Raw genomic sequence first — 51,189 nt, forward strand, 5'->3', positions numbered from 1 at the left:
GCGATCCTGATCACCTTCTATGTGCTGTGGCGCCGGCGCCGCTCCGGCGGGCCGGAAAGCTTGCGGCTTGGCTGGCGCGGCTGGCTGCTGGCCCTCGAGGGCGCCGCGGCCAGCATCGCCTTCATCTCGGCGTTCAAATTCACCTATGTCGCCAATGTCACGGTCATCTACGCCACCGCGCCTTTCATCACCGCGCTGCTCGCCTTCGTGCTGGTGCGCGAGCCGTTCCGGGCGCAGACGCTTGCCGCCGCCGCCGTTTCGCTGTGCGGCGTAGCGATCATGGTCGGCTCCGGCTTCGGCAGCGGTCATCTGTTTGGCGATGGGCTCGCGCTGCTGATGACCGCCGGCAGTGCGCTCTACATGATCATGGTGCGCGCCTTCCGCGACACGCCGGTGGTGTGGGCGGGCGCAGTCTCGGCGCTTCTGCTGTTCGTGCTCGGCTGGTTCGTCACCGACCCCCTGGCGATTTCTGCTCGCGACGCCGTGCTGCTCGTCGCCTTCGGAGGATCGTTCGCAGCGGCGTCGATCCTGTGGACGGAAGGCTCGCGGCTGGTCCCGGCGCCTGAGTCCGGCCTTCTCGGTGCCGCCGAAGTGCCGTTTGCGATCCTGTTCGCCTTCCTGTTCCTCGGCGAGATCGCGCCGGCCGCCAGCCTGATCGGCGGCGCCATAGTACTCTGCGCGGTTTTCGCCCATGCGGGGCGCGACTGGCTGGCTGCGAGAAAAAGTGCGGCAACCCAATAATTATTTTCCAAGTCATGGAACCATCATGCGGATCAGGCAGTTTTATGTGCGACGGGTCACCCCCCAAGTCCCCCCAAACCCCTCGACCCGTCCTCCTCAAAGCCGACCGTAAAGGTCGGCTTTTTCTTTGGACATCAGCCGGCAAAGCCGGGCAAGGCGAGGTTGTCGCTGAGCAGGATGGCAAGATCGCGCGCCGGCCGCTCGGCGCCCTGGCCGAGTTTTATCGCGAATTGCGCTGTCGGCACCGGCGGCAGGGCGAATTCGCGCGGTGCTTCGGCAATGCCTGAATGGGCAAAGCGGGCGGTGCGCAAGGTCAGCGCGATGCCGGCATTGACCGCCGTACGCAAGCCGGCAAGGCTGGCGCTGCCGGCGGCGATGCGGTAGCGGCGGCCGGCAGCATCGAGGGCCGCGAGTGCTGCTTCGCGAAAGCCGCAATAGGGGTCGAGCAGCGCCAGCGGCAATTCCTCTTCCCGCACGGCAAGCCCTTTTTGCGAGCACAGCCACAGCATCGGCTCACTGAACAGCCCGACTTCGTCATTGGCCGGCGTCTTGCGCATGACAACGGCCAGATCGAGCTGCCCGGCCTGCAGCGCCTCGCCAAGCTCGGCCGAACGGCCAACGCGGAGTTCGACCCTGACGCGCGGATGGCTGGTCGCGAAGGCGCGCAGCAGCTCCGGCAGGCCGCTATCGGCGAAATCCTGTGTCGTGCCGATGGCGACGCGACCAGCGGCACGCGCGCCCTTGAGCGCCAGCCAGGCCTCGCTGTGCACGGCAAGAATGCGGCGGGCATGACCGACAAGATCCTCGCCGGCCGGCGTCAGCCCGCGCCCGCGCCCCTGCGCCACCAGCAGCGGTTCGCCGACGATCTCCTCCAGACGCTGCATCTGCGCGGTCACCGCCGAGGGCGAGCGGCCGACAACAGACGCAGCCTGAGCCAGCGAGCCGCCATCGACAAAGGCAAGGAAGGTCTTGAGCAGATCGGGATCGAGAGCTTGCATACTTCGATAATACAGAACCTTTTGTTCGAAACAATTCGATTTTTTTGATTTAAAGACGGTGGCACTGTCTCTCCAACGGCAAACAGACGCCGCTCAAACGAAGGAGAGAAAAATGCCCATCATCAACATCAGCGTCACCGGCAAACCCGACGCCAAGCTGTCCGCCACAATCGCCAAGGAAATCACCGGCCTGACCGCAACCCATCTGCGCAAGGACCCGACGATCACCGCCGTCGCCGTCACCTATGTCGACCCGCAGCATTGGTTCGCCGGCGGCAAATCGCTGGCGGAGCATGGCGCCAACACCTTCTGGCTCGACATCAAGGTGGTCGACGGCACCAACACCAAGCTGGAACTGGAGGCTTATCTGAAGGCGATCTTTGAGGCCTTTGGTAAGTTGCTGGGTGGTGTGCACGAGGAAAGCTATGCCTTCGTGCATGAAGTCCCGGCCGCTGCTTACGGTTATGGCGGCAAGTCGCAGGAGTTCCGGTTCATCAGTGGGCGGCTGAAGGCCACGGCCTGATTGCTACCCAGCGGGAGGATGAAGCCTTGTATCAAGCGCGAAATCCTCCCGGAGATGCAAGCTATAAAGGCCTGCCGCCCGGTTGGGATCGAACAGCAGGTTCCAGCTGTGCTGGGATACCGCGCTGGGGATCAGAAAGAACGGATGCTTTGCCAGCAGACCATCGCCGAACTGCTGCTGTCCCGCGCCTGGGATGCCGGGACGCAGCCAGTTCGCGTTCGGAATATCGTCGGTTTGGACCACATAAATCTCTGATGGATCGACGATGTCGAATGCCGTCAGCACGTGAGGGACAGCATCCAGCGTGCGAAACCCCTTGTGGACCGCCACCTCCAAGATGGCGGTCGATGGGTCGATGGACGCATATACGGCTCTGATCCCTTTGCTGTTCCACCTTCCCCCAAGCTTGAAGGCTCCTTCGCCACTGTCCCAGCTCGCCTTGAAGCGTCTGTGATCAAGCCTCCAGCCCAACAACTGCCCTGTTCCGAGGGAGCCCGGCAAAGGCGTCACGCGTAGACACCATAGTCGAGCCGCTCAAGAAACTCCTGCACAAGCGCAGTGCCCGCCGCCGTGGCCAGCAGATCAATCGGCCGGCGATTGTCCAAACCCATGGCAGACTCGATCATCCATTTTTCCGCGTCTTCCTGAGTCCCGAGCACGGACGTGGCCTTTGTCAGGAGCTTGGCGAAGTTCCAGGTTCTGGAACCTTGCTCCCGACTGAGGGTCTTGGAGTGATCCGATTTGTGCCGCTGAAATGTCCGCTCGCTCATGCCGAATGCGGTCTCAAACGCATCGGCGGGATCAATGACCATCAGATGCCTGACGAGGCTTTCGAGCGCCTGGCCCGGAATTCCATGCAGGATCATTTCATGTGCCTCAAGAGGACTGGCTACCGAGAATCCAAGAACCTTCCGTCCACCAAACAGGTCGACCATTCGTTCGAACTCCGGCTCCATATGTGGTGCCTCGGCAAAACCCAGCGGGGAACTGGCCATATTACCTCTCCGTCACGTGTCGCTTTTATTTACGACACGTGTCGCAACATTTCAAGGCCTGCGTTTGGGTCATTGCCTGGTGAGGTCAGGTGGAACACCGCTCCCTCGCACCCGCGCATTGACCTTGCTCCCCATTGCGCTACCCTCTGCTCTCGAAGCGGACGAAGAGCCGCATACCGGACCGTTGGGAGAGACGCGGCATGATCCTGACACTGGCGCTGCTTGCAGGCCTCGTGCTGGCCTGGCTGCTGATTGGCGCTATCGAGACGTTTCGTCTCGACCTGCGCTTTACCCAGGCGCTACTCTATGTGCCGTTCAAGCTCGCCTACCGGATCGAGGACCGGCGCATCCGCATTGCCCGCAACGCGCCGACGCCAGTGATCTATGTGGTCTCGCACCAGTCGCGCTTCGAGCCGGCGCTGATGCTGTCGCTGCTGCCCGACGACACGCTGCACATTCTCGACGAGGCCTCGGCGCGCTCGCCCTGGCTGGAGCCATGGCGCGAGCTTGGCCGCACCATCGCCTTCAACGCCGAGCATCTCTTCGTCAGCCGGCGGCTGGTCAGGGTGCTGAAGGGTAAAGGCCGGCTTGCCGTCTATCTGCCCGATGACGTCGAGCCCGATGTGAAGGCGTTTCGCCTGTTCCGCGCCGTCACCCGCATCGCCATGCAGGCTGACGCCCGCATCGTGCCGATCTTCGTCGCCGGCGCGCGCGACCTGCCGGTTTCTCTGACGCCAAAGGATCGGGCGCCCCGCCACTGGTTCCCAAAACTCTCGATCAGCGTGCTGGAGCCGATGACGGTTGCCGAACTGGTGGCGCGCAACCCCGACCAGGCTTCCAACACAAATGCGTTGTTCGACCGCATCGCCGAGGCGCGGCTTTATGGCAGCAACCTCGATCGCGGCCTGTTCCTGGCCATGCGCGATGCCGCCGATCGCACCGGCGCCTCGCATCCGATCATCGAGGATGTGATCAGCGGCTCGCTCAGCTATCGAAAGATGTTCATCGGCGCGCGCGTTCTCGGCCGCCGTTTCGAGGCTATAACGTCACCCGGCGAAGCGGTCGGGGTGTTGCTGCCCAACGCCAATGGCGTGGTGCTGTCCTTCGTCGGCCTGCTCTCGGCAGCCCGTGTGGCGGCGATGATCAACTACACGGCAGGGCCGGCCAGCGTCACCGCCGCGGTGCGCACCGCAGTCATCCGAACGGTGGTTTCCTCGCGCGCCTTCGTCGAGAAGGCGGCGCTTGCCGACATCATCGCCGCGGTCGAGGCCGGCGGCGCCAAAATGCTGTGGCTGGAGGATGTGCGCGCAAGCGTCACCACACTGGAGAAACTCGCAGCAGCCGCGCTGTGGCGCTTCCCGCTGCAGCGGCAGGATGCGGCCAAGCCGGCGGTAATCCTGTTCACCTCAGGCTCGGAAGGCACGCCCAAGGCCGTGGTGCTGTCGCATCGCAATCTCCACGCCAACGCCATGCAGGCCGAGGCGCGCATTACCATTTCGCCGTCCGACATCCTGCTCAACGTGCTGCCGGTTTTTCACTCTTTCGGCCTGACCGGCGGTACCATCCTGCCGCTGGTGACCGGGGTGAAACTGTTCCTCTACCCCTCGCCGCTGCACTACAAGATCATCCCGGAGATCGCCCGCAAGGTGAAGCCGACCATCATGTTCGGCACCGACACTTTCCTTGCCAACTATGCCCGCACCGCCAAGGATGGCGATTTCTCCAGCCTGCGCTTCGTCGTCGCCGGCGCGGAAGCGGTGAAGCCGGAGACGCGGCGCGTTTATCGCGAGCGCTTCGATGCCTCGATCATCGAGGGGTTCGGGCTGACGGAGGCCGCTCCCGTCGTCGCCGTCAACACCGCCATCCATGGTCGCGACGGCACGGTCGGACGGCTGTTGCCGGCGATGCGCATGAAGCTCGAACCGGTCGAGGGTATCGAGGGTGCCGGCCGCCTGTGGCTCGACGGGCCGAATTTGATGATGGGCTACATGACCGCTGACCGGCCCGGCGAATTGCAGCCGCTGGACGGCTGGCACGACACCGGCGACATCGTCTCGGTCGACCGCGAAGGCTTCATCACCATTCGCGGCCGGGCAAAACGCTTCGCCAAGATCGCCGGCGAGATGGTGTCGTTGGGCGCCGTCGAGATGCTGGTGCAGTCGCTGTGGCCGGAAGAGCGCCACGCCGCGGTGGCGGTGCCGGACAAGAGGCGCGGCGAGCGCATCGTGCTGGTCACCACCGCCGACGACGCCGATCCGGAAGAACTGCGCGCCTTCGGCAAGAAGGCAGGTGCGGCCGAACTGATGGTGCCCAACGACATCGTCAAGGTCGGGGAGATCCCGGTGCTGGGTTCCGGCAAGACGGATTATGTCTCGACGCGGAACCTGGCGATCGAGAAGCTGGGGCTGGGCCTGGCGGCTTAGCGTATCTCCCTCCTTGAGGGGGAGATGGCCGGCAGGCCAGAGGGGGTCGCCTCGCGTGAAGCGCCGACGTCCTCTTCGCTCAAACGAGGTCGCGTCCGGGGCGTACCGACCCCCTCTGTCGCCTTCGGCGACATCTCCCCTCAAGGGGGGAGATAACAACTACCCAATATCCGACGGCGGCACTTTTTCGCCCTCGCGCTTGGCGCGCTTCGAATACGCCCGCACGCTGAAAGGCAGGAAGATGAGATAGCCTGCGACAGAGGCGGTCAGCGTGTACCAGGGATAGGTCATCAACAGCAGGACGTAGAGAACGACCGCCAGGATGATCGGCAGCACCTTGTCGCCCGGCACTTTCAGGCTTTTGCCGGAATAGACCGGCAGCCGGCTGACCAGCAGGAAAGCGACCAGCACAGTGAAGCCGGTGGCGACGAATGCCGTCAGGCGGTCCGGCTCGAGACCGAGCCGCAGGAAGGACAGATAGAGCGGCAGCATGACCAGCACGGCGCCGGCCGGCGCCGGCACGCCGACGAAGTATTCGCTCTGCCAGATCGGCCGGTCATGGTCTCCGTCGAGCACGTTGAAGCGCGCCAGCCGCAGGCCACAGGCGATGGTGAACAGAAGGGCTGCGATCCAGCCGAATGAGCCGGCGCGGTCGAGCAGGAAGGCATAGAGCACCAGTGCCGGTGCGACGCCGAAATTGACGATGTCGGCCAGCGAATCCATCTGCGCGCCGAATTTGGATGTCGCCTTCAACATGCGCGCCAGGCGCCCGTCTATGCCGTCCAGGAAGGCGGCGAGCAGCACCATCACCACGGCCGGCTCGAAACGGCCCTCGAAGCCGAAGCGGATGCCGGACAGGCCGGCGCAGATGGCAAGTACGGTGACCAGATTGGGCAGCACCATGCGCATCGGAATTTCGCGGATGCGCGGGCCGCCGCTGCCATGGGCCTCGAACTTTTTGAACGGCGCGCCCACCGCTTACGAAATCCTGACGAGCGGGGTTGCGGCGACGCCGCCGAATTCGGCGAGCACGGTTTCACCTCCGACCGCCGTCTGGCCGACGGCGACGCGCGGCACCGCGGTCGACGGCAGGAAGACATCGACGCGCGAGCCGAAGCGGATCAGGCCAAAGCGTTCGCCGACGGCAATGGAGCCGCCGGTCTCAGCCCAGCAGACGATGCGGCGTGCCACCAGGCCGGCGATCTGCACGGCGACAACGATGCCGTTGGGACTGTCTATGACCAGCCCGTTGCGCTCGTTCTCCGAGCTTGCCTTGTCGAGTTCGGCATTGAGGAACTTGCCCGGCCGGTGCTCGATTTTGGTGATGCGGCCGCGCACCGGAGCGCGGTTCACATGGCAGGAGAAGACATTCATGAACACCGAGATGCGGGTCATCTCGGTGTTGCCGAGGCCAAGCTCGCGCGGCGGCACGGCCGGGCCGACCGCCGAGATGACGCCGTCGGCGGGACTGACCACCAGCCTGTCATCGACCGGGGTGACACGCTCGGGGTCACGGAAGAAATAGACGCACCAGGCGGTCAGGATCAGGCCGATCCAGAACAGCACCGAGGAGAAATAGCCGAGGAACAGCGTGCCCGCACCAAAGGCGGCAATGAACGGATAGCCCTCGCGATGGATCGGAACGAAGGCATTCTTGATCGAATCGACGAGGCTCATCGGATGGGGCTCATGGGATGGGGGCGGTCCCTGTTTCAGGTCCGGCCTCAATACCGGAAAGGCTCCGCGGCCGCAACGCAACATTGGGCAAGGCCGCATCGGCCGCAGCCGGCAGGAACGGTCACGTGCTTGCCTGCCGGCGGCTTTGCCGCCAGAGTTCATACCGCCGCTGGCTCAGTGCGCGGCGAAAAGGCCGACCGCCCATGATGCCAAACACAGGCAAAGCGTACCTTGTTGCCATACGATTGGCAGCCATGGGTGCCGTTTTGACCGTATTCCTGGCAGCGAGCGACCACGCAGCGGCGCAAGGCAAGCCATCCTTCGATTGCGCCAAGGCCGCCAGCGTGGCGGAAAAGGCCATATGCGCCGATCCGACCCTGGCGCAGGCCGATGCCGACGTCGCGAAGAATTATGCCGCGCTGCTGAAGAGGCTCGATGCTCATGCCGGCAAGGCGCTGCGGGACGACCAAAGCGATTTCATCGCCTATCGCGATCAGATCGCCGGCTTCAACGAAAGTTCGCCCAAGAACCAACAGACTTTCGATCTCGGCGAATTCCTGCGCGACCGCGCAACCTTCCTGTCCGGCATACGCAAGCCCCCCGATGCAGGTTTGATCGGCACATGGAGCAGCGTGCGCGGCAGCGTCGACATCAAGGCTGTTGGCGGAGGCAAGGTCGAAATCTCGGAAGATGTCGTTTCCAATCCAGTCTCGGGAAGTGGGTCATGCGAGATCGACGGCACGGTCGAGGAGCGCAACACTCTGCGGCTGGTCGACCGTGCCGTCGACAACGACAACCCAACCGGTTTTGTCTTTACCTTCCGACGCGACGGCGATGCGCTTGTCGTCGAGCAGAGCGGCGCCGGCAAGGATGGCAGATCGGAGCCCCTGTCATGCGGTGCCAACGGCCATGCCGATGGCACGTTCTTCCTGACGGAGAAAAAGTAGGCTTGCTGTCGCTAACCCGCCGCAGCGGAGCGATCAAAGTGGGCATTGAGCTCGGCCATAGCGGCCTCAGCGAGGCTTTCATCATCCTTGCCGCGCAAGAGGACACCGCCGTTCCGCAACGATTGGAAAAGGAAGACTTGGCCTGATGCCAGCACCACCCAATTCACGATTGCTCCTTCCTCCTTCTGCACCACCGAATTCGCAGAAACGATGGCATCCGTCGGGTCGAAGCCTGCCTTGCGGAGCAGGAGGTCGACGGCGGCGGGAGCATGGTATTGTTCCGCCAGCTCAATGACCGCTGTGATCTCGGGCTCTTCAGCAATGCCAAGCTTGGCGCCAACTTTCGGGGCGTTAGCCGCTAGCGGGCTCTCGCCTGGCGGTATGACAAGCAACTCTTCTGGAGCGATGTACTCGTAGACCGTGACGTGTGTCTCCGTCGCACTGCATAGTCGGGTCTTCTTCGCGCTGGTCTGAAGTTGAAAAACCAGCTGTTTCTCTCCTTCTATGTTCAGCATCCTTGCCATGCCGAACGCGATTTTGATCTCGGGCGGCGCGATCTTGGCGCAGGCAAGGCCGGCCCCGACATCGCGCCAGCTCAAGATCATCTGGCCTGCCAAGTTGCCAACGGACTTATGAAGAAGCCTGCCTTCGCGCTTCGGATTGGCCATCACCAGCCGGTGTATGACGTCGTCGTAATCGTCACTATCGACAACTTGCAGATCAGGCCATGACGCGATCCAGCGCGCCAAAAGGTTTTCCATGGGCGCGGCCTCATCCGCAACGTAGAACGCATGATCAAGTGTATCGAGAAAATCATCCCGCCCGCCCTCGAAGCCCGTCTGCTGGGCGGCTTCGTTGGGATGGTCTGCAATCCAGCTGGACATCTTTTCCAAAGTCGCAAGCTGGCCCTTTGCGCCACAAGCAGTGAGTCCAGCTCGTGCGTTGGCAATCATGGCGCCGATTTCCTGCCCGGCATTGTGGATGAATTGACTATGGCCGCCGTTCTTTACCTCCGAAGAGTACGAGTCGGCATGAAGGACCTGCATCGCCTTGGTGTCGATTTCGGGATAACGATAGAGTCCTTTGGAAACCATCGCTGTGACGAATTGCATGACAGCGAAGACGAGAAAAAACGGCTCTTCATCAGGATCCTCGACGTTCGAACGCAGTACGACGACTGGCAACGGCAGGCCGAATTCCAACTGCTTTCCAGAATCTGATGCCGACTTCTCGGACGTTTTCTTGGATTTGCGGGAAAAGAAACCGAACATCGAAAATACTCTCTTGGTCGCAAAACTTGCGCGAACGGGTTATTTCCGACGCGACAATATCAGCTGCCCTCAAGGATTAAAGGCACTCTGATCCAGAGGCATCCGCACGATGGTTTGCCGAAATTGTCGACGGTGTCGGGGCGCCACAGATTCATACGTCCTTGGCAGGAAAGCGCTTCGCGACAATGCCGAATTGCGGCGAGTCGACAAACCAGGGTCAGAGATGCCATCCTCGAAATCAGTCGCCCTGAACGCCAAGGTCATTACAGAAGGCCTCGCTTTCGGAGAGTCTCCCCGCTGGCACGACGGACGCCTGTGGCTCTGCAACTGGGGAACCGGAGAGATCGTCGCGGTGGATGAGGACGGCGGGAACCAGGTGATGCTCACCGTGCCGGCCATCCTGCCCTATTCGATCGACTGGTTGCCGGATGGCCGATTGCTGATCGTCTCGGGTGGGGATGGCTTGTTGCTGCGGCAGGAGGCGGATGGAACGCTGGCCACCCATTCCGATCTTCGGTCGCTGTCAAACAGCCCGTGGAACGAGATCGTCGTCGACGGGCGCGGCAACATCTATGTCAATGGCGGCGGGTCGGCGCCTGCACCGGGCGAGCATTTCGGGCCCGGCACCATCGTGCTGATCACGCCGGACGGCTCGGTTCGACAAGTGGCCGAGAACATCGCTTTCGCCAACGGCATGGCGGTGACGCCGGACAACAGGACACTGATCGTGGCGGAGTCGCATGCCAACCGGCTGACCGCCTTCGATATCGCGGAGGATGGCGGGCTTTCCAACCGCCGGGTCTGGGCCGATCTCGATGGCTTTCCCGACGGCGTCTGCCTCGATGCCGAAGGAACTGCCTGGTATGCGGATGTTCCCAACAAACGCTGTGTGCGGGTGCGCGAAGGTGGCGAGGTGTTGCAGACAGTCGATGCCGATCGCGGCTGCTTTGCCTGCATGCTGGGCGGGCCGGATGGCACGACACTGTTCATCGTCGCCGCCGAATGGCGTGGTTTCGAGAACATGATCAGCGATGCCCGCACCGGCCAGGTGCTGAGCGTCGAGGCGCCAGCACCTGGCACGGGCTGGCCCTCCTACATCTCAGGCAGACGCTGATAGTTGGCGATATCGGCCTTCACACCCAGCCGGGCAATGGTCTCCTGCGGGTTGAAGCCCGCCCGCTCGTGGGCCGCCTTGACGATCGGCACGACATTGTCGACGGCCGCCTGGTTTTCCCATTCGACAATGGTGACCAGGTTGAACTCGCCCGGACCCGAAAATTGCTCGAGCACGAAATCCTGGACGAAGCCTTGCTGCAGGCGCAGCAGTTCATGCGTTGCCCTGACCTTGCGAAGGATTTCTTCACGGGCCTCGGCAGGAACGACGAATTTGTCGACCCTGAACACGGCTGCCTCGGCAAGTTTATCCATTTGAATCTGACTCCGTTCTTGAACGACTTGGGTTCGGTGGCTCAGGAACGGGTTTGCGATCTCAACTTAGGTTGAGGTCAAGGGGAAATTTTCGGTGGTGATGATGGCGACGACGCTGCATATCACCCCCCTTGAGGGGGAGATGGCCGGCAGGCCAGAGGGGGTCGGTTCGACTGGATGCGCCCCCCTTGCGACCGATGAAGGTTAGCGCTCCACGCGCTGCGACCCCCTCTGTCGCCTTCGGCGACATCTCCCCCTCAAGGGGGGAGATCGGCGCTCCGCCGCCTAGCTCACCTCCGAAGTCCGCCTGCGCACAACCACACCCAGCTCATCGCTCTCGCGTGCAACTCGAAGCCTCTCTTCGGCTTCTGTCGCTTCGCGCTGGCGGTCCCACATCGACGCGTAGAGGCCATGCTTTTGCATCAGCTCGGCATGGGTGCCGCGCTCGGCGATCTCGCCGTCCTTGAGCACGATGATCTCGTCGGCGGTGATCACCGTCGACAACCTATGCGCAATGACGATGGTGGTGCGGCCCTTGCTGACCAGGTCGAGGGCGGCCTGTATTTCCTGTTCGGTGTGGCTGTCCAGCGCCGAGGTCGCCTCGTCGAGCATCAGGATCGGCGGCGCCTTCAAAATCGTGCGGGCAATCGCCACGCGCTGCTTTTCGCCGCCCGACAGCTTTAGCCCGCGCTCACCGACCATCGAGCGATAACCTTCCGGCAGCCGTTCGATAAACGGGCCGATCTGGGCAAGCTCGGCGGCTTTCTGCATATCCTCTTCGCTGGCACCGATGCGACCGTAACGGATGTTGTAGGCGATGGTGTCGTTGAACAGCACGGTGTCCTGCGGCACCATGCCGATCGCGCCGCGCAGGCTCTGTTGGGTCACATCCCTGACGTCCTGGCCGTCGATCAGCACCTGACCACCCTGGACGTCGTAGAAGCGGAATAGCAGCCGCGAAATCGTCGACTTGCCGGCGCCGGACGGTCCGACAATGGCCACCGTCTTGCCGGCCGGCACCTCGAAGGAGACACCTTTCAGGATCTTGCGGTTGGGATCGTAGGCAAAATGCACGTCGCGGAACTCGACCTTGCCGGCTGTAACGGCCAGTGGCTTGGCATCCGGCTTGTCGGTGATTTCCTGCGGCACATCGAGCAGGTCGAACATTTGCTCGATGTCGGTCAGCCCCTGGCGGATTTCGCGGTAGATGAAGCCGATGAAATTGAGCGGCACCGCAAGCTGCATCAGCATGGCGTTGATGAAGACGAAATCGCCGACCGTCTGCGTGCCGGCCTGCACCTCCAGCGCCGACATGCACATGACGATGACGGTGCCGAGACCGAAGATGATGCCCTGGCCGAAATTCAGCCAACCGAGCGAGGTCCATATTCTGGTCGCCGCCATTTCATAGCGCGCCATCGAACGGTCGAAGCGCTCAGCCTCCATACCCTCGTTGTTGAAGTATTTGACGGTCTCGTAGTTGAGCAGCGAGTCGATCGCCTTGGTGTTGGCGTCGGTGTCGCTGTCGTTCATGTCGCGGCGGATCGAAATGCGCCAGTCGCTGGCGCGAACCGTGAACCAGACGTAGAGCCACACCGTGGCCGCCACCACGACCACATATTTCCAGCCATAGGTGTAGGCGAAGATGCCGGTGGTCAGCGCGAATTCGAGGATGGTCGGCGCCGTGTTCAGCATGATGAAGCGCACGATCGTCTCGATGCCCTTGGTGCCGCGCTCTATGATGCGCGACAGGCCGCCGGTGCGGCGCTCGAGGTGAAAGCGCAGCGACAGCTGGTGCATGTGAACGAAGGTGCGGAACGCGAGCTGGCGCACCGCATATTGGCCAACGCGGGCAAACAGCGCGTCGCGCAGCTGGTTGAAGCCAAGCTGCACCAGCCGCACGACATTGTAGGCGACGACCAGCATCACCGGCGCCAGCAGGAAAGATGGCAGCGGCGGCGGCGATTTGGCGTCGCCGGCCAGGGCATCCGTCGCCCATTTGAAGAAATAGGGCCCGGCAACCAGCGTCAGCTTGGCAACGACCAGAAGCAGCGTCGCCCAGGTGACGCGTGCCCTGAGATCGGGGCGGTCGGCCGGCCACATATAGGGCCACAGATTGCGCAAGGTGCCGAAGGTCGAGCTATCGGAAACGGTTTTTTCTGCCACTTTTCTTGCCTTTTGGTGAGAGATCAGCGGCCGGAGCAGCAGGAATTGACGAGTGCGGTCAGCGATGCGGAAACGTCGGCGAGCGCGGCGCGGTCGAGTTGATAGCGCGAGCGCTGGCGGTCGGGCTCGAAGCGGACCAGCCCGGCTTCGACCAGGATCTTCAGATGCTGGGACACGGTGGACTGCGCCAGATCGAGATGATCGACCACCTCGCGGCAGCAGCAGGAATTGCTGGCCGAGAGATGTCTAAGGATCTCGATGCGCGCCGGGTGCGAGAGTGCGGCGAAGCTCGCGGCAACGGCGCGGCTTTGGGGCGGTGCGCAGTTTGCGTGGTCTGGTTCAGCGAGCGAGTCTGCCATCGTTCATCGGCGATAGACGATGAACGGGTGCGTGGCAAGCTAACCCGATGGGTAGAGCGACCTAATCTCCCCCCTCGAGAGGGAGATGTCGCCGAAGGCGACAGAGGGGGTCGGTACGTCCTGACGCAACGTCGTTTGCAGCAAAGAGAAGGTCGGCGTTCTATGCGCGGCGACCCCCTCTGGCCTGCCGGCAATCTCCCCCACTTGGGGGGAGATTAGCCAATCGCCAAACTACTGCGTCTTCGTCTGCGCCGTCGTCACTTGCTCGCCCATCGCCTTGAGGTCGGCGGCTTCGCCTTCCTTGGACTTTTCCGGAACCTTGAACACCTGCCCCGGCCAGATGCGGTCGGGATCGCTGATCTGGTCCTGGTTGGCGAGATAGATGGTCGAGAAGCGCACGCCGTGACCGTAGACGCGCCGCGAGATCCGCCACAGCGTGTCGTGCCTGCGGATGATGACCGCGCCGTCGGCATGTTCGAGCTTTGGCGCCACCGTCTCGGGCACGTCGGGCGTTGCCGCCGCGACGACGGCTGAAGCCTCAGCGGCGGGCGCTGCCGGTGCCGCAGGTGCCCCGGCAACCGCCGGGGCAGCCGGAGCCGGCGCTTCAGCCGCCGGTGCGGCTGGTGCGGATGCGGCAGCAGCTGGTGCGGGCTTCGCAGGGGCAGCCGCGATAGTGGCTGGCGCCGCAGGCTTCAGAGCGGCCGGTGCTTCGGCAGCAGCCGGTGCGGCCGGCTCAGCAGGCTTTGCTTCGGCGGGCTTGGTCTCGGTGGGCTTGGTCTCGGTGGGCTTGGCCTCCGCGGGCGCCACGGCGGCGATCGCTTCGCCGGGTTCGCGCTCGAACGGCACGGCGGCGCGGGCCACGACCTTCACGCCGTCGGCGTCGAGACCGTCGACATGGATGGTGTAGCTGCCGACCGGGATGTCTCGCGTCGCCTCGACCAGGAAATGACCGTCGGGCGAGGTCACCGCATCACCAAGCAGGATATCGTTGGCATAGGCGCGCACCTTGCGGCCGGCGTCAGCCAGACCGGCGACGAAAATCTTGTTGCCGTCGATCTCGACCGCCTCGACGACGATCTTGGGTGCAGCCACGGCTGCCGCCGGCGGCGCTGCAGGTACTGCTGGCGCTGCAGGGGCAGTTGCGGCTTCCACAGCCGGAGCAGCAGGTGCCGTTTCAGCGGGAGCGGCAGGCGCTGCCGCGACCACGGCAGGCGCAGCCGTAGCAGGCGCCTCAGCGGCTGGGGCAGCGGCCTGATCGCCGGCGGCCGGTGCCGCGGGCTTGGTCTCAGGCGCCGGGACGCTAAGCAGCTCGGCCGGCTTGCCGGGTTCCTCGACCATCGCCAGCACCTGGCCGGCGGCGTCCTTGGGAACCGAAACGACGGCGGTCTGCACGGAAGGGGTAACCACATCGCCGGCCGTCGCGCGCAACGCAATCGTATAGTCGCCGGGCTTCAGCGGATCGTCGAGAACGATGACGAAGGCGCCGTCCGGACCGGCGACAGTCGAGCCAAGCACCGAGGAGCCGTTGAGGATCTCGATCTTCGAATTGGGCGCAGCATTGCCGGCAACGACGATCGAGCCGTTGCTTTCGACGCGCACGACGTCGAAGCTCGGCGCAACCGGGCCGGCCGCGGCCGGTGCTGGGGTTGCTGGGGCAGCAACGGGCGCGGCAGGTGCCGCCGGAGCCGCAGCTTCGGTCGCGGGAGCCGTTGCGTCGGCAGGCGCGGGTGCTGCGGGAGCCTTGGCATCGGTGGGCGCGGCGGGCGCCGGCGGCAGCCTTCCCTCGGTCCCCGGATCGGCCGGCTTTTCAGCCGGCGGCGTCAGCGATGCAATCGCGGCCGGCGGCGTGGGATTCAGATACGGGTCGAGTGCGCCCGATACATAGGCGGTTCCGACGACCGCGACGGTCCCACCCGCCGCGAACAGAAACGCCTTCAATGGATTAACAGCCATATTTCCCCTACCCCTTAGCCACCTGAAGCCGGTCTAGCGTGTTTTGCCGGCACCGACAAGAAAAAGCCCGGGCTTGTCAGCCCTTGGGGCTTGACCCCGCATTCAGACCCAATCACCAATCACGAATGAACACGATTCGATCCGTCTGCGTCTATTGCGGCTCGTCTCCGGGCCGCGATGAAATCTATGCCAAGGCCGGGCACCTGCTTGGCCGCTCGCTCGCCAAAGCCGGCCTGCGGCTGGTCTATGGCGGCGGCACCAAAGGCATTATGGGCGCAGTCGCCGAAGGCGCGCTCAAGGCCGGCGGCAAGGTAACGGGCATCATTCCGCGCTTCCTCATCAACAAGGAGGCGACCGAAACCGCGCTTGACCGGCTCGACGAGTTGCTGATCACCGACAACATGCACGAGCGCAAGCACAAGATGTTCGAGAAATCCGACGCCTTTGTGGCGCTGCCCGGCGGCATCGGCACGGTCGAGGAAATCGTCGAGATCATGACCTGGGGCCAGCTCGGCCATCACCGCAAGCCGATCGTCTTCGCCAACGTTCAAGGATTCTGGGATCCGATGCTGGCGCTGCTCGACCATATGGCCAGCGAAGGCTTCATCCACACCGCGCAACGGGTCAAGCCGCTGGTGGTCGAAGACCCCGAGGCCATCGTCGCCGCCATCATGGTGGCGGGGTCGTCGGTCGATGCGCCGACGGAAGGCGTGCAGTCGGTGATTGATAAGATGTGAGGACGAAGCCGGACTTGGCGCAGGCGGCCAGGAATTGAGCCCGGTTGGTGTCGTCGGCCTGGCGCACCAACTGCGCCGCGTCGTGCTGGCGCTCAAGGCTGCCGGCTACGAAACACTGGGCAACACCTGGATCGGCGACAGCAACAAGGCCAGCCTGGCCCAGAAGCAGAAGTCCAATGCGAAGCCACTGATCGACTGCATCTGCTTGGCAAGGATCTGTAGCGTTGGGGCAGCTGACTTCGATCTGTCCAGCTTTTCTTGAGCTCCGTCTTGTGCGCAATGTAAGCACGTTGGCGACGATTTCCATTTGCAGCCCGCTTCGCAGTTGGTTATCGGAGAACATTGGGCGGGAACGGAAATTTGGAGAGCGAGACAAAGGGGAGATGAATCCGCGCGAGCGATTGACGGCCGCGAAGGGCGAGATCGCGTCGGAACCAAGGACGGCGATCCTGGTCCTCGGAATGCACCGCAGCGGCACCTCGGCGCTCGGCGCCCTCGTCGCCGCGCATGGAGCCACGCCGCCGAAACATCTGCTGCCCGGGAGCCTCCACAATCCCAAGGGACATTGGGAAAGTACCCCACTCACCATCGCCGACGACCACCTGCTCACGGCGGCCGCCTCCTCCTGGCAAGATTGGCTGCCGCTAGATCGGCAGTGGCTGCAGTCGCCGGCAGCCGAGCGATTTCGGCCCATGATGACGGCGATCATTGCCAGCGAGTTCGGCGATGCCCCCCTGTTTTTCGTCAAGGATCCGCGGATCTGCCGGTTCCTCCCCTTCATGGCCTCGATCCTGGCCGATCTCAGGATTGACCCGATCGCATTTCTGCCTGTCCGCAACCCGCTCGAAGTCGCCTGTTCGCTGCAGGAACGGGATCAAATGGCACTGCCGACAGCGTTCATGCTGTGGCTCAGGCACGTGCTCGAAGCGGAGCATCATTCGCGACACATGCCGCGCTGTATCCTGCGCCACGAAGACCTGTTGAGCGACTGGCGACATCAGATGGACCGCGCGGCCAGGGAGACCGGAATCGTCTGGCCTGTCACGTCCGATCACGCCGACGCCGCAATCGCCGAGTTCCTGGACAAGGATCTGCATCATCAGCGGGCCTCGGTCGCTGATCTGCAAAACCATCCGGATGCCACGCCATTAGTCCGCAGTGCCTATGCCATTTTGCGCAGTATGGCGTCTGAAGGCGACAGCCAGGACTTGCGCGACCAGCTCGACAGGGTGCGGGCGACGTTCGATGAGAGCTGCGATGTGGTTGGCAAGGCCGTTGCCGCAGGGAACCTGGCCGCTAAACGGCTACACGGCGAACTGGGAAAGGGCATCGTCGAGCGTGACGCCCTCGCTGACGCCCAACAGGCCCTCATCCGAGACCGAGACAGCTTCATGGCGGAGCGTGACGCGCTCGCTCACGCCCAGCAGGACCTCATCCAAGCCCGAGACAGCTTCATGGCGGAGCGTGATGCGCTTGCTCACGCCCAGCAGGACCTCATCCAAGCCCGAGACAGCTTCATGGCGGAGCGTGACGCGCTCGCCCTGGGCCAAGACGGCCTCGTAGCCGAGCGTAGCGCGCTGGCCAGGATCCGAGACGACCTGGTGGCGGAGCGCGATGCGGCGCTTGCGTCACGCAGATGGCGATTGACCGGACCGTTGCGATGGGTGAGCTCCATTCGTCGGCGATAGCAGCAAACACTCTAAACGCTGCTCGACAAACTGTGATCGCCTGTCAAGAAACCGTCACACGGAACCCGCCTCCCTCGTGTTACGAAGGACGGGTCGGCATCCGCGCGTCGGCATAGTTGAAATCTGAACCTGGTCGAAATTTCTTGGCGAGGCGAGCCGTGAACATTGCTCTCAACGCGGAAGGCCTGTCGCCTTACCTGCCCGACGAGCACGGGCTGTTCTTCATCTACCATTTCACCGCCGAGGGCCTGCGCACCAAGGACGCGGCCGAGGTTGCATGGACATGGCGCAGCTACCAGCTGTCCGACCTGCGCGCCCGTCATGAGATCGCCGCCGAGCAGGCTCTGCCCGGGCCGGTGCGCGAAGCTTTCCTCGGCGCCAGCCAGGGTTGCCACGTCGATCTCGAGGATGCCTGGCTTTATGGCGACCTGCCGGATCTGCGCCACGACTATTCGGCGGAAGCGCGCGGGCTCGGCCATTTCCGTTTTGCGCTCAACGACAAGACGCTGATCGGCGCGCGCAAGCAGCCACTGGAATCGGTCGATCTCATCCGCAAGGCGGTGGAGAGCGGCTCGCGCAAATTCCGCTCCCCCGCCGACCTGGTCGAAGCGGTCATGGGCCAGTCGCTCGACGGCATGGCGGCCGAACTCCACGGTCTTGGCGATACGCTGGACGGCATCGAGGACCGTATCGTGCGCGATGCCTGGCACGGCGAGCGGCAGTCGCTGGTCGAGGCGCGCCGTCAACTGGTGGTCATCCACCGGCAGATGGCGACGCTCACAAACCTTTTTCGCCATCTCGACCATTCGCATCGCAATGAGCTGCCCGATCGGATCAATGACATGGCGACAAGGCTCTCGCACCGGGCACACACGCTCTATCACGACGGCGAGCAGTTGCAGGCACGCGCAAGGTTGCTGCAGGACGAGTTGATGGCCAAGCTGACAATGCAGTCCAACCAGCTGCTCTATGTGCTGTCGGTGATGACGGCGGTGCTATTGCCGATGACCATCATATCAGGCCTGTTCGGCATGAATGTCGGTGGCCTGCCCATGGTCAATACGCCGATGGGCTTCTGGGTGGTCTCGGCGGTTTCGATCGTGATCGCCGCGGCGACCTACATGTTCGTAAGGCGGCTCGGGCGGACGTAACGCCCCGATCCCTTTGTTTTCACGCAATTCCCAAGGGAACGCGACGCGCTTTTCCTGGAATGCCCATCACGCCGTAGCGCGAAGATCCTCGACGATGGTGCCGGCGGCAGCGACCTCCGCCTCATGGTCCGGCTCCCGCCAGGTCTCGGCGAGACCCGCCGCATACCAGTCCTGCATGGCCGGCAGGCCAAGCAATTGCGCGGGATAGGCGGCAGCAGCCCCTTCGAAAGACAGCCCATAGGATAGCACACGGAACGCTACCGGAGCAAAGACGGCGTCGACCGCGGTAAAATGGCCGCCGGCAAGGAACGGCCCGCCGAACCGGGCAAGGCCATCGTTCCAGAGATCGCCCAAACGGAACAGATCCTGCTTCAGCGCGTCCGACATCGGCAACGGTTTTACCCGCAAGCCGCAATTCATCGGGCATGCGCCGCGCAAGGCCGTGAAACCAGAATGCATTTCGGCGGCGGCCGAGCGCGCCCAGGCTCGCGCCTTGGCCTCGGCAGGCCACACACCATGGTGGCCCTCGGCGAGATACTCGGCAATAGCGAGCGAATCCCAGACGGCCCAGCCGTCATCGACCAGGCAAGGCACGCGCCCGCTGGGCGAGAACGCCCGGTAGAGATCGAAACTGGGCCCGGTCGGAAACGGCGTCAATTGCTCCTCGAACGGAATGTCGAGGGTGCGCATCAGCACCCATGGCCGCAGCGACCATGACGAATAGTTCTTGTTGGCGATATGCAGCACGTACATCGAAAGGCTCCCTACTTCGGGGCCAACGCCACCGGGCGGATTTCACGGCCACGAAACATCGACCAGGAATACATCGCCAATGCCGCCCAGATCAGCGCGAAGGCAATTGCTTGCGTGGTGCCGAACGGCTCGTCGAAAATCAGCACGGCGATCAGGAACACCATGGTCGGTGCGATGTACTGCATGATGCCGATGGTGGAGAGGCGCAGAAGCTTGGCGCCGAAGGCGAACAGCAGCAGCGGCACCGAGGTGACTGGGCCGCAGCCGATGAGCAAAGCCATATCGGTGCCGTTGCTGGAGATGAAATGGTCCTGGCCGTTGACGACCAGGAAGACGATGTAGGCAAGCGCCGGCACCGACAGCAAAAGCACTTCGAGCAGAAAGCCCTGGCTCGGGCCGATCGGCAACGTCTTGCGGAAGAACCCATAGGCAGCGAAGGAAAAGGCCAGCGCCAGCGACACCCAAGGCAATTTGCCGGCATCGACGGTCAGAACGGCAACTGCGACCGCCGCCAGCAACACGGCCGCGATCTGCAGCCGGTCGAGCTTCTCGCCGAGCAACAACGCGCCGACGACGATGCTAACTAATGGGTTGATGTAGTATCCGAGCGCCGTCTCGACGGTGCGGTCGACCGAGATCGCCCAGACATAGATGGCCCAATTGACGGAGATCAGGGTCGCCGTCAACGCCGCCATGGCGATGCTGCGTGGTGAGCGGATTGCCGCCTTGAAATCGGCGGTCCGACCGGCCCAGACCAGCACCGCGGCGGCAATCGGCACCGACCAGACGATGCGGTGGGCGATCACCTCGATCAGCGGCAGATGCGCAACCGCCTTCATGTAGAAGGGCAACAGGCCCCATAGCAGATAAGCGCCGAGCGCGAGGAGAAAGCCGCTGCGGGCTTTGGAGTCGGCGTCGGGCTGGATCGTGTCGCTGGCCATGGCAACCGCTATGGCCCAGTGGGCCATCCAAAACCATCGCAAAATTATGATGGATCAATGGACTTCCGCTGATGGCTCAAGGGGCGGCGCCAGTTCCTCGCCCCACTTCGGGGGCGAGGAAACCCACGTTTTGCAACCCTACTCCGCCGCCACCAATCCCGCCATGTCGCGGTTCTTCATCAGCTTGTAGACGATCGAATCCATCAGCGCCTGGAAGGAGGCGTCGATTATGTTTTCCGACACGCCGACCGTCCACCAGCGTGCGCCGGTGCCGTCATGCGATTCGATCAGGACGCGAGTGATCGCCTCGGTGCCGCCATTGAGGATACGCACCTTGAAATCGGCGAGCTCCATGTCGGCGATCTCGCTCTGGAATTTGCCGAGGTCCTTGCGCAACGCGATGTCGAGCGCGTTGACCGGGCCGTGGCCTTCGGCCACCGACATCTTCTCCTCGCCCTCGACCATCACCTTGACGATGGCTTCGGAGACCGTCTTCAACTGGCCGTTGGCATCGAAGCGGCGCTCGACCATGCAGCGGAACGAAGTGACGTTGAAGAACTCCGGCAGGCCGTGCAGCATTTTGCGCGCCAACAGCTCGAAGGAGGCATCGGCGCCCTCATAGGCGTAGCCCTCGGCCTCGCGCTCCTTGACCACCGAGATCAGCGCATCGAGACGATGGTCGTCTCTGGGCACATCGATGCCGCGCCGCTTCAGCTCGGCGAGGAAATTGGCCTTGCCGCCCTGGTCCGAAACCATAACGCGGCGGCGGTTGCCTACCGCCTCGGGCGGCACATGTTCATAGGTCGCCGGCTCCTTGGCCAGTGCGGAGGCATGGATGCCGGCCTTGGTGGCGAAGGCCGAGGCGCCAACATAGGGCGCCTGCGCTTCCGGAGCACGGTTCAGCAATTCGTCGAAGGCGCGGGAAAGCCGGGATATCCCGGTCAGCGCCTCGGCCGAGATGCCGGTTTCAAACCGATCGGCGAAGGCCGGCTTCAGCGCCAGCGTCGGTACGATCGAGACCAGATTGGCGTTGCCGCAGCGCTCGCCGATGCCGTTCAGCGTGCCTTGGATCTGGCGCACGCCGGCCTCGACGGCGGCGAGCGAATTGGCCACCGCTTGGCCGGTGTCGTCATGGGCATGGATGCCGAGATGGCCGCCCGGAATACCTGAAACAATGACCTTGTCGACGATGGCGCGCACTTCCGAGGGCTGCGTGCCACCATTGGTGTCGCACAACACCACCCAGCGCGCGCCGGCATCATAGGCGGTCCTGGCGCAGGCCAGTGCGTAGTCCGGATTGGCCTTGAAGCCGTCGAAGAAATGCTCGCAATCGACCATCGCTTCCTTGCCGGCGGCAACAGCTGCTTCGACCGACGCGTTGATCGAGTCGAGGTTTTCCTCATTGGTGCAGCCGAGCGCGACGCGGACATGATAGTCCCAGCTCTTGGCGACGAAGCAGATGGCGTCGGACTTGGACTGCACGAGCGCTGCCAGGCCCGGGTCGTTGGATGCCGACACGCCTGCCCGCTTGGTCATGCCGAAGGCGACGAACTTTGCCTTCGCCGTGCGCTTCTGCTGGAAGAAGGCGGTGTCGGTCGGATTGGCGCCGGGATAGCCGCCTTCGACATAGTCCATGCCGAACTCATCGAGCAGCTTGGCAATCGCGATCTTGTCCTCGACGGAAAAGTCGATGCCCGGCGTCTGCTGGCCATCGCGGAGGGTTGTGTCGAAGAGATAGAGGCGTTGTTTGGTCATTGTTCTGTTGGCGCGCGAGCACCCCCCTCTGGCCTGCCGGCCATCTCCCCCTCAAGGGGGAAGATCGGCAGCTTTAGCGTCGGTTCGTTTCCTGCAGCGATGAAGATTTGCGAAAGCGCCGATGACAGCCAATCTCCCCCCTTGAGGGGGAGATGTCCGGCAGGACAGAGGGGGGTGCCACGCGCTGTCATTTCCCCGCAAACCCATCCGTCGCGCGTATCAGCCGATCCAGAATCCCCGGCTCCGAATAGGAATGGCCGGCGCCTTCGATGAGGTGGAAATCCGCCTTCGGCCAGGCCTTGTGCAGGGCCCAGGCATAGCGCGCCGGGCACGGCATGTCGTAGCGGCCGTGGACGATTGTGCCGGGAATATCCGCGAGCTTATGGGCATCGCGCAGAAGCTGCCCCTCCTCCAGCCAGCCGGCGTGGACGAAATAGTGGTTCTCGATGCGGGCAAAGGCGATGGCGAAGTCGTCCTCGCCGAACTTGTCGCTGGTCTCCGGCTCCGGTAGCAGCGTGATCGTCTCACCTTCCCACAGGCTCCAGGCAAGGGCGGCTTCCAGCTGCGCCTTGCCATCGGCGCCGACCAACCGCCTGCGGTAAGCGGCCATCATGTCGCCGCGCTCGGCCTCAGGAATTGGCGCCAGGAAACGCTCCCATTTGTCGGGGAACATCTCGGAGACGCCGAACTGATAGTACCATTCGAGTTCGGCGCGGGTCAGCGTGTAGATGCCGCGCACGACAAGCTCGCTGACGCGATTAGGATGCGTCTCGGCATAGGCCAGCGCCAGCGTCGAGCCCCACGAGCCGCCGAACACCAGCCATTTTTCGAAGCCGCACATCTCACGCAGCCGCTCGATGTCGGCAACCAGGTGCCAGGTGGTGTTGGCCTCGAGCGAGGCGTTGGGTGTCGATTTCCCGCAGCCGCGCTGGTCGAACAGGATGACGTCGTAAAGCTTCGGGTCGAACAATTGCCGATGTTTTGGCGAGAAGCCGCCGCCGGGACCGCCATGCAGGAAAACGGCCGGCTTGGCGCCCCTGGTTCCGGAGCGCTCCCAGTAGATATGATGGCCGTCGCCGACATCGAGCATGCCGGACTCGTACGCCTCGATCTCTGGATAAAGAGTACGAAGTTCACTGTTCATTTCATTGCTCATATCTTCAGGCCGTGCGCGGGCCAGTCCGTGGTTTCGTGGTCGGGATGCTGGAAGGAGATGATCTGCTCCTGGCGGGAGTAGAAATCCGGATCCTGATGCATGGGCTGGTCAAAGATCGTTTCCACCCAAGGCAATCGGACCGCGTAGTTGACCTGGATCTGCGGCGCCAGATCGGAGCGGTCGTCGAAGGCGCCGATGGCGATCTCCAGTGCGCCAGGTTGGCGATAGGTCAGCGGTGTACCGCAGCGGGCACAGAAGCCGCGATCGATGTTGACCGACGACTGGAAATAGGTGGGCTCTTCGCGCATCCATTCGACGCCATCCTTGGGCACTGTCACCAGCGCGCCGAAAAACGAACCGAACTGTTTCTGGCACATGCGGCAATGGCAGATGGACGCCCGGCCGAGCTTGCCCTTGATGCGGAAACGCACGGCACCGCACTGGCAGCCGCCGGTTCGAACTTCATCGGTCATGATTTTCCCTCTGGCGGCCATTGTTCGGTGTCATGGTCGGGATGCTGGTAAGAGACGAGCTCGGCGAGATAAGGCGCCGACGACATGTCGGCCATAGTGTCCTCGCCCGGCAATTGCGGGATGGTATCGACATAGGGAAGTTTTGCCTCCGTGCCCCACTGGATCAGCGGCACGATATCAGCCGGATTGTCGAAGGCGCCGATGGCGAGGCCGATGCCGTCGGGCGCGGTAAAGGTCAGCGGCGTGCCGCAATTGGCGCAAAAGCCGCGATCGACATGGCTGGACGAGGCGAAATATTTCGGTTCGCCGCGCGTCCAGTCGAGTTTGGCGCCACGCACCGAGACCAGGGGCGCGTAAAATGAGCCGAACGCCTTCTGGCACATGCGGCAATGGCAGATCGAGGCGTCACCCAGCGCACCCTCGACGCGAAAGCGCACCGCGCCGCACTGGCAGCCACCGGTGTAGATCGGCCGGTTGTCGAGGCTCATGGCGTCTCACTCCGTTTCATAGTCATTCGGGCGCATGGCAGACGGCCTCGACATTGTTGCCGTCGGGATCCAAGACGAAGGCGCCGTAATAGTCCGGGTGATAATGCGGGCGCAGCCCCGGCCCGCCATTGTCCTTGCCGCCGGCGGCGAGCGCCGCGGCATGGAAGGCGTCGACCTCGGCGCGGCTGCGCGCGGTGAAGGCGACGTGCTGATGGGTCCTCGGCTTGTCATCGCTGGCCTGCAGCCAGAACACCGGCCGGTCGCGGCCATAGCCACCGACCTTGGCGCCGCCGGTATATTCCAGTGGCACCATGTAGATCAGCGAGGCGCCAAGCGGCGCTATCGCCTGGTCATAAAAGGCTTTCGACGCGTCGAAGTCGGCGACATTGATGCCGAGATGGTCGATCATGAAACAAGCTCCTCCCTTGCTGGCGCCGGCACGTCGGCGCCGGCCAAGCCGGCCCCGATGACGATGTGCTGGCAGGCATTGTCGATATCGCGGATGACGTCGTCCTTCCAGAAGCGCAGGATGGTCCAGCCCAGCGCTTCCAGCTTGGCGGTTCGCGCGGCGTCAGATGCTGATGCTTCGGCCTGAGCGTGCTGAGAACCGTCCAACTCGACGATCAGCTTTTTGATAGGGCAGGCGAAATCGACGATGTAACCGGCGATCGGCATCTGGCGCCGGAAGGCCAGTCCCATGAGCCGGTGGGCGCGTATCTCATTCCAGATTTTTAGTTCTGCCTCTGTCATGGCTTTGCGCATCTTGCGCGCGTTGCCGCGATTGATGGGAGATACGCGATAATGGTTCATCGCGAGGCACCCCCCTCTGTCCTACCGGACATCTCCCCCTCAGGGGGGGAGATCAGCAGTTTCAATGACGGCTCCAACCCTTGAACGTCGGCGATTGGCGAAAGCCGACGCGCCGTCCAATCTCCCCCCTTGAGGGGGAGATGTCCGGCAGGACAGAGGTGGGTGCCTAGCGCCACCCTCACCGCTTCACCTCCCACGTCGTCACGCGTTCGTTGGTGACAGGATCCTTGCCGTCCTTCAGCTGCACGCCTTGCTCCAGAAGCTCGTCGCGGATGCGGTCAGCTTCGGCCCAGTTTTTGGCGGCGATGAACTCCAGGCGCTGCGCGATCGACTTGGCAACGCTGTCCTCATCCACGGCGGCCGCGCCGATATCGAAGCCGAGGAACAACAGCGATGCCTTCAGCGATGCGGCCGCTTCGTTGCCCTCCGCGGCCTCACCGGCAAGCTGCGTGAGCTGCTGGAAGGCGGCATAGGTGGCGAGGTCGTCCGACAGCGCCGCCACAATCTCCGCCGGGACTTGCCCTGCCGACGGCGCCAGGTCAGCCGCGCGTTTCCATTTGCGCAGCGTGTTCTCGGCTTCCTCCAGCTTGCGCACGGAGAAATCGATCGGCTCGCGGTAATGCGTCATCAGCATCGCCAGACGCAGCACCTCGCCCGGCCATTTGCGGCCGCCGAAAGTTTCGGTCTCCAGCAGTTCGGCGATCGCGTAGAAATTGCCGACGCTCTTCGACATTTTCTGGCCCTCGACCTGCAGGAAGCCGTTGTGCATCCAGACATTGGCCATGACGTCGGTGCCGTGGGCGCAACGCGACTGGGCGATCTCGTTCTCATGGTGCGGGAAGATCAAATCGAGGCCGCCGCCATGAATGTCGAAGACATCGCCGAGATAGGCGGCCGACATGGCCGAGCATTCGATGTGCCAGCCCGGACGGCCCCTGCCCCACGGGCTGTCCCAGCCGGGCTCTTCCGGTGACGACAATTTCCACAGCACGAAATCGCCCGGGTTCTTCTTGTGAGCGTCGACGGCAATTCGCGCACCGGCCTGCTGTTCGTCGAGATTGCGCTTCGACAGCTCGCCATAATCCGGCATCGAGGCGGTGTCGAACAGCACTTCGCCGGCGGCGACATAGGCGTGGCCGCGTTCGATCAAACGTTCGATGAGGGTGATCATGTCAACCTTGCCGTCGGCGCGGCGCGCAACGAACTCGGTGGCGCGCGGCTCGACCGTAGGCGGCAAGCAACCGAGTGCGGCGACATCCTTGTGGTACTGGTCGGCGGTCTTTTCGGTGACGCGGCGGATCGCCTCGTTGAGCGTCAGGTTTCCCGACGCGATCTCGGCGCCGAAATCGCGCAGCGCGCGGGCGTTAATCTTGTCGTCGACATCTGTGATGTTGCGCACATACGTGACACCAGCCTCGCCGTAGAGGTGACGCAGCAAACGGAACAGCACGTCGAAGACGATCGCCGGACGCGCATTGCCGATATGGGCAAAGTCGTAGACGGTCGGACCGCAGACATACATGCGCACATTCGACGGGTCGATCGGGACGAACACGTCCTTCGTCCGCGTTAGCGTGTTGTAGAGGCTGAGACCCTTCGATGCGTCAGACATGCGTGCCCTTCCGGTCCGTTAAGTTCTGGATGGAGCCTACCTGTGCCAAGGCACAAATCGGGCTCCAGCCTGCTGGCCGGGGCGTTTGTCCACTCTGGGGAAAGATGAGGCGAAAACGTCCGGACCAGCGCGAAGCTAGCCAATAATGCAAATGCCACAAATGGCGAAAAACGTTTTCATCGGCGGCTTTATCGCCTTGGCCGGTGTTGCCGTCAAGTCGCAACTTCCGGCAAAAGCGTCGCTGGATCATAGGTCAGGAGCCGCTGAAACATTTTATTAAACATGTCGGCACAGTCATGAAACATTCGCCGGCTAGTCCACCATAGGTCACGATTCGGTCAGATTCGGCCGGCAAACGCAGACACGGAAATGTTACCAGGGAAGAGATCGATGTCACGAACCAAGCAGGAATCGAGCCGCGCCAAGCAACCGGCGCTCGCCAACCACTACCGTGCGATCGGCCCGGCCGCGATCGTCGCCGCCCTTCTCCATACCGCGAAGAATAAAAAGCCGGCGCCGAAAATCACTTCGCCCCGCGCTGCCTGAACAGGCATCGTGCCGGCCGCCGACAAGGCGTGCGCCGGAACGGAAGGCTGAGGCGCCCATAGCGCGCCTGAAAACAACAGCTCTTCCTATTGAGCAGGTTCTTCCCGAAGACCGGACCTGGCTTCTTGGGAGCGCGCTCTAAAACAGCGTCATCTGACTGTCGTCCGCGCCGGGCTTCTGGCGCCTGACCTTGCCGGGCTCGACGATGCCCATGTCCTGTATCTCCGGCCCGATGTTGGCGACCTTGTTGACGAGGTCGGAGACCGGAATTGCCTCGAAGAAATCGGGCAGCGCGGGCTTGAGCAGGTCGGCCACATCGCGCGGTTCGAGCGTGCGGCAGTCCAGCCAGCCGGGCAAAATCTTCAGGCGCGATCACCACCGGCATCCGGTCATGGATATGGGCGATGCCGGCATTGGCGTTGACGGTAAGAATAGCGCCGGTGTCCATTTCCGAACCGCCCGGCTCGGCATAGGTTTCGATCAGCCCGGCAAAGGCGATCAACCCGCCATGCCTCGGCCGTATCCAGTAGGGCTGGCCCTTCTTGCCGCTGCCGGATTGCTGCCACTCATAGAAGCCGGAGGCCGGCACCAAGGCACGGCGATGGCGCATGGCGGCTTTGAACGAGGCTTTTTCAATAGCGCCTTCCGAACGCGCGTTGATGAGCAGCGGAAATTTCCTGGTGTCCTTGACCCAGGTGGGGACCAGCCCCCAGCGCACCAGCATCGCCTGGCGATCCGGGAAATTCGAGCCCGGCATGCGCGGCGGCCCCGACAGCGCCATTAGCACCGGCTGCGTCGGCGCGATGTTGTAGCGGGCCGGAAAATCCTCCAGCTCCGCCAGGCCGAACAAGGCGGCGGTCTGGTCCGGCGTGGCCGTCAGGGCAAAGCGTCCGCACATGGGAAAGCTCGATGAATTGATCCGATCGCGAACGTGGCGATGGAACCGGCGCTGCGCAACCGCTAAAGCTGCTCGCTGCCAGCCGGTCCACAAGGGTTTGGCCTCACATAGGCGAAACGAGATCGATGAACGAGCAGCGCAAGACACTTCCCGCAGTCTCGGTCGCCGTCGTGCGCGGCAGGACGGTGCTGCTGGTCAAACGGGCGCGGCCGCCGTCGCAGGGGCTTTATGCCTTTCCCGGCGGCAAGGTCGAGCCCGGCGAGACGCTGCAAGAAGCAGCGTCGCGCGAATTGCTGGAGGAAACCGGGCTGCGGGCGCAGGACTATCGTCCGCTTCGCGACATCCACATCGACGGCAGCGGCGAGAATCACCCGGTCGACTATCTGCTGACCGTGTTCGGCGCCGTTTATGCCGGCGGCGAAGCGACGGCCAGCGACGATGCCGAGACCGCCGCCTTCTATAGTCTTGATGAAATGGCGACGCTGCCGCTCGCGGGTGACGTCATGGAGGTGGCTGAAGAGCTTTTGGCCTGAAGCAGGCCCATATCTGCCCGCTCCGAGAATCGCCTTGCAGGCGACAAAATGTTTCGTCAGATAGACTTATGACCCGCACCTCGCTGTTCCTTGCCGCATGCATCGCCGCCGCCACGGCTTTTGCCGTGCAGCCGGCGCTGGCCGCCGAGTCGCCGTTCGAGCCCGGGCTGATGCGACTGGCCGAGGTGCTGGGGTCGCTGCATTTCCTGCGCAATCTGTGCGGCGAAAAGGGCGACCAGTGGCGCACCGAGATGGAAAAGCTGATCGATTCGGAAAATCCCGATCCGGAGCGGCGTGCCCGCTTCATCGCCAGCTTCAACCGCGGTTACCGTTCCTTCGGCGGCACCTATACCCAATGCACGCCGTCAGCGACCGAAGCCATCAGCCGCTACATGAAGGAAGGCGAGACGCTGTCGCGCGACATCGCCTCGCGTTACGGCAACTGACGAGCGCCAGACGGCGTTTAGCCAACGCCTTTTCGAGCACCCGCCTTGTATCCACGGCACGTTGATGCAATCTTGGTGTTGCACTTGCGCAACAGTATTAACGAAACGTTAGCGCGCGAATGCGGAATTAACTCAAACTGAAGGTTTTCATCCCGCTCACCGGTCTAATCGGCTAAGTTTGAATCGGACCGAACGCAGGCGACGAAGTTTGTAAAGACGATCAAAAAAATGTCGTATTTACAGATACTTACTTAGCCTGCGTGAGATAGGGGCAGCCCAAGCCGGATCCGACCCGTCGGACCGCCGCTTGAAAAGGTGGACATCGCAAATGGAACATGGCGTCAACGACATCGACGCGCTTGTCAGGGAAGAAAAGCGCCTGACCGCGGTGGAAAGCCATAGCGAGGCCTGGGCGGAAGGTCTGTCGGCCGGCATAGAACCTGAAATCATCGCCGAGGCAGCGCTTGAAACCGCGTTCGGCGAGATGCTGCGAGCCAATGGCGAGACCTCGGCCCTTGCCCTGCTCGACCGCATGCGTGAAAAGGTGATCGCCGGCGCCTTCGAGCCGGAGCGGTTTCGGCACTAGGCGGCGCGCGTCTCAGAGGGTGCATCGCCAGCTTACCGGTTCTTTGACGACGGCGCGCCGTTTGGGCATCATGCCTGAAGAGCCTAGGCCCGAGGAGAGGCAAGCGGTGAATTTTTCGATGTCAGGCCGGCCTCGCGGCGTGGCCCTCAGCATCTGGCTTGCCGCTTCCTGCGCCGCGGGTCCGCTGGCGTTTGTCCTGACCAGCAACCCTGCCTACGCGTTGAGCGAGATCAAGCGCGAGGAGCTTCCAGTTCCTGCCGGGCCACCAGCCAATGGTGAGACGGCGCCGTCTGAAAATTCAGTGCCAATGCCCGATCTGCCCGGCACGGCGCCACCGGCCGCCAGCCAGCCGAAATCGCCCACGGAGCCCGGACAAAGCCAACCGGAAGCCCCCGCCAACGATGGCGGCGTGGCCAACCCGCGTGCCGATCCAGAAGCGCCGGTGCCCGAAGTCGTCTATGACCTTTCCAAATTGCCCGAGCCCGTCAGGCGCATGCGCGATCTGATGGTCGAGGCCTGCGTCAGCGGCGACATCGAGAAGCTGCGGCCGCTGATCGGCAAGGGCGACACCATGACCCAATTGTCGCTGGGCGAAATCGAGGGCGACCCGATCGCCTTCCTGAAAGGGCTATCGGGCGACAAGGAAGGTCAGGAAATCCTCGCCATCCTGGAAGAGGTGCTCAATGCCGGCTATGTCCATGTAGACGTCGGCACACCGCAGGAACTCTATGTCTGGCCGTATTTCTTCGCCCTGCCGCTGGACAAGCTCAACGCCAGGCAGCGGGTCGAACTGTTCAAGATCGTCACCGCCGGCGACTATGACGACATGAAGCAGTTCGGAGCCTACATCTTCTACCGCGTCGGCATTACGCCCACCGGGCAGTGGACGTTTTTCGTCGCCGGGGATTGAACGGCCGGCGAATAGCTGTCTCTCCTGCGCGGTTGAGGCGCTTATTTACAACTGTATTCCCAAGTGAAAATTTGAGGATGCTCAGCGTCGGGATCCTCGTCTTGTTCAGGATCCCTGCTTACGGCTATACTCCCCAGGGCGCTGACGCCATTTTGGCAACTACCCTTGATCAATCTCGCCACCATTCCAAAAACTTGCAGATGCCGATCTCGGAACGACATCTCCGCCAGCGGCCCATCATACTTTTCTCTGTTATGAATGACCTCTATGCGTCTCTTGTTCGAACCCAGGTCGATTATAGAGTAGTTGAATTCCGATCCGCTCAATTCAGACACACCCTGCTTCGGGGTATCCAGGGCATTTGCCGAAACTTCAGTCATACCCAGAATGATCAAGATAGCGGACATATATCTGAGCATAATTCCCCCCAATAAACGAGAATTAGAGTCTGTCTTGCCGGATGCTTTCCAGAGTAATTCCAGGAAAAGTGTGAAACGGCTTTCCGTCCGAATTGCGTCCAAACAAAGAGAGTGACGGATTTGGCAGAACAATGCACCGCTTTGGTTAGTAAAAACGCCGCGGTATTGGCCTGTCCCGCCTGGCGGTCGAACGGGGATCCGTAGCCGAGGACACGTATGGTGGTTCGTTATCCGGCCGCCTAAGCCGGCAGCGCCTCGGAAAACTCCACCGGCCTGCCCTGTCCTGGCGTGACGATCTCGCCTTCCCACATCACGCGACGGCCGCGCACGATGGTGCCGATCGGCCAGCCGGTGACTTCCTTGCCGTCATAGGGCGTCCAGCCGGCCCTGGAGCCGGCTTGCGCATTGGTGATGGTCTCGCGCCGCTGGAGGTCGACAATGGTGAAATCGGCATCGTAGCCGGCGGCGATGCGGCCTTTCCTGGCCATGCCGAAGATGCGCTGCGGGCCGTGGCTGGAGAGGTCGACGAAGCGCTGCAGGGTCAGCAGGCCTGAATTGACATGGTCGAGCATGATCGGCACCAGCGTCTGCACCCCGGTCATGCCAGACGGCGAGGCCGGATAGGGCTTTGCCTTCTCGGCCGGCGTGTGCGGGGCGTGATCGGAGCCGAGCACGTCAATGATGCCTTGCGCAATGCCGTGCCAGACGCCGTCGCGATGGCGGGCCGCGCGAACCGGGGGATTCATCTGGATCAGCGTGCCCAGCCGCGCATAGTCGTCGGAGGCGAGTGTCAAATGGTGCGGCGTCGCCTCGCAGGTGGCGACATCCTTGTGCTGTTGGAGGAAGATGATTTCCTCGGCAGTGGAGATATGCAGCACATGGATGCGGGCGCGGGTGTTTCGCGCGATGCGCACCAGCCGCTCGGTACAGCGAAGCGCCGCGATCTCGTCGCGCCAGACGGGATGCGATGACGGGTCGCCCTCGACGCGCAGGCCCAGGCGCTCGCGCAGCCGGAACTCGTCCTCCGAGTGAAAGGCGGCACGGCGGCGGGTGTTGCGCAGGATCGATGCGACACCCTCGTCGTCCTCGACCAGCAGGTCGCCGGTGGACGAGCCCATGAACACCTTTATCCCGGCAGCACCCGGCAGCCGCTCGAGCTCACCGACATCATCGGCATTCTCGCGCGTGCCGCCAACCCAGAAGGCGAAGTCGCAATGCATCCGGCTGGTGGCGCGGCGCACCTTGTCGGCAAGCGCCGCCTCGCTGGTGGTCAGCGGATTGGTGTTGGGCATTTCGAAGACGGCGGTGACCCCGCCCAGCACAGCCGCGCGCGAGCCCGTCTCCAGATCTTCCTTGTGCTCCAGCCCCGGCTCGCGAAAATGCACCTGACTGTCGACGACGCCTGGCAGGACGTGCAGCCCGCGACAGTCGATCGCTTCGCCGGCCGAAGCTTGGCGAAGATCGCCCATTGCGACGATGCGACCACCCTTGACGCCGACATCGCGCGCGCCCTCGCCATCATGGTTGACCACCGTGCCGCCTGTCAGGATGAGGTCGTAGGTGGTGGCCATGGGCGTTCGGTCTCTTGCAGGGGGAGTATCGTCGGCTTACGTAAAGGCCGACCGTTTTGCAAGATCAGGTTCTTTGCCGCCCATGCCTTTTGCCCTGCTCAAAGACCGCGCTCTCATTTCTGTGTCAGGCCCGGATGCCGAGCATTTTTTGCAGAACATCCTCACCACCGACCTCGACACGCTGGGCGCCGGTGCGGCAAAACCCGGTGCGCTGCTTTCGCCGCAAGGCAAGATCCTGTTTGATTTCCTGATCTCGCGTAGCGGCGAGGACGGATTCCGGCTGGATTGCCGTGCCGACGTCGCAGACGACTTCCTGCGCCGGCTGATGCTTTACAAGCTGCGCGCCAAGGCCGAGATCGCGAAGCAGGATCAAGTGCTTGTGACGGTTGCGTGGGGCGATGATTCAAGCGCCTCACCTTCTGATTCAACGACACTTGCCGATGCCCGCTTCCGCGATGTGGTTGTGAGCCGTTCCTATGGCGGCGCATCCCTAGGTGGCGATCCGGCTGCATGGCAGACGCTCCGCATCGCCAACGGCATTGCCGAAAGCGGTCCCGATTATCAGCTCGGCGATGCCTTCCCTCACGACGTGCTGCTCGACGAGACCGGCGGCGTCGGCTTCAAGAAAGGCTGCTATGTCGGCCAGGAAGTGGTCTCGCGCATGCAGCATCGCGGCACCGCCAGGCGGCGCGTGCTGATCGTTTCGGCCGACCATGCCTTGCCCGCGCCGGGCTCGGAGCTGACGGTTGCGGGGCGGCCGGTCGGCACGCTCGGTTCCAGCGCGGGCACGGCCGGACTCGCCATTGCCCGCATCGACCGGGTCAAGGCGGCGCTCGACGCTGGCCAGCCGGTACTGGCCGGTGATGTCACCGTCTCGCTCGCCATCCCGTCCTGGGCGAAGTTCAGCTTTCCCAGGGAAGCCATCGGCGCGGAGGACGCCTGATGGCTGCCGATCGCGTCGGAGCGCCACCGCGCGCGTGGCAGCGCATGCTGTCGGGGCGGCGGCTCGACCTGCTCGATCCCTCGCCGCTCGACATCGAAATCTCAGACATCGCCCACGGGCTTGCCCGCGTTGCCCGCTGGAACGGGCAGACCCGCGGCGATCACGCCTTTTCGGTCGCCCAGCATTCCCTGCTGGTCGAGGCGCTGTTCAGCGAGTTGCAGCCGGACGCCTCGGCCAATGCGCGGCTGGCAGCACTGCTGCATGACGCGCCGGAATATGTCATCGGCGACATGATCTCGCCGTTCAAATCGGTAATGGGCGGCTCCTACAAGGAGTGTGAGCTGCGTCTCCAGCGCGCCATCCATCAGCGCTTTTCGCTGCCGCCCGAACTCGGCGTCGGCTTGCGCAAGGAGATCAAGCGCGCCGACCAGATCGCCGCCTATTACGAGGCGACGCTGCTTGCCGGTTTCTCGACCGCAGAAGCAACCGAGTTCTTCGGCCGGCCGCGCGGCTTCAATGCCGACCGCTTCGACTTTACGCCGCACTCGGTGACCTCCGCGCAAGCTGCCTTCCTCAAACGCTACGCCAGGCTTGAAAAGCAACGCCAGGCAACGGTTGCCGTGCATTCGGCGCAGTGAACATACGCTAAATTAACCAGCGGTAACCACAGTACCGGGTTTCGATCACGGTCAGCAGGCACGCCTCATGTCCGTTGCGCACGTCAAGGGTGGTTCGCCCGTCCGCAGACGGGGAGCCGGAGGCGTGGCCGCGCCACGGCAGATCGCCGACGAACTGCGCCACCAGAACGAGCGCTTTTCCGCGGCCGTCGAGAATATGTCGCATGGGCTGTGCATGTTCGACGCCGACGAGCGGATGATCATCTGCAACGGCAACTATATCAGCATCTTCTCCCTCGACGCGAAGATCGTGCGGCCCGGCATCGCGTTCCTGGACATTCTAAAGCACAGCGTCGACATCGGAGTCGCCTCACAGAGCGCCGAAGACCTGTATGCCATCCGCAAGCCCTATATCGAGCGCGCGCAAGCCTCGACCTACGAGGAAATACTGTCGGACGGACGTATCGTTTCCATCACGCACCGGCCGCTGGCCTCAGGCGGCTGGGTGTCGATCTATGAGGACATTACGGAGCAAAGGCGGGCCGAGCAGGAACTGAAGGAGCAGCACCGCCGCTTCGATGCGGCGCTCGCCAACATGTCGCAAGGCCTGTTGATGTACGACGCCGAAGGCACGCTGATCGTGCGCAACCAGCGCTTCCTCGACCTCTACAAGGTCACGCCTGACGACTTCCCGCTCGGCATGAGCCAGCGCGCCCTGCTCGAACAGATGGTGCGACTGCGCATCTATCCGTCGATGGACATTGACGGCGAGATCGCCAACACCAGAGCCAGCCTGCAGGCCGGTGAGGAGCGTTCGACAGACCGCAGCCTTGCCGATGGCCGAACGCTGCTGGTTGCGCGCCGGCCGCTTGCCGGTGGCGGCTGGGTGGCGACCTTCGAAGACATCACCGAGCGCCGGCGCGCCGAAGAGCGCATGAGCCACCTTGCACATTACGACACGCTGACCGACCTGCCCAACCGCTCGATGTTTCGCGAACGGCTCGACCAGGCGATGGCCGGCGATACACCGCTGGCGATCTTCTCGCTCGACCTCGATCGTTTCAAGGCCGTCAACGACACCTGGGGACACCCTGCCGGCGACTGGCTGCTGAAATGCGTGGCTGAGCGGTTGCGGCACAGCCTGCGCAGCGACACCGATATGGTCGCCCGCCTCGGTGGCGACGAGTTCGCCATCCTGCAGTTCAATCCCAAAGGCTCCACCGATGCGGAACAACTGGCAAAACGCATCGTCGCTGTCGTCAGCCAGCCGTTTCGCGACAAGGGCCGCGAGATGCATGTCGGCATCAGCCTTGGCATCGCGCTGTATCCCGGTGACGGCAAGGACGCCGACACGCTTTTGAAGAACGCCGACATGGCGCTTTACAGCGGCAAGAGCGAAGGCCGCAACGTTTACCGCTTTTTCGAGCCCGGCATGGATGCCTTGGTGCGGGCGCGCCTGGCGCTCGAAACCGATCTCGAGACGGCACTGAAGCGGCGGGAGTTCGTGCTGGAGTTCCAGCCGATCACCAACATCGCGTCGGGCAAGATCGTCGGCGCCGAAGCGTTGATGCGGTGGAATTCACCGACGCGCGGCCTGGTGGCGCCCGACGATTTCATCGCAGCCGCCGAAGACAGCGGGCTGATCGTTCCGCTGGGCGAATGGGCGCTGAAACAGGCCTGCAGCGTGGCCGCCGGCTGGCCGCCTGGAATGCGCATCGCCGTCAATGTCTCGGCAGTGCAGATCAGAAGCGCCGACTTTGCCCGCAGCGTGATTTCGGCGCTGGCCGTTTCCGGCGTGCCGGCCAGCCGGCTCGAACTGGAAATCACCGAGACCGTGCTGATGGATGAGAGCGAGACGGTGCTGAAGACGCTGAGGCAGCTGCGCGAACTCGGTATCCGCATCGCGCTCGACGATTTCGGCACCGGCTATTCGTCGCTCGGCTATCTCAGGCGTTTTCCCGTCGACAAGATCAAGATCGACCGCTCCTTCATCCACGATATCGACAACAAGGACACGGCGGCGATCGTGCGCACGATAATCGGGCTTGGTGCCGAACTTGGCATCACCGTCACCGCCGAAGGCGTCGAGACCGAAGCGCAGCTCGACATATTGCGCAAGGCTGGCTGCGTCGAGGTGCAGGGCTTTCTGATCGGCATGCCGTCAAAGGCCGCCGACATGGCTCGACTTCTCAAGACGAGGGCAGCGTCCCGGCGCGCCTGAACATCCCCGGCGTCATTCCATGCGCGGCGCGGAAGGTGCGCGAGAGATGGCTTTGGTCGGAGAAGCCGGCCGCAAAGGCGGCACCGGCGAGATCTGAACCTTGCCGGATCAGCAGATCGGCACGGCGCAGCCTGCGGTCACGGATGAAGGCAGCAGGGGTGAGACCCAGCACTTTCCTGAAATCGCGGATAACTTGAAAGCGCGTCACGCCTGCGGCTTCAGCGAGCCGCTGCAAATCGAGGTCCGAGTTCAGATGGTCTTCGATGACCTGTTCATAGACCCGGAGCCGGCTTTTCGATCCGAAGCTTTCGACCGCCTCGCGCCGCCGGCCGCCCCAATCGCCATGGCGCAGGATGAGCTTGCGCAAGGCGATCAGCATGGATGTTTCGGCGCTCGTGGCATCACCCGATGTCGAAGCCAAGTGCGCGACGCCTACTGCCTGGACGAGATCGGCATCATCGACGATCGCTTGCGAAAACAACGGCGGGCGATCCTGCCCGAGTTCGTCCGCGATCGCACCCATGAGCGAGGCCGACGGATAGAAGGTGCGGTAAGCCCAACCCTGGTCGGCACCCGCCTCGCCGTCATGCCATATCTCCGGATTGACGAGCAGAACCGTGCCCGACCGCGCGAGGACAGTCTCGTTGCCGATGCGGACCCGCTCGCACCCTTGCGTGATCAGGGCGACGACATAGGTCGGGTGCGTGTGCAGCTGGTAGCGATGCCGCGTGAAGCGCGCCTTGAGCATGCCAAGATCGCGAAAGCGCGGATGACGCCAGAACTGCGTCGTCTCCTGAGGCTGTTGAATTCCAGACACGGTCAATCCTGTTCAAGACGCTGCCGGCGCAAATCCTTTACGTGCTGGCATCGACAAGGCCGAATTTACGATAGCCGGCAAGGAGAGCGCAATGCTGCACAACGACCCCATCGCCGCCCTCACCCCGCAGGTGGTGGAATGGCGGCGTCACATCCACGCCAACCCCGAACTCGGTTTCCAAGAGTATGAGACCGCGCGCTTCGTCGCCGACAAGCTGCGCACCTTCGGGCTCGACGAGGTTCATGAAGGCAAAGGCGGCACCGGCGTGGTTGGCGTCCTCAGAGGACGACCAGGCGTGCGCGCCATCGGGCTTCGGGCTGAACTCGATGCCTTGCCCGTGCTGGAGAAGACAGGATTGCCATATGCGTCGAAGAAAGACGGCGTGATGCATGCCTGCGGCCACGACGGGCACATCGCGATGCTGCTCGGCGCCGCCAAGCTGCTCGCCGACAACAGAGCCTTCGACGGCACCGTCTGTTTCATCTTCCAGCCGGCGGAAGAAAATGAAGGCGGCGCCATGCGGATGATCGAGGACGGACTGTTCGAGCGCTTCCCCGTGGAAGCCGTCTACGCCGTCCACAACTGGCCGGGGCTGCCGCTCGGAAAGATCGCGGCCCGTGCCGGGTCGATGATGGCGGCCGTCGACACTTTCGAACTGAACTTTGAGGGGACCGGCGCGCATGCCGCCATGCCGCAGCTAGGCGACGATCCCGTGCTCGCGGCCGGCGCCTTCGTTCAAGCCGTGCAGCGCATCGTCAGCCGTTCGGTCGACCCGCAAATGGCGCTGGTCGTTTCGATCACCCAGATCCATGGCGGCAATGTCGGCAACATCGTGCCGGGCAAGGTCTGGCTGCAGGGAACCTGCCGCTTCTTCGAGCCAACTTTGTCGGACCATTGCGAAAGGCTGATCGGCGACATCGCGCAAGGCATTGCCTCGGCGCATGCACTCACCGCCAAGCTCGCCTACAAGAAAGGCTACCCGCCGCTGGTCAACACGTCGGCTGCCACTGACCGGGCCGTCCAGGCGGCAACCGCGGTTGTCGGCCGCGAGCAGGTCGAGACCGCATTCAACCCGAGCCTCGGCTGCGAGGATTTTGCCTACATGGTCCGCGAAGCCGGCGGCTGCTATGCCTGGGTCGGCGCAGGAGCGGTCAGACCGGGCGAAGGGCTGCACGGCGATCGCTATGTCTTCAACGACGCCATCGTCCCCACCGTGCTCCGCTATTTCGTCACGCTCGTTGAGCAGACGCTACGCTGACGGCCGAGCGCCTCAGCGCAAGGTCTCGACGTATTTCTCGTGGAAGCTGACATAGCCGGGTTCGACGACTTTGAGATGGCGCTCGATCAGCTGGTGGAAGGCCGGCAGCTGATGGAAGGGCACGCCGGGATAGGCGTGGTGCTCGGCGTGATACGGCATGTTCCAGGCGACTTTGCGCACCAGCCAGTTGGTCAGCGTGGTGCGGGTGTTTTCCAGCATGTTGGCGACAAGCGGGCAGCGGCCATGCTCGGCCAGCAGATAGAGCCTGAGGAAGGGCTGGCCGAGCAGCGCCGGCACGATCCAGACATAGAGCAGTACACTTGCCTCGAACCACAGGGCTAGCGCGGCGACCACGACATAGAAAGCGATCATGGCGCGGGCTTCAGTGCGCACCTTGGGCAGGCCTTTCGGCGGCACGTAGCTGTCGTGGCAGCCGCCAATCGCGTTGGTGTAGAGTGTCTGCAAATGCCCCCACCACACCGGCAGGCCCGAGACGTGGACGATGTATTGCCGCATCGTCTCCGGTTTCGGGAAGGCGAGTTCCGGATCGGTCTCTGGATCCTGGGTGAAACGGTGATGGGCGAAGTGGAAATAGCGAAACCAGTCGGCGGGCAGCGCGATCGCCAGGCTGCAGACCCTTGCGGCGGCATCGTTGAGCCACTGCGTCTCGAACGCCGTCCTGTGCACCGTCTCATGCAGCAGCGTGAACAGGAAGACGATAAGAATGCCTTGCGGCAACATCAACAGCGGCCAGTACGACACCTTGGCCGCAATCAGCCCGCCGATTAGCCACAATCGCGCCGAGATGGAAGGCGAGTTGGACCAGACCCGGCCCGTCCGACTTGCCGGTCAGGCGGCTGCGCTGCTCATTGGTCAGAGACGCGACGACGTCGCGATGGTCTCTGGGTTCAAACTGGGCCGATACGGTCATGGCGCCAAGCTACTCGAATAAGAAAGCTTTCGAAAGACGAGGATTTCTGCGACACAGATAAGCTGACCTTACCTATCGGATCACCCAATGACTGCGCTTCCTTCCCTGAGAGGACTTCAAGCCTTCGAGGCGGCGGCGCGCTCGGGGAGTTTCGCCGCAGCGGCGGATGAGCTCTCGATCTCGGCGGCTGCGGTCAGCCAGCTCATTCGCACCGTCGAGGAGCAGATGGGTCGAAAACTGTTCCATCGCGTCAACCGCCGCGTGGTGCTGACGGAAGCCGGCGTCGAGATGCTGCCCCGGCTGACCCTGGCTTTTCGGGAGATCGGCAGCATCGCGCGTGGCAGCGATGCCTTCCGCCCGCGGCTTGTCGTATCGGTGCCGCCGTCCATGGCGATGGGCTGGCTTTCCGAACGCCTCGCCGGCTTTGTCGCCAGCCACGGCGCCGTCGACATATCCCTGCGCGGCGATGACGATCCGGTGCCGTTCGACCGCGAACTGATCGACATCCGGCTGTCCTTCGGCCCGCACTATCGTGAACACCCGAGCGAGGAGATCGTCAGGGACGCCGTCTACCCCGTCTGCGCGCCAGAACTCACCGCCAAAACCGACAGCCTCGCCGGCCTGCCACTGATTCACACCGACTGGGGACCGACCGGCGCGTCGTTTCCGTCTTGGCGCACATGGTTCGAGGCGGCGGGCATAGAGCCCGGCCGCACAGTGCAGCGCGGCCTGTCGGCGAACTCGTCGCGGGCAGCGCTCGACCTTGCCATTTCAGGGCTGGGCGTGGCGCTGGCGCAAGGCATTTATTGCGCCGGGGCGCTGGAATTGGGCCGTTTGGTCCGGGCTAATGCCCTATCGATCGCGCTGCGTCAGCCCTATTGCCTGACGATCCCGGAACGCAGTGCAAGGCGCGACCTGGTGGCGGCGTTTCGCAATTGGCTGATTGAGGAATGCCGGCGGTCGGTGGGTTCGCCGGTGCTCGGCTGATGGACCGAACTGCTCAGAGATGGCCGGCCAGTGCGGCGACCATGTCCTTGTTCGTCGCCACGGGAATGATCTCGAACTCCACCAGGTCAGACCATTCGATGACCCAGCGCTGCAGCAGCGTGACGTCATCGGCCTCGACCAGCAGGAAGCAGCGGCTCATATCAGCCGCGATCCAGGAGTGGTGCACGACAAGCGCGTCCGGCTTCAATGTGCCGCGCTCGCCGAAATGGCGGTAGATCTCCTTGCGGTCGCAGCCGGTGAAATCCTCGATGACGATGAACTGCATTTTTCCCCCTCGGTTGAATTACCGCCCGGGACCGCAAACTAACGCCCGGGACGGTCCAGCCGCTCCAGGAACCATTGCGTCAGCCGCACCCAGACTTCGTCCTTTTCGCCGGAATCCTCCCAGCCATGGTCGAGGTTCGGGTTGTCGTTGACCTCGATGACGAAGACGCCATCCTTGGTTTCCTTAAGATCGACGCCGTAAAGCCCGTCGCCGATGCAGCGCGCCGCCTTCACCGCGGTGTCGACGACATGCGGCGGCGTCTCTTTCAGCGTGAAGGTCTTGATGCCGCCCTGGTCGGGCTTGCCGCTGGCCTTGTGGTTGACGATCTGCCAGTGTTTTTTCGCCATCAGATAATGCACGGCAAACAGCGGCTGCCCGCCGAGCACGCCGACGCGCCAGTCATATTCGGTCGGGATGAATTTCTGCGCGATCAGGAGATCGGAATCCTCCAGCCACTCGGTGGCGAGCGTCTTCAGTTCTTCGAAGTTGCCGCATTTCTTGACGCCGCGCGAGAACGATGAATCCGGGATCTTCAGCACCAGCGGAAAGCCGAGCGTCTGCGCCGCCAGTTCGAGATCCGAGGTGCCGGCTATCATCACCGTCGGCGGCACCGGCACCTTGTTGTAGGCCATCAGTTCGTTGAGATAGACCTTGTTGGTGCAGCGGATCATCGACAGCGGGTCGTCGATCACCGGCATGCCTTCCTGCTGGGCGCGGCGCGCGAAGCGGTAGGTGTGGTTTGAGATCGAGGTGGTCTCGCGGATGAACAGCGCGTCGTAATTGGCGAGCTTGGCCAGGTCCTTCCTGGTGATCGGCTCGATTTCGACGCCCATCTTTTCGGCGATCTTGGCCCAGTAACGCAGCGAGGAAATCTCCGACGGCGGCAGTTCCTCATGCGGATCGACCAGCGTGGCGAAGGTGTACCGTGCCGGGGTGCGGCCCTTGGTGTCGCGCCACTCGCGGTTGGTGTACGTCTCGAGCGCCTGCACGAATAAGGCTTCTTCCTCCTCGGCCATCCTGGCCAGCGGCAGGAATCCGATCTTGCGGATCGAAGCCCATTCGGCGCTGTCCTTGATGTGAACCTCAAGCGCCGGAGCGCGGAACCAGTCGAACAACAGCTTGGCGAAGCGGTCCCAGACCTTCGACGGTCCGATGCCGAAGAAGATGCAGATTTTTTGCGGGAAAACGCCTCCGAGATCCTTGCGGCATTTGTTGAGCGCCAGCTCCAGTTCCGGCAGCGCGTGCTCGTAGAGCTTGCGCTCGGACAGGTCGATCATCGTCTCGACCGTCGGGATGACCTTGTGGCCGCGCGAACCGGCGAGCAGAGAGGCATAATAGCCGCGGCTCTGGTAGGCGTAATTGTTCGACAGGTTGATGACCTTCGGCTGCTGGCCCCGAAACAGCGCCGGATGCGCAAGATAGTCACGGTTGGTGATGATCTTGTGCGGCGTCGCCGCCGGGTCGAGATCGTTCTGACGGCCGGTGAGGATGACCCAGGTCATTGTTATCAGCGTTTCCCAAGAGTGATGGCAGCACGCAGTCCGTCGCGGCCGAATTGCGCCATGTTCATGAAGATGCCGTGCGGCACGGGAATGTTGGCGGCATCGAGGATGGTCTCCTGTCTTTCGTCCTCGACCCAGGGATCGTGGATCAGGATGTGGTCGCCATCGTCGCCGATAGCCAGCACCCAATGCGGCACCTTCTTGCCGAACATCAGGAAGCCGCTGATCAGCACCAGCACCAGTTTTCCCTGAGCCAGGGCGCCGCGTATATCGTCGATGGTGAACGGACGGTAATTCACCGGGATGCCGTATAGTTCCGCGCGGCGGCGAAAGTCCACCTGGGCAAGTTCCATCACCCGGCGCTTGTCGTCGCTGCGCACCGATTGCAAGAACAGCGCGCCATAGAAGGACACGAAGATTTCCGCCGCAAGCCCGCTTTCGTAGCCGGAAACCGCAAGGCCGAAGGGCTCGCAGCCGCCGGGGCCGGACATCATGAACACGGTCGTTGCCTCGCGCCATAGGCGGATTTCCATGACCGGATCGGGCACGAAGCCCGAATCGAAATTGGCCATCGCCATCATCAGGCAGCATGGACCGCAGGTGAACTCGCAGGTCTGCTGGTAGAACGGGACTTTGGTGGCGACCGGAATATCGCCGCGCAAGGTCTTTTCGTAGCGCAGCGCGGTGGCGCCATCCTCGTAATAGTGAGGCTCGCGACCGATCTTGCGGTAGCCGCTCTGCTCATAGATGCCGATGGCGCGAAGATTGTCCTCGCGCACTTCGAGACGCAACATCATGCGGTCGTGCTCGAAGGCAGCTTCTTCGGCCGCTGCAAGCAGCATGCGGCCAATGCCGCGGCCCCTGAAAAACGGGCTGGTGGCAAGCGAATAGAGCCGGGCGACGCCGCTGCCCTTGCGAAACAGCACGATGGCGTAGCCGGCGACACGACCATCGCTTTCGGCGACCAGCATCTCGGCTGTCTCGCGTTCGATCAACAGGCGGAAGGAGCGCCGGGAAATGCGGTCACTGGAAAAGACCGCCTTCTCGATGGCGGCGAGGTCATCGACGTCGGACGCGCGGGCCTTGCGAATCTCGGCAGGCATGCGGGTTTGGAAAACCTCGATTGGGTGGAGGAAAAGGCCGCGGTCAAAAACGTCGCAAACATCAGCCGAAACGCCGATATCCATCAAGCGCTATCGCACTTCGAATAGGGCCGAATTGTGACACTTTCTACCCCGGCGCATTCCCGAAACGGAATGCGCTTAACTGGCGATACCAGCCAGAAGCTGACCGTAGGCCCGCTTGGCGACCGCAGCCAGTTGCTCGCGCGGCAGCGAGCCGACGACGGCGCAGGCATAGCCCTTGTCCAGCCAGTAGACCGCCTCGGGGCCGTCGGCCTCGGCCATGTAGGTGCCCTTGGACTTGGCTGAGGAATCAGCGGTAACGAACAAGGAGATGCGCTGACCCTTGGCGTCCTCGTAAAGCAGCATCGCTGCCTTGCCCTGGCCGGCCGGCAGCAGCCGGCCGCCAACCAGCTGGAAGCCTTCCGCCACCAGATCCGGCGCCACCAGTTTCAGGCCGACGCGGTTGGACAGCCAGGTCTGCAGGTGATCCTTGTCGCTTGCCGGCACTTCCACCGCATGGCGCTGTTCGGCGGCATAGATGACATGGGCGGCGATCGCCTCTTCGGCCAGTTGGTCATCGGCGCCATCTTCCCTGCCGATGCCGTCGATGCCGGCAAAATAGCCGCCAAGACCGCCGATGACGAGCACTGCGGCCGCCGCGGCCGCAAGCCACCAGCGCGACTGCCGCGCCGCCGCCTTGGTCGCGCCTTCACCGCTAACGATCTGCTTGAACAGCACCGGCACGGGCTCGTCGAGCACACCGGCAAAGGCGGCGCGCAACGCGGCGCGGTCGGCGGTGTAGCGGGCGCTTTTCGCCTTCATTTCGGGATTGGCGTCGATCCAGGCGTCGTAGGCGGCGCGCTCGTCGCCCGGCAGCTCGCCGTCGAGAGCCATGTGGATATCGCGTTCGGAAAAATCGCGGCGGGTCATTTCTCGACGATCCTTATCGAGCGGCGGCGCGCCGTGTCATCGAGCAGGCTGCGCAGCTCCTCGCGTCCGCGCGCTATGCGCGACATCAGCGTGCCGGCGGGCACGCCGAGAATGTTGGCGGCTTCGGCATAGGAGAATCCTTCGATGGCGACCATGACTAGAGCGGCGCGGCGGTCGGGGCTGATCGCCTGCAATGCGTCGATGATCTCGCGCGAGGCGGCGTTCTCGGCCTGCTCGGCGGGGACTGCCTGCGCCTCGTTTGCGTCAAGCGGCAGGATCGCCGCCTCACCGCGCCGGTTCACCTTGCGCATCTGATCGATGAACAAATGATGCATGATCGTAAACAGCCACCTCCGGGGGCTTTCTCCCGTCTGCCAGCTTTCAAGCCGCAAGAGCGCTCGTTCGAGGCAATCCTGGACGAGATCGTCAGCGGATTCGCGGTCGCGCAGAAGCGAGCGTGCGTAGCGGCGCAGGCGCGGTATTTCGCCAAGGATTGCTGCCTTCTTTTCGTCCATGACCGCTGGTTCTGAGGTCGCCCTTGTTTAACCCGATTGAACGCGCCTTCCCGGCGCGGCGCAAGCGGCCAGCGCGAAGCGGTCTGCCGCCCCGGTCACCCAAGCAGTGAGATAACGAGTTGATCGGCTAAATTATTCCCCGCAATCAACAAAAGGGCCGGATTATCCTAAATCGGTCTGTGCAAAATCATGGCCTTTGTATAGCAGTGGAAGATCGCGGCTTTTCGCGCAGGCGTAAGCAAAACAGTCCCCGAGATTCAGATCCGCCTTGTGGCCAACGGCTTTGCCGTAACGGGCACTCGCGTCAATGGCCCGAGAGCCGATGTTGTCGTCAATGGCCAGACTCTCTCCCATGATCTCCACAATGAACTCATCGATCAGATCGCGGGCATGGAGAAGGGCTTCAGCGCTGGGTCTGCGCGGGCCGGCGCCGGCCCTTGCCAATGCCTGTGTTGCTTCGAAGTGAACCAACGGAGAAACCCAGACCTGCCCGGAAAAACCGGATAGCTGCTTCAGCAATTCCTCCCACCCAGGTTCCTGGTTGAGAATGGCGACGATCACCGACGCGTCGACAAACATCAGTCTTCCCACATCTCGTCGGTGAACTTCTTCATATCGAAATCGGGATTGGGCAGGCCAAGCTTCCTGGCCCTGTCCTGAAGACTGGCGATCCGATCGCGCAGCGGCACCTTCGCCCGATTGCGCTCAAGTTCGTGCACGAGCGCGACCCGCACCGCCTCCGTTTTGCTCGGAGCGTTCGTCTCGCGTTGCAATCTGCTGGCCAGCGCATCCACTTCGTCGTCGCGGATATAGAGCGGCATCGAATATCCTCCGTTGGATATTGATATATTCCATCTCGTATATCACTTCAAGTTGCAGCGTTGGCCTCCCTCGCCGCCCGCGTCAGCAGCCGCTGGTAGAACAGGCCGATGCCGATCAGCACGGCGCCAAGACCGATGAAGGACAGCGCCCTGAGCACGCCTTCCAGTTCCGACATGTCGAACAGGAAGACTTTTACCACGGCAATCGCGATCAGCGCCGCCGAGGCGATGCGCAGCACCTGCGACTTCAGCCAGACGCCGGCGGTGAGCAGCACGACGCCAATGACCAGCCAGAGCGCCGAATAGGTGTAGGTCTCGAGCTGGCCGAGGCCGCTCCACAGGCCGATGAACTCGCCCTTGAACACGCGCCTGACCGACAGTGTGGCGTAGGCGAAGACAAGCAATGCCGCCACCACCGCCAGCATCTGCGCATACCATGGCGGCCGCTTGTCCCTGGCATAGAGCGCCAGCCCGCCGACAGCGATGGCCGGCAGGAGATAAGCCAGGAACAAGAGGTTGAACACCGGGATCTGGCCGGTCGATTCGTCGGTGAACAGCGGATTGAGCACCAGGAAATGCTGGAGGACGATGAAGGCGACCGAGAGCACGCCGGCAGCCATCGAGCCGTAGCGCAGCACAGAGCTTGGCGAGCGCATGTCGATGGCCACCAGTATCGCGCCGGCGCCGATGGCGATCAGCGTATAGATCGCCTGTTCGGCGAGCGTCACCGGACCGGTGTCGATGACGCCGCCATGCATGGCGTGGCGCACCAGCATGGCGACGGTGAGCAGCGCAAACAGGGCTGCACCCGCCTCCATCGCTAGGCGCGGCCGGCCATTACCAGCTGTTGGTAGTGCGGGGGTGGTACGCGCGAGTTGCCAGGCGGCAAAGCCGAAGGCTAGCGCCGGTACGCCGTATCCCGGCAGCAGCCAGTTGAACACCCGCGTCGTCGTCAGGAACTCGGCGCCGACGATGGTCGGATCGAAGGCGACGCGGCCCAGCACGGCAACGACCGCGCCGACCGAAATCCAGCCAAGCACCGGATAGCTGCGCCACCGCGTCGCCAGCGCCGGCACGATGGCGGCAACGCCGGCAAGAATGGTCGTCCAGCCGGATCCGAAGGCCATGTGCAGCATCAGCAGGCCGGCCAGAGCCGAGCCGCAAAGCGCGAAGGAGACGGCGATGTCGCCCTTGAGCGGCGGCTGTTCGGCGCGCGCGATCCATTCGCCACCGGCAGCGAAGACAACAACCAGAAGGGCAGCTATCTCTGCGTAGACAAGGTCGCGGTCGAGATTGCCGTAGGCAAGCCACAGCGTCAGCAGAATAAGCAGCGGCGCAGCGACGCCCCATGCCGCCCAGCATGCCGCGCGGACCCGTGCTGAGGCGGCGAAGCGGCGTGCGGCCCAGAAGCCGGCGCCGATGAAGACCAGGCCGAGGCCAATGCCGATGCGCAGCGTCAACGGATTTCCGGCCGCCACCGGCATGCCGTCAAAGCCGATATTCCCCTGGGTTATGTCGGAGCCGATGGTGGTGGGCGGAATGATGCCGAGATGGATCATCACGCTCACCACGCCGGCGGCATGCAGCAGCGGCAGCGCGCGCGGCCGGTAGAGTGCGGTGGCGACAAGGGCGACGAGGACGAAGGCGCCCGGCAAGGCGCCACCGGCGGCGACCAGCGTCGTGTCGACGGACAGGCCTAGCGCTGAAAACGCAACGAAAACGCCTGGCACGATCGAGGGCCAGTCGAAGCCGGTCTTCGCCGTCTCCGCTTCGCTGTCACGTGTGCCCAGCCAGACAAAGGCAAGCACCGCCAGCGTCACCGCGTCGATGAACAGGATGACGGCAAGGTCGGCGACTAGCGTGCTCATCATGTAGACGATGGTCCAGGCGCCGGTGCCGAAGAAGGCCGCCGCAATCAGGAATTTCCAGTCGCGAATGCGGGCGATCACGGCTGTAGCGGCAAGCACGATCGCCAGGTAGACGAACAGCGCCCATGGGTTGGGCGCCTGCGAGGACACAAGCGCCGGCGTCGCCATCGAGCCGACGAGACCGATGCCGGCCAGGGCCTGGCCGTGGACGAGGGCGGCGACAATGGTCGCCACGCCGATGGCGCCGAGCACGGTGAAGGCGAAGGCCGGCCCGACGAAACCGTAAATGGCATGCGCGGCATAGACCGTACCGAACAGGATGAAGGCGCCGGCAGCCGTCAGGATCGCCGGAATATAGGCGCCTGCAGCCCCTTGCACCGGCACCTTGAAGCCGGTGCGGCGGATGAACTCGCCGCCGCCGATCAGCACCAGGCCGAGCAGCGCCGCCAGGGACAGCCGCACTTCAGGGCCGAAAATGCCGGCCTCGATGGTGTAGCGGATCAGGAACAGGCCGCCCAGGGCCAGCGCGACGCCGCCGACCCAGACCGCCCAACGGGTGCCGAGCGCCGTTTCGACCTCTGACTGGCGGGCTGCCTTCGACGTGGCGGCAGGCGCGGATCCGGTGAATGCCGCCTTGGCCGCGGCCGACAGTTCTGGCACGGCCTCGCTGGTGGCCGCATCGGCTTCGGCGGCCGGTGCCTGGGCATGTGCCGCGTCTGCTGTTGTTGGCGAAGCTATGTCGGCAACTGGTGCGCTAGCGTGAGCGGCATCCGCCGGTGCGCTTGCAGCCTGCTCGGCCGGTTTGGCAACGGGCGGTGTCGCATGCACTCCGGACAGAACCAGGCTGCGCAGCGCTCCGAGCTCGCGCTCGATCAGACTGACGCGGCCCTGCTGGCGCAAGACGAGGACAAAAAGCACGATAACGACGACGGCGCCAATCAGGCTTTCAAACATGGCGGTTCCCCCAAACCAGGCCAGTTTTCACTGACAATTGCGGCGGCCACACGGCCACCCCAGACGGCTATTCAAGTCACGCCACCGCAATGGTGGCCGAAAAGAAGTTATCGAGCATGTTTCGTCGGCAAATTCCAGCGGCCTACGGTCTTTATCCTCACCCATCATCTGAGATAGCCAGGAATGGCATGCCGCCGCCACTTGCCCAGGAGCCATGCTATCCTCGGATGAACTACGAGGAAATCGAATGCCGAAACGAAGTGCAGGGCTGCTGATCCACCGGACAAGGGCCGGCATTCTCGAATTTCTGCTCGTCCATCCCGGCGGCCCGTTCTGGGCAAGGAAGGATGAAGGCGCTTGGTCGATCCCCAAGGGCCTCGTCGAGGACAATGAAGATGAGTTGGCCGCCGCCCGGCGCGAGGCTGGGGAAGAACTCGGAGTCAGCATCGATGGCGATTTCGAACCTGTCGGCAGCTATCGGCAAGCCGGCGGCAAGATCGTCATCGCCTGGAGTGTCGAAGCCGATTTCGATCCCGATGCCGTTAAAAGCAACATGTTCACGATGGAATGGCCGCCCAGGTCAGGCGTGACGAGGGAATTTCCCGAAATCGACAGGGCCGGCTGGTTTTCCTTCGCCGAGGCCAGCCTCAAGATCCTCGGCGGTCAGCGCGCCATCCTCGATGATTTCATGGAGCATCGCAAAGCCGGCTGAGGCTCTTGCCCTACGAGTACCCCCACCCTAACCCTCCCCACAAGGGGGAGGGAATGCTCCCGCATGCAGCTTTTGGTGTGAACCTGGACGGTTTGCGGAGGTCAGCACCCACCGAGTCTCCCTCCCCCTTCTGGCGCAGCGTCTGCCGTAAGGGCGGCCTTGCCGCCCGAATGATGCTTGCGCAAGGCGGCGAGGAAGCCGGCACGGGCATCGGGCTGTTCGATGCCGCGCGGCTCGTAGACATGGCGGGTGAAAAAGAAACCGGTCAGATGGAAGGCGTCCTCGAGTGCCGCGTGGTCCGCCCGCAAGCCGGAGCCGCGCCGCAGGAAGGCCGGCAGCGCCAGCATCTTGTCGCGCCATGGCGCGCCGGCCTGGCGCGAAACCGCGCGGCCGGATTTCGGCGAGACATAGGCCAGATCCTGCCTGGCGCCGGTCGCCGCGCACTGGCTGAGATCGAGGCCGAAGCCGAGTTCGTCGAGGATGAGCAGTTCGAAGCGCGCCACCAGTTCGCCGGCGGCATCCGAATCGTCCAGATGGGCGATCATCACGGCAAGCGTCTCATACAGGCCGCCATGGGCGTCGCGCTCCGGCAGGAGCCTGAGATGCGCGGCCATGGTCTGCAGGCCGTAGACGGCGACTGCGCTGTCCATCAACCGGGCGGCATTCATCTCGATCGCCTCGGCCTGGAAGGTGCCGAGATGCTCGTCGAGGCGTGCCCGCCACAAAAGGTCGACGCGGTTGCCGGGCTGCAGCACCGGCTGCTGCTTGCGCGAGCGCCCTCCGCGCACCAGGCCGAGATGGCGGCCATGCGCACGCGTCATTACCTCGAGAATGGCGCTGGTTTCGCCATGCTTGCGGGTGCCGAGTATGATTCCCTCGTCGCGCCATTCCATGGCAGGAGCTTGTCACCGGTTGCTTGGCTAAATCAAGGTTTTGGCGCGCCGCGTGCGATCTGTGCTGACATTGGATCCCCACACATCGTCGAAAGGCTCTGATCACGCGAATTCCCGGTGATCGGCCAGGACGTCGTCGATGACGCGGCGCGATCGTTCCGCCTCGGCCTGGTTGGCGTCGTGTCCGGCAACGGTGATCAGCGCTTTCCACAGCGTCCAGCCGCGGCCGCGCGCCCAGGTCGCTTCATCGACGTCGATGGCAGCCCGGAATGCCTCCCGGCTCTCGCCCTGGAAGAATGTCCAGGCGATCGCCAGGTCGCAAGAGGGATCGCCGATGCCTGAGGTGCCGAAGTCGATGATGGCGCTCAAACGGCCGTTTTGGACCAGAAGGTTGCCCCAGGCGACGTCGCCGTGAAACCAGACGGGCGACCCTTGCCAGGTGGCGGCAAGGGCCGCATCCCAGACAGCGGTGGCCGCCTGGGTGTCGATCTGCCCCTCCAGCGCCTGGAGTGCTTCCCTTGTCTGGTTGTCATACACGCTCGGCGATCCGCCGCGGAAGAAATTGTGCTGGCCCGCGGGCGGCCCGCCCGCCGGATCGATCCGCCGGAGCGCAATGAGGAACTTGGCCAGATCGACCGCGAACTGTGGGCGATCGGCGATTTCGGCGGTCTTGGCTGTTTCGCCGTCGATCCAGCGGTAGACGGACCATTGCCAGGGGTAGTCCTCCCCAGGCTCGCCCATCGCCAGTGGAACCGGGATCGGGTAGTGTGCTGAGAGTTCTGCAAATTCGCTGAGAGGGGGCGGTCATGGCAGGCTGGTGATTGTTCACGTCACCTGATTCCCGCGAAGGAACGCC

At 63.4% G+C, this 51,189-nt stretch carries 52 protein-coding genes and 2 pseudogenes (1 of these 54 cut by a window edge); 20 read left to right on the forward strand and 34 right to left on the reverse strand.

Annotated elements, in window-relative coordinates; genetic code table 11:
- Nucleotides 1–741, forward strand: partial view of a DMT family transporter gene (locus tag NKI05_RS22820; RefSeq protein ID WP_352793211.1) — the 3' portion only. Its footprint begins 168 nt before the window's first position; only the last 741 of its 909 coding nucleotides appear in the window; the start codon falls outside the window, past its left edge; the stop codon is at nt 739–741.
- 134 nt (nt 742–875) lie between these two features.
- Here NKI05_RS22820 and NKI05_RS22825 read toward each other — a convergent pair whose 3' ends face one another.
- Nucleotides 876–1,739 (reverse strand): LysR substrate-binding domain-containing protein, encoded by an 864-nt coding sequence (locus NKI05_RS22825; protein WP_023689125.1) that lies wholly within the window; start codon nt 1,737–1,739, stop codon nt 876–878.
- Nucleotides 1,740–1,851: 112 nt separating this feature from the next.
- On the opposite strand from NKI05_RS22825, the gene NKI05_RS22830 reads away from it, so the two are divergent.
- A complete protein-coding gene (locus tag NKI05_RS22830; protein WP_023814950.1) occupies nt 1,852–2,262 on the forward strand; it encodes a tautomerase family protein in 411 nt (136 codons plus the stop codon).
- 3 nt (nt 2,263–2,265) lie between these two features.
- On the opposite strand, the gene NKI05_RS22835 is transcribed toward NKI05_RS22830, so the two are convergent.
- Together NKI05_RS22835 and NKI05_RS22840 are read right to left on the reverse strand one after the other, a co-directional pair.
- On the reverse strand, nt 2,266–2,772 hold the full coding sequence (locus tag NKI05_RS22835) for an RES family NAD+ phosphorylase (protein ID WP_352793213.1): 507 nt from the start codon (nt 2,770–2,772) through the stop codon (nt 2,266–2,268).
- Nucleotides 2,769–3,257 carry an Xre family toxin-antitoxin system antitoxin gene (locus tag NKI05_RS22840; RefSeq protein WP_023727360.1) on the reverse strand — a complete coding sequence of 163 codons (489 nt, stop codon included), beginning with the start codon at nt 3,255–3,257 and terminating at the stop codon, nt 2,769–2,771. The genes NKI05_RS22835 and NKI05_RS22840 overlap by 4 nt, the downstream gene beginning before the upstream one ends.
- Nucleotides 3,258–3,457: 200 nt before the next feature.
- On the opposite strand from NKI05_RS22840, the gene NKI05_RS22845 reads away from it, so the two are divergent.
- Nucleotides 3,458–5,680, forward strand: coding sequence for an AMP-binding protein (locus NKI05_RS22845; protein ID WP_023814952.1), 2,223 nt, complete (start codon nt 3,458–3,460; stop codon nt 5,678–5,680).
- 159 nt (nt 5,681–5,839) lie between these two features.
- Here NKI05_RS22845 and pssA read toward each other — a convergent pair whose 3' ends face one another.
- Nucleotides 5,840–6,655 carry a CDP-diacylglycerol--serine O-phosphatidyltransferase gene (pssA, locus tag NKI05_RS22850; RefSeq protein ID WP_352793218.1) on the reverse strand — a complete coding sequence of 272 codons (816 nt, stop codon included), beginning with the start codon at nt 6,653–6,655 and terminating at the stop codon, nt 5,840–5,842.
- Between the two features lie 3 nt (nt 6,656–6,658).
- Entirely contained in the window at nt 6,659–7,519 is an 861-nt protein-coding gene (locus NKI05_RS22855; protein WP_348626197.1) for a phosphatidylserine decarboxylase, read from the reverse strand.
- A gap of 92 nt (nt 7,520–7,611) precedes the next feature.
- Here NKI05_RS22855 and NKI05_RS22860 point away from each other — a divergent pair, with 92 nt between their 5' ends.
- Nucleotides 7,612–8,304, forward strand: a complete 693-nt coding sequence (locus NKI05_RS22860; RefSeq protein ID WP_023734832.1) for a lysozyme inhibitor LprI family protein — start codon at nt 7,612–7,614, stop codon at nt 8,302–8,304.
- 11 nt (nt 8,305–8,315) lie between these two features.
- Here the strand turns inward: NKI05_RS22860 and NKI05_RS22865 are convergent, their stop codons facing one another.
- Complete coding sequence (locus NKI05_RS22865) at nt 8,316–9,575, reverse strand: DMP19 family protein (protein WP_023814954.1); 1,260 nt, start codon at nt 9,573–9,575, stop codon at nt 8,316–8,318.
- Nucleotides 9,576–9,798: 223 nt separating this feature from the next.
- Between NKI05_RS22865 and NKI05_RS22870 the strand changes: the two genes are divergently transcribed.
- Nucleotides 9,799–10,689: an SMP-30/gluconolactonase/LRE family protein gene (locus tag NKI05_RS22870; protein ID WP_352793221.1), complete on the forward strand. Its 891-nt coding sequence runs from the start codon at nt 9,799–9,801 to the stop codon at nt 10,687–10,689.
- Here NKI05_RS22870 and NKI05_RS22875 read toward each other — a convergent pair.
- The 4 genes from NKI05_RS22875 to NKI05_RS22890 all read right to left on the reverse strand — a co-directional run bounded on the left by NKI05_RS22875 (nt 10,668) and on the right by NKI05_RS22890 (nt 15,481).
- Nucleotides 10,668–11,003, reverse strand: a complete 336-nt coding sequence (locus NKI05_RS22875) for an antibiotic biosynthesis monooxygenase (protein WP_023685667.1) — start codon at nt 11,001–11,003, stop codon at nt 10,668–10,670. The two genes, NKI05_RS22870 and NKI05_RS22875, sit on opposite strands and share 22 nt — an antisense overlap.
- Before the next feature lie 285 nt (nt 11,004–11,288).
- A complete protein-coding gene (locus NKI05_RS22880) occupies nt 11,289–13,169 on the reverse strand; it encodes an ABCB family ABC transporter ATP-binding protein/permease (RefSeq protein WP_023703211.1) in 1,881 nt (626 codons plus the stop codon).
- Between the two features lie 23 nt (nt 13,170–13,192).
- Nucleotides 13,193–13,528: an ArsR/SmtB family transcription factor gene (locus NKI05_RS22885; protein WP_023703210.1), complete on the reverse strand. Its 336-nt coding sequence runs from the start codon at nt 13,526–13,528 to the stop codon at nt 13,193–13,195.
- A gap of 231 nt (nt 13,529–13,759) precedes the next feature.
- Nucleotides 13,760–15,481: a LysM peptidoglycan-binding domain-containing protein gene (locus NKI05_RS22890; RefSeq protein ID WP_352793224.1), complete on the reverse strand. Its 1,722-nt coding sequence runs from the start codon at nt 15,479–15,481 to the stop codon at nt 13,760–13,762.
- Between the two features lie 125 nt (nt 15,482–15,606).
- On the opposite strand from NKI05_RS22890, the gene NKI05_RS22895 reads away from it, so the two are divergent.
- The 4 genes from NKI05_RS22895 (at nt 15,607) to NKI05_RS22910 (ending at nt 19,057) form a co-directional block, all read left to right on the forward strand.
- Nucleotides 15,607–16,218, forward strand: coding sequence for an LOG family protein (locus NKI05_RS22895; protein ID WP_023673582.1), 612 nt, complete (start codon nt 15,607–15,609; stop codon nt 16,216–16,218).
- Nucleotides 16,219–16,252: 34 nt separating this feature from the next.
- Entirely contained in the window at nt 16,253–16,480 is a 228-nt protein-coding gene (locus NKI05_RS22900) for a hypothetical protein (RefSeq protein ID WP_023673581.1), read from the forward strand.
- A 121-nt stretch (nt 16,481–16,601) separates the two neighbouring features.
- A complete protein-coding gene (locus NKI05_RS22905) occupies nt 16,602–17,906 on the forward strand; it encodes a sulfotransferase family protein (RefSeq protein ID WP_023816822.1) in 1,305 nt (434 codons plus the stop codon).
- 158 nt (nt 17,907–18,064) lie between these two features.
- Nucleotides 18,065–19,057, forward strand: coding sequence for a transporter (locus NKI05_RS22910; RefSeq protein WP_023816821.1), 993 nt, complete (start codon nt 18,065–18,067; stop codon nt 19,055–19,057).
- Between the two features lie 66 nt (nt 19,058–19,123).
- On the opposite strand, the gene NKI05_RS22915 is transcribed toward NKI05_RS22910, so the two are convergent.
- From NKI05_RS22915 to cysS, 9 genes are all read right to left on the reverse strand, one after another.
- Nucleotides 19,124–19,810, reverse strand: a complete 687-nt coding sequence (locus NKI05_RS22915; protein WP_023816820.1) for a glutathione S-transferase family protein — start codon at nt 19,808–19,810, stop codon at nt 19,124–19,126.
- Between the two features lie 11 nt (nt 19,811–19,821).
- On the reverse strand, nt 19,822–20,751 hold the full coding sequence (rarD, locus tag NKI05_RS22920; RefSeq protein WP_023673577.1) for an EamA family transporter RarD: 930 nt from the start codon (nt 20,749–20,751) through the stop codon (nt 19,822–19,824).
- Nucleotides 20,752–20,889: 138 nt separating this feature from the next.
- Nucleotides 20,890–22,506, reverse strand: a complete 1,617-nt coding sequence (gene cimA, locus NKI05_RS22925; RefSeq protein WP_023684468.1) for a citramalate synthase — start codon at nt 22,504–22,506, stop codon at nt 20,890–20,892.
- Nucleotides 22,507–22,693: 187 nt separating this feature from the next.
- On the reverse strand, nt 22,694–23,650 hold the full coding sequence (gene pip / locus NKI05_RS22930) for a prolyl aminopeptidase (protein ID WP_023735501.1): 957 nt from the start codon (nt 23,648–23,650) through the stop codon (nt 22,694–22,696).
- A gap of 8 nt (nt 23,651–23,658) precedes the next feature.
- Complete coding sequence (locus tag NKI05_RS22935; RefSeq protein WP_023687309.1) at nt 23,659–24,135, reverse strand: GFA family protein; 477 nt, start codon at nt 24,133–24,135, stop codon at nt 23,659–23,661.
- Nucleotides 24,132–24,623, reverse strand: coding sequence for a GFA family protein (locus NKI05_RS22940; RefSeq protein WP_023816818.1), 492 nt, complete (start codon nt 24,621–24,623; stop codon nt 24,132–24,134). Before NKI05_RS22940 ends, NKI05_RS22935 begins: the two co-directional genes overlap by 4 nt.
- Nucleotides 24,624–24,645: 22 nt before the next feature.
- Complete coding sequence (locus NKI05_RS22945; RefSeq protein ID WP_023673572.1) at nt 24,646–25,032, reverse strand: VOC family protein; 387 nt, start codon at nt 25,030–25,032, stop codon at nt 24,646–24,648.
- On the reverse strand, nt 25,029–25,433 hold the full coding sequence (locus tag NKI05_RS22950) for an endonuclease domain-containing protein (RefSeq protein ID WP_023709770.1): 405 nt from the start codon (nt 25,431–25,433) through the stop codon (nt 25,029–25,031). Before NKI05_RS22950 ends, NKI05_RS22945 begins: the two co-directional genes overlap by 4 nt.
- 178 nt (nt 25,434–25,611) lie before the next feature.
- The gene (gene cysS / locus NKI05_RS22955; RefSeq protein ID WP_023709771.1) at nt 25,612–27,045 is read right to left on the reverse strand and encodes a cysteine--tRNA ligase; all 1,434 of its coding nucleotides are present in this window, start codon (nt 27,043–27,045) and stop codon (nt 25,612–25,614) included.
- Nucleotides 27,046–27,435: 390 nt separating this feature from the next.
- On the opposite strand from cysS, the gene NKI05_RS22960 reads away from it, so the two are divergent.
- On the forward strand, nt 27,436–27,591 hold the full coding sequence (locus NKI05_RS22960; protein WP_023673568.1) for a hypothetical protein: 156 nt from the start codon (nt 27,436–27,438) through the stop codon (nt 27,589–27,591).
- Nucleotides 27,592–27,729: 138 nt separating this feature from the next.
- On the opposite strand, the pseudogene NKI05_RS22965 reads toward NKI05_RS22960, so the two are convergent.
- Nucleotides 27,730–28,489 (reverse strand): annotated as a pseudogene (locus NKI05_RS22965) (SOS response-associated peptidase).
- A gap of 125 nt (nt 28,490–28,614) precedes the next feature.
- Here NKI05_RS22965 and NKI05_RS22970 point away from each other — a divergent pair.
- The 4 genes from NKI05_RS22970 (at nt 28,615) to NKI05_RS22985 (ending at nt 30,964) form a co-directional block, all read left to right on the forward strand.
- Entirely contained in the window at nt 28,615–29,022 is a 408-nt protein-coding gene (locus NKI05_RS22970) for an NUDIX hydrolase (protein WP_023753097.1), read from the forward strand.
- A gap of 68 nt (nt 29,023–29,090) precedes the next feature.
- A complete protein-coding gene (locus tag NKI05_RS22975; protein ID WP_023705383.1) occupies nt 29,091–29,468 on the forward strand; it encodes a TIGR02301 family protein in 378 nt (125 codons plus the stop codon).
- Nucleotides 29,469–29,796: 328 nt separating this feature from the next.
- The gene (locus tag NKI05_RS22980) at nt 29,797–30,054 is read left to right on the forward strand and encodes a hypothetical protein (protein WP_023673564.1); all 258 of its coding nucleotides are present in this window, start codon (nt 29,797–29,799) and stop codon (nt 30,052–30,054) included.
- A 106-nt stretch (nt 30,055–30,160) separates the two neighbouring features.
- Complete coding sequence (locus NKI05_RS22985) at nt 30,161–30,964, forward strand: hypothetical protein (RefSeq protein WP_023824157.1); 804 nt, start codon at nt 30,161–30,163, stop codon at nt 30,962–30,964.
- A gap of 41 nt (nt 30,965–31,005) precedes the next feature.
- On the opposite strand, the gene NKI05_RS22990 is transcribed toward NKI05_RS22985, so the two are convergent.
- Nucleotides 31,006–31,383 carry a hypothetical protein gene (locus tag NKI05_RS22990; protein ID WP_023816816.1) on the reverse strand — a complete coding sequence of 126 codons (378 nt, stop codon included), beginning with the start codon at nt 31,381–31,383 and terminating at the stop codon, nt 31,006–31,008.
- 239 nt (nt 31,384–31,622) lie between these two features.
- Nucleotides 31,623–32,954 carry a dihydroorotase gene (locus NKI05_RS22995; protein WP_023816815.1) on the reverse strand — a complete coding sequence of 444 codons (1,332 nt, stop codon included), beginning with the start codon at nt 32,952–32,954 and terminating at the stop codon, nt 31,623–31,625.
- Nucleotides 32,955–33,036: 82 nt separating this feature from the next.
- Between NKI05_RS22995 and ygfZ the strand changes: the two genes are divergently transcribed.
- The 3 genes from ygfZ (at nt 33,037) to NKI05_RS23010 (ending at nt 36,735) form a co-directional block, all read left to right on the forward strand.
- Nucleotides 33,037–33,897: a CAF17-like 4Fe-4S cluster assembly/insertion protein YgfZ gene (ygfZ, locus tag NKI05_RS23000; protein WP_023816814.1), complete on the forward strand. Its 861-nt coding sequence runs from the start codon at nt 33,037–33,039 to the stop codon at nt 33,895–33,897.
- A complete protein-coding gene (locus NKI05_RS23005) occupies nt 33,897–34,535 on the forward strand; it encodes an HD domain-containing protein (protein WP_023687298.1) in 639 nt (212 codons plus the stop codon). Before ygfZ ends, NKI05_RS23005 begins: the two co-directional genes overlap by 1 nt.
- Nucleotides 34,536–34,602: 67 nt before the next feature.
- Nucleotides 34,603–36,735 carry a putative bifunctional diguanylate cyclase/phosphodiesterase gene (locus NKI05_RS23010; protein ID WP_023687297.1) on the forward strand — a complete coding sequence of 711 codons (2,133 nt, stop codon included), beginning with the start codon at nt 34,603–34,605 and terminating at the stop codon, nt 36,733–36,735.
- Here NKI05_RS23010 and NKI05_RS23015 read toward each other — a convergent pair.
- Nucleotides 36,704–37,552 carry an AraC family transcriptional regulator gene (locus NKI05_RS23015; protein ID WP_031194164.1) on the reverse strand — a complete coding sequence of 283 codons (849 nt, stop codon included), beginning with the start codon at nt 37,550–37,552 and terminating at the stop codon, nt 36,704–36,706. The two genes, NKI05_RS23010 and NKI05_RS23015, sit on opposite strands and share 32 nt — an antisense overlap.
- 91 nt (nt 37,553–37,643) lie before the next feature.
- Between NKI05_RS23015 and NKI05_RS23020 the strand changes: the two genes are divergently transcribed.
- The gene (locus tag NKI05_RS23020) at nt 37,644–38,810 is read left to right on the forward strand and encodes an amidohydrolase (RefSeq protein ID WP_023816812.1); all 1,167 of its coding nucleotides are present in this window, start codon (nt 37,644–37,646) and stop codon (nt 38,808–38,810) included.
- 12 nt (nt 38,811–38,822) lie between these two features.
- Here the strand turns inward: NKI05_RS23020 and NKI05_RS23025 are convergent, their stop codons facing one another.
- A complete protein-coding gene (locus NKI05_RS23025; protein WP_023816811.1) occupies nt 38,823–39,605 on the reverse strand; it encodes a fatty acid desaturase in 783 nt (260 codons plus the stop codon).
- Between the two features lie 223 nt (nt 39,606–39,828).
- Here NKI05_RS23025 and NKI05_RS23030 point away from each other — a divergent pair, with 223 nt between their 5' ends.
- Nucleotides 39,829–40,728 (forward strand): LysR substrate-binding domain-containing protein, encoded by a 900-nt coding sequence (locus NKI05_RS23030; protein WP_023670255.1) that lies wholly within the window; start codon nt 39,829–39,831, stop codon nt 40,726–40,728.
- 13 nt (nt 40,729–40,741) lie between these two features.
- Here the strand turns inward: NKI05_RS23030 and NKI05_RS23035 are convergent, their stop codons facing one another.
- The 8 genes from NKI05_RS23035 to NKI05_RS23070 all read right to left on the reverse strand — a co-directional run bounded on the left by NKI05_RS23035 (nt 40,742) and on the right by NKI05_RS23070 (nt 48,728).
- On the reverse strand, nt 40,742–41,014 hold the full coding sequence (locus tag NKI05_RS23035; RefSeq protein WP_023816809.1) for a DUF3303 domain-containing protein: 273 nt from the start codon (nt 41,012–41,014) through the stop codon (nt 40,742–40,744).
- 38 nt (nt 41,015–41,052) lie between these two features.
- Nucleotides 41,053–42,516 (reverse strand): RimK family ATP-grasp domain-containing protein, encoded by a 1,464-nt coding sequence (locus tag NKI05_RS23040; protein ID WP_023692866.1) that lies wholly within the window; start codon nt 42,514–42,516, stop codon nt 41,053–41,055.
- A 5-nt stretch (nt 42,517–42,521) separates the two neighbouring features.
- A complete protein-coding gene (locus NKI05_RS23045; RefSeq protein WP_023670253.1) occupies nt 42,522–43,619 on the reverse strand; it encodes a peptidase C39 family protein in 1,098 nt (365 codons plus the stop codon).
- Nucleotides 43,620–43,778: 159 nt separating this feature from the next.
- Entirely contained in the window at nt 43,779–44,570 is a 792-nt protein-coding gene (locus NKI05_RS23050) for an anti-sigma factor family protein (RefSeq protein ID WP_023670251.1), read from the reverse strand.
- A complete protein-coding gene (locus NKI05_RS23055; RefSeq protein WP_023670250.1) occupies nt 44,567–45,085 on the reverse strand; it encodes an RNA polymerase sigma factor in 519 nt (172 codons plus the stop codon). Before NKI05_RS23055 ends, NKI05_RS23050 begins: the two co-directional genes overlap by 4 nt.
- A gap of 162 nt (nt 45,086–45,247) precedes the next feature.
- Nucleotides 45,248–45,664: a type II toxin-antitoxin system VapC family toxin gene (locus tag NKI05_RS23060; RefSeq protein WP_023670249.1), complete on the reverse strand. Its 417-nt coding sequence runs from the start codon at nt 45,662–45,664 to the stop codon at nt 45,248–45,250.
- Nucleotides 45,664–45,906 (reverse strand): type II toxin-antitoxin system VapB family antitoxin, encoded by a 243-nt coding sequence (locus NKI05_RS23065; protein ID WP_023670248.1) that lies wholly within the window; start codon nt 45,904–45,906, stop codon nt 45,664–45,666. The genes NKI05_RS23060 and NKI05_RS23065 overlap by 1 nt, the downstream gene beginning before the upstream one ends.
- Nucleotides 45,907–45,953: 47 nt before the next feature.
- Complete coding sequence (locus tag NKI05_RS23070; RefSeq protein ID WP_023670247.1) at nt 45,954–48,728, reverse strand: DUF2339 domain-containing protein; 2,775 nt, start codon at nt 48,726–48,728, stop codon at nt 45,954–45,956.
- Between the two features lie 247 nt (nt 48,729–48,975).
- On the opposite strand from NKI05_RS23070, the gene NKI05_RS23075 reads away from it, so the two are divergent.
- The gene (locus tag NKI05_RS23075; protein ID WP_023670246.1) at nt 48,976–49,440 is read left to right on the forward strand and encodes an NUDIX hydrolase; all 465 of its coding nucleotides are present in this window, start codon (nt 48,976–48,978) and stop codon (nt 49,438–49,440) included.
- A 101-nt stretch (nt 49,441–49,541) separates the two neighbouring features.
- Here the strand turns inward: NKI05_RS23075 and recO are convergent, their stop codons facing one another.
- Together recO and NKI05_RS23085 are read right to left on the reverse strand one after the other, a co-directional pair.
- On the reverse strand, nt 49,542–50,333 hold the full coding sequence (gene recO / locus NKI05_RS23080; RefSeq protein WP_023670245.1) for a DNA repair protein RecO: 792 nt from the start codon (nt 50,331–50,333) through the stop codon (nt 49,542–49,544).
- Nucleotides 50,334–50,435: 102 nt separating this feature from the next.
- A pseudogene (locus tag NKI05_RS23085) lies at nt 50,436–51,110 on the reverse strand (aminoglycoside phosphotransferase family protein); the annotation flags it as partial.
- Nucleotides 51,111–51,189: the final 79 nt, after the last annotated feature.

Source organism: Mesorhizobium sp. M0771, from assembly GCF_040320155.1.
In the GTDB taxonomy this organism is placed as follows: Bacteria; Pseudomonadota; Alphaproteobacteria; order Rhizobiales; family Rhizobiaceae; genus Mesorhizobium.

Coding starts and splice junctions, on each gene's coding strand:
- NKI05_RS22870 (WP_352793221.1), top strand. CDS start 9,799: ATGCCATCCTCGAAATCAGTCGCCCTGAACGCCAAGGTCATTACAGAA.
- NKI05_RS22885 (WP_023703210.1), bottom strand. CDS start 13,528: ATGGCAGACTCGCTCGCTGAACCAGACCACGCAAACTGCGCACCGCCC.
- recO (WP_023670245.1), bottom strand. CDS start 50,333: ATGGAATGGCGCGACGAGGGAATCATACTCGGCACCCGCAAGCATGGC.
- NKI05_RS22890 (WP_352793224.1), bottom strand. CDS start 15,481: ATGGCTGTTAATCCATTGAAGGCGTTTCTGTTCGCGGCGGGTGGGACC.
- NKI05_RS23020 (WP_023816812.1), top strand. CDS start 37,644: ATGCTGCACAACGACCCCATCGCCGCCCTCACCCCGCAGGTGGTGGAA.
- NKI05_RS22895 (WP_023673582.1), top strand. CDS start 15,607: ATGAACACGATTCGATCCGTCTGCGTCTATTGCGGCTCGTCTCCGGGC.
- pip (WP_023735501.1), bottom strand. CDS start 23,650: ATGAACAGTGAACTTCGTACTCTTTATCCAGAGATCGAGGCGTACGAG.
- NKI05_RS22840 (WP_023727360.1), bottom strand. CDS start 3,257: ATGGCCAGTTCCCCGCTGGGTTTTGCCGAGGCACCACATATGGAGCCG.
- NKI05_RS23070 (WP_023670247.1), bottom strand. CDS start 48,728: ATGTTTGAAAGCCTGATTGGCGCCGTCGTCGTTATCGTGCTTTTTGTC.
- NKI05_RS22960 (WP_023673568.1), top strand. CDS start 27,436: ATGTCACGAACCAAGCAGGAATCGAGCCGCGCCAAGCAACCGGCGCTC.
- NKI05_RS22865 (WP_023814954.1), bottom strand. CDS start 9,575: ATGTTCGGTTTCTTTTCCCGCAAATCCAAGAAAACGTCCGAGAAGTCG.
- NKI05_RS22980 (WP_023673564.1), top strand. CDS start 29,797: ATGGAACATGGCGTCAACGACATCGACGCGCTTGTCAGGGAAGAAAAG.
- NKI05_RS22950 (WP_023709770.1), bottom strand. CDS start 25,433: ATGAACCATTATCGCGTATCTCCCATCAATCGCGGCAACGCGCGCAAG.
- NKI05_RS23030 (WP_023670255.1), top strand. CDS start 39,829: ATGACTGCGCTTCCTTCCCTGAGAGGACTTCAAGCCTTCGAGGCGGCG.
- NKI05_RS22845 (WP_023814952.1), top strand. CDS start 3,458: ATGATCCTGACACTGGCGCTGCTTGCAGGCCTCGTGCTGGCCTGGCTG.
- NKI05_RS22905 (WP_023816822.1), top strand. CDS start 16,602: ATGAATCCGCGCGAGCGATTGACGGCCGCGAAGGGCGAGATCGCGTCG.
- NKI05_RS22990 (WP_023816816.1), bottom strand. CDS start 31,383: ATGCTCAGATATATGTCCGCTATCTTGATCATTCTGGGTATGACTGAA.
- NKI05_RS22875 (WP_023685667.1), bottom strand. CDS start 11,003: ATGGATAAACTTGCCGAGGCAGCCGTGTTCAGGGTCGACAAATTCGTC.
- NKI05_RS22995 (WP_023816815.1), bottom strand. CDS start 32,954: ATGGCCACCACCTACGACCTCATCCTGACAGGCGGCACGGTGGTCAAC.
- NKI05_RS22860 (WP_023734832.1), top strand. CDS start 7,612: ATGGGTGCCGTTTTGACCGTATTCCTGGCAGCGAGCGACCACGCAGCG.
- NKI05_RS22825 (WP_023689125.1), bottom strand. CDS start 1,739: ATGCAAGCTCTCGATCCCGATCTGCTCAAGACCTTCCTTGCCTTTGTC.
- NKI05_RS23050 (WP_023670251.1), bottom strand. CDS start 44,570: ATGACCCGCCGCGATTTTTCCGAACGCGATATCCACATGGCTCTCGAC.
- NKI05_RS23010 (WP_023687297.1), top strand. CDS start 34,603: ATGTCCGTTGCGCACGTCAAGGGTGGTTCGCCCGTCCGCAGACGGGGA.
- NKI05_RS22915 (WP_023816820.1), bottom strand. CDS start 19,810: ATGTACGTGCTGCATATCGCCAACAAGAACTATTCGTCATGGTCGCTG.
- NKI05_RS23005 (WP_023687298.1), top strand. CDS start 33,897: ATGGCTGCCGATCGCGTCGGAGCGCCACCGCGCGCGTGGCAGCGCATG.
- NKI05_RS23065 (WP_023670248.1), bottom strand. CDS start 45,906: ATGCCGCTCTATATCCGCGACGACGAAGTGGATGCGCTGGCCAGCAGA.
- cysS (WP_023709771.1), bottom strand. CDS start 27,045: ATGTCTGACGCATCGAAGGGTCTCAGCCTCTACAACACGCTAACGCGG.
- NKI05_RS22830 (WP_023814950.1), top strand. CDS start 1,852: ATGCCCATCATCAACATCAGCGTCACCGGCAAACCCGACGCCAAGCTG.
- NKI05_RS22975 (WP_023705383.1), top strand. CDS start 29,091: ATGACCCGCACCTCGCTGTTCCTTGCCGCATGCATCGCCGCCGCCACG.
- NKI05_RS23075 (WP_023670246.1), top strand. CDS start 48,976: ATGCCGAAACGAAGTGCAGGGCTGCTGATCCACCGGACAAGGGCCGGC.
- NKI05_RS22935 (WP_023687309.1), bottom strand. CDS start 24,135: ATGACCGATGAAGTTCGAACCGGCGGCTGCCAGTGCGGTGCCGTGCGT.
- NKI05_RS22940 (WP_023816818.1), bottom strand. CDS start 24,623: ATGAGCCTCGACAACCGGCCGATCTACACCGGTGGCTGCCAGTGCGGC.
- NKI05_RS22855 (WP_348626197.1), bottom strand. CDS start 7,519: ATGAACTCTGGCGGCAAAGCCGCCGGCAGGCAAGCACGTGACCGTTCC.
- rarD (WP_023673577.1), bottom strand. CDS start 20,751: ATGGCCAGCGACACGATCCAGCCCGACGCCGACTCCAAAGCCCGCAGC.
- NKI05_RS23035 (WP_023816809.1), bottom strand. CDS start 41,014: ATGCAGTTCATCGTCATCGAGGATTTCACCGGCTGCGACCGCAAGGAG.
- ygfZ (WP_023816814.1), top strand. CDS start 33,037: ATGCCTTTTGCCCTGCTCAAAGACCGCGCTCTCATTTCTGTGTCAGGC.
- NKI05_RS23060 (WP_023670249.1), bottom strand. CDS start 45,664: ATGTTTGTCGACGCGTCGGTGATCGTCGCCATTCTCAACCAGGAACCT.
- NKI05_RS23040 (WP_023692866.1), bottom strand. CDS start 42,516: ATGACCTGGGTCATCCTCACCGGCCGTCAGAACGATCTCGACCCGGCG.
- NKI05_RS23045 (WP_023670253.1), bottom strand. CDS start 43,619: ATGCCTGCCGAGATTCGCAAGGCCCGCGCGTCCGACGTCGATGACCTC.
- cimA (WP_023684468.1), bottom strand. CDS start 22,506: ATGACCAAACAACGCCTCTATCTCTTCGACACAACCCTCCGCGATGGC.
- NKI05_RS23055 (WP_023670250.1), bottom strand. CDS start 45,085: ATGGACGAAAAGAAGGCAGCAATCCTTGGCGAAATACCGCGCCTGCGC.
- NKI05_RS22945 (WP_023673572.1), bottom strand. CDS start 25,032: ATGATCGACCATCTCGGCATCAATGTCGCCGACTTCGACGCGTCGAAA.
- NKI05_RS22970 (WP_023753097.1), top strand. CDS start 28,615: ATGAACGAGCAGCGCAAGACACTTCCCGCAGTCTCGGTCGCCGTCGTG.